The 57094-nt window shown below is 67.8% G+C and carries 46 protein-coding genes and 1 pseudogene (1 of these 47 only partly in view); 27 read left to right on the top strand and 20 right to left on the bottom strand.

The window, feature by feature from the left end; genetic code table 11:
* Positions 1 to 109 precede the first annotated feature (109 nt).
* Positions 110 to 1060, bottom strand: coding sequence for a LysR family transcriptional regulator (locus tag AC1Q7H_RS24555; protein ID WP_492381830.1), 951 nt, complete (start codon positions 1058 to 1060; stop codon positions 110 to 112).
* A 121-nt stretch (positions 1061 to 1181) separates the two neighbouring features.
* On the opposite strand from AC1Q7H_RS24555, the gene AC1Q7H_RS24550 reads away from it, so the two are divergent.
* The 3 genes from AC1Q7H_RS24550 to AC1Q7H_RS24540 all read left to right on the top strand — a co-directional run bounded on the left by AC1Q7H_RS24550 (position 1182) and on the right by AC1Q7H_RS24540 (position 4570).
* Positions 1182 to 3011, top strand: coding sequence for a gamma-glutamyltransferase family protein (locus tag AC1Q7H_RS24550; protein ID WP_013953617.1), 1830 nt, complete (start codon positions 1182 to 1184; stop codon positions 3009 to 3011).
* 61 nt (positions 3012 to 3072) lie between these two features.
* Positions 3073 to 4050 (top strand): Bug family tripartite tricarboxylate transporter substrate binding protein, encoded by a 978-nt coding sequence (locus tag AC1Q7H_RS24545; protein WP_013953618.1) that lies wholly within the window; start codon positions 3073 to 3075, stop codon positions 4048 to 4050.
* Position 4051: 1 nt separating this feature from the next.
* Positions 4052 to 4570, top strand: coding sequence for a GAF domain-containing protein (locus AC1Q7H_RS24540; protein ID WP_013953619.1), 519 nt, complete (start codon positions 4052 to 4054; stop codon positions 4568 to 4570).
* A 154-nt stretch (positions 4571 to 4724) separates the two neighbouring features.
* On the opposite strand, the gene AC1Q7H_RS24535 is transcribed toward AC1Q7H_RS24540, so the two are convergent.
* Positions 4725 to 6014, bottom strand: coding sequence for a M20/M25/M40 family metallo-hydrolase (locus AC1Q7H_RS24535; protein ID WP_013953620.1), 1290 nt, complete (start codon positions 6012 to 6014; stop codon positions 4725 to 4727).
* Positions 6015 to 6739: 725 nt separating this feature from the next.
* On the opposite strand from AC1Q7H_RS24535, the gene AC1Q7H_RS24530 reads away from it, so the two are divergent.
* The 5 genes from AC1Q7H_RS24530 (at position 6740) to AC1Q7H_RS24510 (ending at position 11337) form a co-directional block, all read left to right on the top strand.
* On the top strand, positions 6740 to 7603 hold the full coding sequence (locus AC1Q7H_RS24530; RefSeq protein ID WP_114134973.1) for a branched-chain amino acid ABC transporter permease: 864 nt from the start codon (positions 6740 to 6742) through the stop codon (positions 7601 to 7603).
* Between the two features lie 13 nt (positions 7604 to 7616).
* Positions 7617 to 8639, top strand: a complete 1023-nt coding sequence (locus AC1Q7H_RS24525) for a branched-chain amino acid ABC transporter permease (RefSeq protein ID WP_013953622.1) — start codon at positions 7617 to 7619, stop codon at positions 8637 to 8639.
* Positions 8632 to 9396, top strand: coding sequence for an ABC transporter ATP-binding protein (locus AC1Q7H_RS24520; protein ID WP_013953623.1), 765 nt, complete (start codon positions 8632 to 8634; stop codon positions 9394 to 9396). Before AC1Q7H_RS24525 ends, AC1Q7H_RS24520 begins: the two co-directional genes overlap by 8 nt.
* The gene (locus tag AC1Q7H_RS24515; RefSeq protein ID WP_013953624.1) at positions 9383 to 10090 is read left to right on the top strand and encodes an ABC transporter ATP-binding protein; all 708 of its coding nucleotides are present in this window, start codon (positions 9383 to 9385) and stop codon (positions 10088 to 10090) included. Before AC1Q7H_RS24520 ends, AC1Q7H_RS24515 begins: the two co-directional genes overlap by 14 nt.
* 74 nt (positions 10091 to 10164) lie before the next feature.
* The gene (locus AC1Q7H_RS24510; RefSeq protein ID WP_013953625.1) at positions 10165 to 11337 is read left to right on the top strand and encodes an ABC transporter substrate-binding protein; all 1173 of its coding nucleotides are present in this window, start codon (positions 10165 to 10167) and stop codon (positions 11335 to 11337) included.
* 156 nt (positions 11338 to 11493) lie between these two features.
* Here AC1Q7H_RS24510 and AC1Q7H_RS24505 read toward each other — a convergent pair whose 3' ends face one another.
* Both AC1Q7H_RS24505 and AC1Q7H_RS24500 read right to left on the bottom strand, forming a co-directional pair.
* Positions 11494 to 14322, bottom strand: coding sequence for a DUF6600 domain-containing protein (locus AC1Q7H_RS24505; protein ID WP_211982010.1), 2829 nt, complete (start codon positions 14320 to 14322; stop codon positions 11494 to 11496).
* 298 nt (positions 14323 to 14620) lie between these two features.
* Positions 14621 to 15949 (bottom strand): putative bifunctional diguanylate cyclase/phosphodiesterase, encoded by a 1329-nt coding sequence (locus AC1Q7H_RS24500; protein WP_013953627.1) that lies wholly within the window; start codon positions 15947 to 15949, stop codon positions 14621 to 14623.
* Between the two features lie 284 nt (positions 15950 to 16233).
* Between AC1Q7H_RS24500 and AC1Q7H_RS24495 the strand changes: the two genes are divergently transcribed.
* The 8 genes from AC1Q7H_RS24495 to AC1Q7H_RS24460 all read left to right on the top strand — a co-directional run bounded on the left by AC1Q7H_RS24495 (position 16234) and on the right by AC1Q7H_RS24460 (position 25753).
* Entirely contained in the window at positions 16234 to 17850 is a 1617-nt protein-coding gene (locus tag AC1Q7H_RS24495) for a methyl-accepting chemotaxis protein (protein ID WP_211982011.1), read from the top strand.
* An 18-nt stretch (positions 17851 to 17868) separates the two neighbouring features.
* Positions 17869 to 18345, top strand: coding sequence for a chemotaxis protein CheW (locus AC1Q7H_RS24490; RefSeq protein WP_013953629.1), 477 nt, complete (start codon positions 17869 to 17871; stop codon positions 18343 to 18345).
* Complete coding sequence (locus tag AC1Q7H_RS24485) at positions 18342 to 19613, top strand: CheR family methyltransferase (RefSeq protein WP_153953360.1); 1272 nt, start codon at positions 18342 to 18344, stop codon at positions 19611 to 19613. Before AC1Q7H_RS24490 ends, AC1Q7H_RS24485 begins: the two co-directional genes overlap by 4 nt.
* Positions 19606 to 20292 (top strand): chemotaxis protein CheW, encoded by a 687-nt coding sequence (locus tag AC1Q7H_RS24480; protein WP_013953631.1) that lies wholly within the window; start codon positions 19606 to 19608, stop codon positions 20290 to 20292. The genes AC1Q7H_RS24485 and AC1Q7H_RS24480 overlap by 8 nt, the downstream gene beginning before the upstream one ends.
* Complete coding sequence (locus tag AC1Q7H_RS24475; protein ID WP_211982012.1) at positions 20289 to 22544, top strand: hybrid sensor histidine kinase/response regulator; 2256 nt, start codon at positions 20289 to 20291, stop codon at positions 22542 to 22544. Before AC1Q7H_RS24480 ends, AC1Q7H_RS24475 begins: the two co-directional genes overlap by 4 nt.
* Positions 22541 to 23560, top strand: a complete 1020-nt coding sequence (locus AC1Q7H_RS24470) for a chemotaxis response regulator protein-glutamate methylesterase (protein ID WP_013953633.1) — start codon at positions 22541 to 22543, stop codon at positions 23558 to 23560. The genes AC1Q7H_RS24475 and AC1Q7H_RS24470 overlap by 4 nt, the downstream gene beginning before the upstream one ends.
* Before the next feature lie 53 nt (positions 23561 to 23613).
* Complete coding sequence (locus tag AC1Q7H_RS24465; RefSeq protein WP_013953634.1) at positions 23614 to 24636, top strand: diguanylate cyclase; 1023 nt, start codon at positions 23614 to 23616, stop codon at positions 24634 to 24636.
* A 340-nt stretch (positions 24637 to 24976) separates the two neighbouring features.
* Positions 24977 to 25753 (top strand): DUF4397 domain-containing protein, encoded by a 777-nt coding sequence (locus tag AC1Q7H_RS24460; protein ID WP_013953635.1) that lies wholly within the window; start codon positions 24977 to 24979, stop codon positions 25751 to 25753.
* A 100-nt stretch (positions 25754 to 25853) separates the two neighbouring features.
* Here AC1Q7H_RS24460 and AC1Q7H_RS24455 read toward each other — a convergent pair whose 3' ends face one another.
* From AC1Q7H_RS24455 to AC1Q7H_RS24440, 4 genes and pseudogenes are all read right to left on the bottom strand, one after another.
* Positions 25854 to 26156, bottom strand: a complete 303-nt coding sequence (locus tag AC1Q7H_RS24455) for a helix-turn-helix transcriptional regulator (protein ID WP_153953357.1) — start codon at positions 26154 to 26156, stop codon at positions 25854 to 25856.
* 221 nt (positions 26157 to 26377) lie between these two features.
* Positions 26378 to 27880 (bottom strand): tripartite tricarboxylate transporter permease, encoded by a 1503-nt coding sequence (locus AC1Q7H_RS24450; RefSeq protein ID WP_013953637.1) that lies wholly within the window; start codon positions 27878 to 27880, stop codon positions 26378 to 26380.
* A 12-nt stretch (positions 27881 to 27892) separates the two neighbouring features.
* Positions 27893 to 28354, bottom strand: coding sequence for a tripartite tricarboxylate transporter TctB family protein (locus tag AC1Q7H_RS24445; protein ID WP_153953356.1), 462 nt, complete (start codon positions 28352 to 28354; stop codon positions 27893 to 27895).
* A 448-nt stretch (positions 28355 to 28802) separates the two neighbouring features.
* A pseudogene (locus AC1Q7H_RS24440) lies at positions 28803 to 30294 on the bottom strand (MATE family efflux transporter).
* 230 nt (positions 30295 to 30524) lie between these two features.
* Here AC1Q7H_RS24440 and AC1Q7H_RS24435 point away from each other — a divergent pair.
* Positions 30525 to 31313 (top strand): MHYT domain-containing protein, encoded by a 789-nt coding sequence (locus tag AC1Q7H_RS24435; RefSeq protein ID WP_211982014.1) that lies wholly within the window; start codon positions 30525 to 30527, stop codon positions 31311 to 31313.
* 122 nt (positions 31314 to 31435) lie between these two features.
* Positions 31436 to 32863: an NAD-dependent succinate-semialdehyde dehydrogenase gene (locus tag AC1Q7H_RS24430; RefSeq protein WP_011617618.1), complete on the top strand. Its 1428-nt coding sequence runs from the start codon at positions 31436 to 31438 to the stop codon at positions 32861 to 32863.
* Positions 32864 to 32936: 73 nt separating this feature from the next.
* On the opposite strand, the gene AC1Q7H_RS24425 is transcribed toward AC1Q7H_RS24430, so the two are convergent.
* The 7 genes from AC1Q7H_RS24425 to AC1Q7H_RS24395 all read right to left on the bottom strand — a co-directional run bounded on the left by AC1Q7H_RS24425 (position 32937) and on the right by AC1Q7H_RS24395 (position 39843).
* Positions 32937 to 34130, bottom strand: coding sequence for a DUF2252 domain-containing protein (locus tag AC1Q7H_RS24425; RefSeq protein WP_492378681.1), 1194 nt, complete (start codon positions 34128 to 34130; stop codon positions 32937 to 32939).
* Positions 34131 to 34177: 47 nt separating this feature from the next.
* Positions 34178 to 34561, bottom strand: coding sequence for a cytochrome C oxidase subunit IV family protein (locus AC1Q7H_RS24420; protein ID WP_153953353.1), 384 nt, complete (start codon positions 34559 to 34561; stop codon positions 34178 to 34180).
* A gap of 8 nt (positions 34562 to 34569) precedes the next feature.
* A complete protein-coding gene (locus tag AC1Q7H_RS24415) occupies positions 34570 to 35277 on the bottom strand; it encodes a heme-copper oxidase subunit III family protein (protein WP_013953643.1) in 708 nt (235 codons plus the stop codon).
* Between the two features lie 26 nt (positions 35278 to 35303).
* The gene (locus tag AC1Q7H_RS24410) at positions 35304 to 35951 is read right to left on the bottom strand and encodes a cytochrome c oxidase subunit 3 family protein (protein WP_013953644.1); all 648 of its coding nucleotides are present in this window, start codon (positions 35949 to 35951) and stop codon (positions 35304 to 35306) included.
* Positions 35948 to 37705 carry a cytochrome c oxidase subunit I gene (gene ctaD, locus AC1Q7H_RS24405; RefSeq protein ID WP_013953645.1) on the bottom strand — a complete coding sequence of 586 codons (1758 nt, stop codon included), beginning with the start codon at positions 37703 to 37705 and terminating at the stop codon, positions 35948 to 35950. The genes AC1Q7H_RS24410 and ctaD overlap by 4 nt, the downstream gene beginning before the upstream one ends.
* A gap of 10 nt (positions 37706 to 37715) precedes the next feature.
* Complete coding sequence (locus AC1Q7H_RS24400; RefSeq protein ID WP_211982018.1) at positions 37716 to 39074, bottom strand: cytochrome c oxidase subunit II; 1359 nt, start codon at positions 39072 to 39074, stop codon at positions 37716 to 37718.
* Positions 39075 to 39339: 265 nt separating this feature from the next.
* Positions 39340 to 39843 carry an LptF/LptG permease family protein gene (locus AC1Q7H_RS24395; protein WP_211982020.1) on the bottom strand — a complete coding sequence of 168 codons (504 nt, stop codon included), beginning with the start codon at positions 39841 to 39843 and terminating at the stop codon, positions 39340 to 39342.
* Between the two features lie 283 nt (positions 39844 to 40126).
* Between AC1Q7H_RS24395 and AC1Q7H_RS24390 the strand changes: the two genes are divergently transcribed.
* Positions 40127 to 40306 (top strand): hypothetical protein, encoded by a 180-nt coding sequence (locus AC1Q7H_RS24390; RefSeq protein WP_041228702.1) that lies wholly within the window; start codon positions 40127 to 40129, stop codon positions 40304 to 40306.
* Positions 40307 to 40349: 43 nt separating this feature from the next.
* Entirely contained in the window at positions 40350 to 40514 is a 165-nt protein-coding gene (locus AC1Q7H_RS24385) for a hypothetical protein (protein WP_010811070.1), read from the top strand.
* 55 nt (positions 40515 to 40569) lie between these two features.
* On the opposite strand, the gene AC1Q7H_RS24380 is transcribed toward AC1Q7H_RS24385, so the two are convergent.
* Positions 40570 to 41586, bottom strand: a complete 1017-nt coding sequence (locus AC1Q7H_RS24380) for a LysR family transcriptional regulator (RefSeq protein WP_211982022.1) — start codon at positions 41584 to 41586, stop codon at positions 40570 to 40572.
* Positions 41587 to 41717: 131 nt separating this feature from the next.
* Here AC1Q7H_RS24380 and AC1Q7H_RS24375 point away from each other — a divergent pair, with 131 nt between their 5' ends.
* From AC1Q7H_RS24375 to AC1Q7H_RS24365, 3 genes are read left to right on the top strand one after another with little or no spacing between them, the layout of a single operon-like run.
* Positions 41718 to 43028 (top strand): MFS transporter, encoded by a 1311-nt coding sequence (locus AC1Q7H_RS24375; RefSeq protein ID WP_013953650.1) that lies wholly within the window; start codon positions 41718 to 41720, stop codon positions 43026 to 43028.
* 27 nt (positions 43029 to 43055) lie between these two features.
* A complete protein-coding gene (locus AC1Q7H_RS24370; RefSeq protein WP_013953651.1) occupies positions 43056 to 44087 on the top strand; it encodes a histone deacetylase family protein in 1032 nt (343 codons plus the stop codon).
* Positions 44084 to 45325 (top strand): Zn-dependent hydrolase, encoded by a 1242-nt coding sequence (locus AC1Q7H_RS24365; RefSeq protein WP_153953352.1) that lies wholly within the window; start codon positions 44084 to 44086, stop codon positions 45323 to 45325. The genes AC1Q7H_RS24370 and AC1Q7H_RS24365 overlap by 4 nt, the downstream gene beginning before the upstream one ends.
* 39 nt (positions 45326 to 45364) lie before the next feature.
* Here the strand turns inward: AC1Q7H_RS24365 and AC1Q7H_RS24360 are convergent, their stop codons facing one another.
* Entirely contained in the window at positions 45365 to 45562 is a 198-nt protein-coding gene (locus AC1Q7H_RS24360) for a rubredoxin (protein WP_011617624.1), read from the bottom strand.
* A gap of 523 nt (positions 45563 to 46085) precedes the next feature.
* On the opposite strand from AC1Q7H_RS24360, the gene AC1Q7H_RS24355 reads away from it, so the two are divergent.
* Positions 46086 to 48335 carry a TonB-dependent receptor gene (locus tag AC1Q7H_RS24355; RefSeq protein ID WP_211982025.1) on the top strand — a complete coding sequence of 750 codons (2250 nt, stop codon included), beginning with the start codon at positions 46086 to 46088 and terminating at the stop codon, positions 48333 to 48335.
* A 50-nt stretch (positions 48336 to 48385) separates the two neighbouring features.
* Positions 48386 to 49072: a Fe2+-dependent dioxygenase gene (locus tag AC1Q7H_RS24350; protein WP_153953350.1), complete on the top strand. Its 687-nt coding sequence runs from the start codon at positions 48386 to 48388 to the stop codon at positions 49070 to 49072.
* 79 nt (positions 49073 to 49151) lie between these two features.
* On the opposite strand, the gene AC1Q7H_RS24345 is transcribed toward AC1Q7H_RS24350, so the two are convergent.
* Positions 49152 to 53150, bottom strand: coding sequence for a DUF748 domain-containing protein (locus tag AC1Q7H_RS24345; protein ID WP_211982027.1), 3999 nt, complete (start codon positions 53148 to 53150; stop codon positions 49152 to 49154).
* Positions 53151 to 53421: 271 nt separating this feature from the next.
* On the opposite strand from AC1Q7H_RS24345, the gene AC1Q7H_RS24340 reads away from it, so the two are divergent.
* The gene (locus AC1Q7H_RS24340) at positions 53422 to 54735 is read left to right on the top strand and encodes an MFS transporter (RefSeq protein WP_211982029.1); all 1314 of its coding nucleotides are present in this window, start codon (positions 53422 to 53424) and stop codon (positions 54733 to 54735) included.
* An 82-nt stretch (positions 54736 to 54817) separates the two neighbouring features.
* Here the strand turns inward: AC1Q7H_RS24340 and AC1Q7H_RS24335 are convergent, their stop codons facing one another.
* Positions 54818 to 55906: an extracellular catalytic domain type 1 short-chain-length polyhydroxyalkanoate depolymerase gene (locus AC1Q7H_RS24335; protein WP_211982032.1), complete on the bottom strand. Its 1089-nt coding sequence runs from the start codon at positions 55904 to 55906 to the stop codon at positions 54818 to 54820.
* 241 nt (positions 55907 to 56147) lie between these two features.
* Between AC1Q7H_RS24335 and AC1Q7H_RS24330 the strand changes: the two genes are divergently transcribed.
* On the top strand, positions 56148 to 56927 hold the full coding sequence (locus AC1Q7H_RS24330) for a Crp/Fnr family transcriptional regulator (protein ID WP_211982034.1): 780 nt from the start codon (positions 56148 to 56150) through the stop codon (positions 56925 to 56927).
* 25 nt (positions 56928 to 56952) lie between these two features.
* Here AC1Q7H_RS24330 and AC1Q7H_RS24325 read toward each other — a convergent pair whose 3' ends face one another.
* Positions 56953 to 57094, bottom strand: the 3' portion of a protein-coding gene (locus AC1Q7H_RS24325; RefSeq protein WP_371827407.1) for a DUF2950 family protein. It continues 122 nt past the right edge of the window; 142 of the gene's 264 nt are visible here — the last part of the coding sequence; its start codon lies off the right edge, out of view; it ends in the stop codon at positions 56953 to 56955.

Genomic DNA, 57094 nt, shown 5'->3' with positions numbered 1-57094 from the left:
ATAGGAAGGGATTTCGGGAGAAACCCCAGACGGCCCTGCGACAGCCTGAATGTGTCGGAGCCGGCTCGCGGATGTGGAGGCGTGCGATGCGTGGGATGGGCCATCCGGCTCACTCTTCCTCCCACCGCAACGCCCCCAGGCAAGCAACCAGCGCCGTCACCACATCATCGTCCACCGCCTGCCGCCGCCACATCACCCCCACCGGTGGCAGATCCCAGCTAAGCGCATGCGGCAACGCAGTCGCCCCCTTGGAATCGGCCAGTTCGCTGGCCACCGCCTTCGGCACGATGGTCGTTGCCGCCGGATGCTTGCGCATCAGCGTAGCCATGGTCTTGATCGAATAGGTCTCGACGATCGGCGTGGGCTGCGCCACCCCCGCCACCGCAAAGATGGTGTTGATGGTGCGCCGGATCGGCGTGTTGGGCGGTGGCAGTATCCAGTCGCGCTCGGCCAGCTGGCGCCAGTCGAGCGGGCCGCGCGCCAGCCGGGCCGCTGCCGCGGTGGGCACAACCAGCGCCGGTTCTTCGCGATACAGCGGCTGCTGCGCGATGTCCGCGCCCGGCGCATAGAAAGTGCGCGCCACCACGCAGTCCAGTTCGTGCTCGCGCAGTGCGCTGACCAGTTCGTCGGTGGTGCCTTCGCGTACCAGCACCGAGATCCGCGGTGTCTGGGCCAGGCCGAAGGTGCAGGCGGCGTCGAGCACGCTGCGGCTGATGTACGGAATCACGCCGATGCGCAGCCGGCCCGACAGCCCGGACTCGATCGCTGCCAGTTCGCGCCCCAGCGCATCGGCATCGGCCAGCGTCAGCCTGGCATGCGCCAGCACCGCACGGCCGGTGGGCGTGGGCTCCAGTCCGCGCCGGGTGCGGGTGAACAGCGGCGCCATGAAGATGTCTTCAATCTCGCGCAGGGTCTTGGTGACGGCCGGCTGCGACAGGTTGAGCTCGGCAGCCACCCGCGACACCGAGCGCTGGCGCTCCAGCGCCAGCAGCAGCGGCAGGTGCCTGAGGCGCAGGCGGGACACCAGGTTGTGGACCAGCTTGTCGGGGGCGATAGACACGGGGCCTTCCTGCAATGGAGGAGCAAGTCGCATTACCGGATGGTAATACCACAATAACCAAAGAGGCACTGCTGGTTATTCGCCAATCCTATACTGGCTAGCATCACAGGAGCTGCAAGCCATGTTCACCACCCGTCCCGAGATCGTTGGCACCTTTGGCGTCGCCGCCTCCACGCACTGGCTGGCGACGCAGACCGCCATGGGCGTGCTCGAGCGCGGCGGCAACGCCTTCGACGCCGCTGTCGCCGCCGGCTTTGTGCTGCAGGTGGTCGAGCCTCACCTGAACGGCCCCGGCGGCGAAGTGCCGATCGTCTACTGGAACGAGCGCGAACGCGCCATGCGCACTGTCTGCGGCCAGGGCCCGGCCCCGGCGCTGGCCGATCCGGGCGCGCTGCGCGCCATGGGCCTGGACCTGGTGCCCGGCATCGGCCTGATACCTGCCGCCGTGCCCGGGGCCTTCGGTGCGTGGCTGACGATGCTGCGCGAGCACGGCACGTGGTCGCTGGCCGACGTGCTGGCGCCCGCCATCGGCTATGCCCGCGACGGCTTCCCGCTGGTGCCGCGCATCTCGCGCGCGATCCTGGCGGTGCAGGCACTGTTCCGCGACGAGTGGCAAAGCTCGGCACGGACGTGGCTGCCGGACGGCAAGGTGCCGCGCCCCGGCAGCCTGCATACGCTGCCGGCGCTGGCCGCCACCTACACCCGCATCATCGAGGAGGCCCAGCGCCACAGCGACACCCGCACCGGCCAGATCGATGCGGCGCTGGACTGCTGGTACCGCGGCTTCGTCGCGCAGGAGATCGACGCGTACTGCCGCAATACGCCGGTGCGCGATACCACCGGCGACAAGCACACCGGCCTGCTGCGCTACGACGACATGGCCAGCTGGGCGCCGGAGATCGAGGCCCCGGTCACGCTGGACTTCGGCCGCTACACCGTGGCCAAGTGTGGCGTCTGGAGCCAGGGGCCGGTGTTCCTGCAGCAGCTGGGCATGCTGCGCCACGCCGCTCTGGAGCAGCACGCGCCAGACTCGCCGGAATTCGTGCACCGCATTGCCGAGGCCACCAAGCTGGCCATGGCCGACCGGCTGGCGTGGTATGGCGATCCGCATTTTGCGCCGAGCCCGCTGGCGGCGCTGCTCGACGATGGCTACCTGGCGGCGCGCGCGCAACGCATCGGCACACGTGCGGCGTTGTCGCTTGACCCGGGCATGGTGAACGGCATGGCACCGCGCCTGCCCGACCTGGCCGCGGCCGAGCGCACGCTGCAGCGCGCCGACGTGCGCTTCGGCGTGGGCGAGCCGACCTTTGCCGAACTGCCGCCGGTAGCTGAATGGGCCGAGCAAGAAATCTTTGTCGGCGATACCTGCCATATCGACGTGATCGACCGCCACGGCAATATGGTCGCGGCGACGCCGTCGGGCGGCTGGCTGTCGTCGAGCCCGACCATTCCGTCGCTGGGCTTTGCCCTCAATACCCGCCTGCAGATGACCTGGCTGGAGCCCGGCCTGCCCAACACCCTCGCACCCGGCCAGCGGCCCTGCACCACGCTGTCGCCATCGCTGGCGCTGCGCGACGGCGAGCCATACATGGTGTTCGGCACGCCGGGCGGCGACCAGCAAGACCAGTGGTCGCTGGCGTTCTTCCTGCGCCATGCCGTCCACGGCATGAACCTGCAGGAGGCAATCGACGCGCCGGCCTGGCACATCGATCATTTCCCGGCATCGTTCTGGCCGCGCCAGACGGTGCTCAACCGCATCAGCGTCGAATCGCGCTTTCCCGAGGCGACCCTGGCTGCACTGCGTGAGCTCGGCCACGAAGTGCGTATTGGCGAGCCCTGGTCGGAGGGGCGCATGTCCGCCTGCTCGCGCGAGCGGGACCCCCGCGGCCGGCTCGTGCTGCGTGCCGGGGCGAACCCGCGCGGCATGCAGGGCTACGCGGTCGGACGCTGAACGGCAACCATTAAAGGCCGGCTGTACCTGACAGCCAGGCCAGACATCAAGGAGAAAACCCATGAAGTGCGTCGTGAAATCCCTGCTGCGCGGCATCGTCGTGCTGGCGCTTGGCGTCGCCGGGCTTGCCCAGGCAAGCGAAGCCTATCCGCAAAAGCCGATTACGCTGATCGTGCCTTGGGCGGCGGGCGGCTCGACGGATATCCTGGCGCGCGTGCTGTCCGAGCACCTGACCCGCTCGCTCGGCCAGCCGGTGATCGTCGACAACAAGCCGGGTGCCTCGGGCAACATCGGCTCCGCCATGGTCGCCCGTGCCAAGCCCGACGGCTACACCCTGCTGGTCGGTTCAATGAGCACGCACGCCATGAACCCTGCGCTGATGCAGAACATGCCGTTTCGGGGCGTCGAGGATTTCACCCCGCTGGGGCTGCTGGCGTATGTGACCAACACAATGGTGGTGCACCCGTCGGTGCCCGCGCAGAACGTGAAGGAACTGATCGCCTACGCAAAGGCCAATCCCGGCAAGCTGGCCTATGCCAGCGCCGGCTCTGGTTCCACCAACCACCTGAGCGCCGCGCTGTTCGAAAAGCTGGCCGGCGTCCAGCTGCTGCACGTCCCGTACAAGGGGGGAGCGCCAGCCGTGGTCGACACGGTCGCGGGCCAGACACAGCTGCTCTTCTCGGCCGGCACCCAGACGCTGCCGCATGTGAGGGCTGGCAAGCTGCGCCTGCTCGCCGTGACGGAGTCCAGGCGCTCACCGCTGCTGCCCAACGTGGCTACGGTGGCAGAGACCCTGCCCGGCTACGAGCTGGCGGTCTGGTACGGCGCCTTCGGCCCGAAGGGGATGCCGGCCGACCTGACCGCGCGCCTGAACCGCGAGATCAATGCCGTCATGTCGATGCCCGAGGTGAAGGCGAAGATGAATGCCATCGGCGTCGAAACGACCACATCGACACCGCAGCAGTTCGGCACCATCCTGCGCCGCGATGCCGACCGCTATGGCAAACTGATCCGCGAACTTGGCATCCAGGGGGAGTGACGTGGAAGCAATTCTCGGCAATCCACAGCAGTTGATCGCGCAGGTGAACCGCCTGTGTGATGCCTTGCAGCGTGCGGCAAGTCCGCTTGCAACGCTCGACGCCATTGGGCACGCGACCATGGAGATGCTTGGCCCGGGGTTGCTGACCATCAATGCCTGGTATGCCGATGCCGCGCAGATCGAGCGGCTCTGGTCATCGAGTACTACCGCCTACCCCGTAGGCGGCCGCAAGACCAAGGGCGACAGCCCGTGGAAGCGTCAGCTGCTGGAGCGCGGTGAAGTCTTCGTCGGTGAAGGTGACGCGGCGCTCGCCGAGGTGTTCGACGATATCGACACCATCCGCTCGCTGGGCTGCAGGGCTGTTGTGAACGTGCCGCTCTGCCACGCGGGCAGGGTGATCGGGACGTTCAACTACCTAGCGGATCGGTCGGTCTGGTCTGGCGCCGAACTGGCCGCGTTGCGCACCATGGCCAACCTCACCGTACTGGCGGTCAAGACGCGGCTTGCATCCACCGAATGACCGAGGCGCGTCAAGGCCGTGCCAGGCATTGCCTGAATGAGATGGCATGCGCGGAAGCTGCATGCCGGTGCACTGGTGAGCATCACAGCCCGCCCTACTCGGTAGTCGTGCCTGCGGCGAATCGCCCTCAATGACCTTGAGGGCTATCGCTCGCTTAACGCCCAGCCTTGTCCTGCGAGACGTCCATGATCATCCGCGTCAGCAGGTACAACCGCGGCGTGACCGAGTTCAGATCGACATACTCGGCATCATTGGAGTGAGCACCGAAGCCTCGCAGCCCGAAGCGCTCGATCACCGGCGCCTTGGTGTCCGCAGCCGCGAAGGCGGCATCGGTGCCTCCGCCTTCCGCGGTGTCGTGGACCTGGAGCGTTTCACCGATCTCCGCATAGATGCCTTGCGCATGCGCGGCGAGCTTGCGTGCTGGGTCGCTTACCTCCAGCGGGGGACGGCGGCGCTCGAATTTCACGTCAACCTTGGTGTCGGGAATGAGCTGCTTGCGGATGCGTTCCTGCAGCGTTTTCTCGAGGCTATCGTAGTCAGCGGTGCGCAGCACGCGTACGTCTGCCTGCGCGGTAGCGGTGGCCGGGATCACGTTGCGATTGGTGCCGGACGAGGAGACTGTCCAGTTGACCTTGAGGCCGGTGGCGGGATTGGAGAGGTCGCGCATCTGCAGGACCTGGTGCGACAGTTCATAGAGCGCATTGCGGCCCTGCTCGGGCGCACTGCCCGCGTGCGACGCCTTGCCCTGCGCCGTGAGATAGATCGAACCGATGCCACTGGTCGCCAGCGACAGGCGGTCGCCGGTGACGCGGCTGGCCTCGCATGAGAACACGGCATCCTGCTGCGCGCCCAGCCGGGTCAGCACGGCCCGCGCACCGGGCGAGCTGATTTCCTCGTCGCCGTTGATCAGCACCGTCAGCGTGCCGTAGTCCTTGAACTTCATCTTCTGCAGGATGGCGATGGTGTGCAGGATCACGGCCACGCCGTTCTTGTCGTCGGCGATGCCCAGCCCGTAGGCGCGGTCACCCTCGATGCGGAAGGGCTGCTGGGCCAGCATGCCGCGCAGGTACACGGTGTCCATATGGGCGATCAGCATGATGTTCCGCTTGCCGCTGCCCTTGAACTGCGCCATCACCATCTTGCCCACTTGCTTGGGCGTGTCTTCCATCCGGTAGATTTCGGCTGGCTCGACCAGCTTGGCTTCGGTGGCTCCCAGTGCCGCCAGCCGGTCCCGGATCAGCGTGGCGATGCGGTCCAGCCCTTCGATGTCCTTGCTGCCGGACTCGATCGACACAAGGTCTTTCAAGGTCGCGATGAGTGCGGGCTTCTCCTGTCGTGCGAACTGATGAACCGGCTCGACCGCGGTGGCTGCGGCGGTGCCGGCAAGCGTGGCACCGGCGATGAACAGGACGGCAGCGCGCAGAGAAAAAATGCGGCAAGGCATGGGTAGGGTCTCCTGGGTTGCAGGTTACGGAGCGAAAAAGGCGGGAAAGCAGACAATGTCCCAACGGCCGGCATACAGCGCGCACGAGCATAGCGCGTCGCCGTATGGCGCACAACGGCGGGTACGCAGCCATGGAAGGATCCGCGGAAGCTTCGCACAGCGCCGGGTGGCTCGCCGAAAGCGGCGTAGGTCGGCACATCCGTCACGTACAGCAGTCCATGCAGGGAAAACATAGGGGTCATATGCCCCGTCGATGGCGGCGGGCAGACCCTCTCAGGACTTACCCGCAGGCCAGTGCCCTGCTATTTCGCGGTGCGGAATACTCCGCCGCTTTCCTTGACGGTGCCGCGAAGCCTATGCAACAGTCGGTGAAAACGAACGATCGTGCGGGAACACTCCCGACACCTCGTCACCGGGTCGCAACGCCGCCGTCCTCGTCGACGCGGCCAGTGCCCGGCTTGCCTGGCGGCCATCGCGCCGCATCGCACAGGAGACAACCATGCAGTACCTGCAACACGCATCTGCGCACCCGCACCGTGACCGCCACGGCGCGCCCTGGGCCAGGCCATCCCGCCCGCGCATCGCCGCGCGCGAGCCGGCACCGCCGCCCGCCTGAGTTCCGCCCCCGACTTCCTGACCGTGGCCGCGCCTGGCGCCGCCGCGATGGAACACGCACGGCCCTTGCCGCTGCGTGCCTGGTTTCACGAACCGCACGAGGTACCCCTGTGGCATTGTTCCTTCAACAGTTCCTGAACGGCCTGACGCTGGGAGGCGTCTACAGCCTGGTGGCGCTTGGCCTGACGCTGGTCTACGGCATCCTGCACGTGCCCAACTTCGCGCACGGCGCCTTCTACATGGCTGGCGCCTATGTGTCGTACTTCCTGATGACATCGCTGGGCGTGAACTACTGGCTGGCGATGCTGGGCGCGGCGCTGGCGGTGGCCGTATTGTCGATGGCTGCCGACCGGCTGGTGTTCCACCCGCTGCGCAACTCGCCCGAGTTGCACGACATGATCGCCGCGATCGGCATCCTGCTGTTCCTGGAAGCCGGCGCGCAGGCGCTGTGGGGCGCGGACTTCCACCGCATGCCCACGCCCTATGGCCAGATCGTCGACGTGTTCGGGCTGACCGCGCCGCTGCAGCGCCTGCTCATCATCGGCGCCGCCTTTGCGCTGATGGTGCTGCTGCACCTGTTCCTGACGCGCACCATGACCGGCGCCACCATCATGGCCATGGCGCAGAACCGCGAAGGCGCCGCGCTGGTCGGCATCGACGCCACCCGCGTGACGCTGCTGGTGTTTGCCATCTCCGGCGCGCTGGCCGCAATCGCCGCCACGCTCTACGCCCCGATCAACCTGGTCTACCCCAGCATGGGCAACCTGGTGATCACCAAGGCCTTCGTCATCATCATCCTGGGCGGCATGGGCAGCATCCCCGGCGCCATCGTCGGCGGGCTGATCATCGGCATGGCCGAGAGCTTCGGCGGCTTCTACGTTTCCACCGACTACAAGGACATCATCGCCTTCGTGCTGCTGGTGGTGATCCTGTCTATCCGGCCGCAGGGCCTGTTTGCCGGCAAGGCAGCCTGAGGAGACTCCAGACATGAAAGCACTGCAAGGAAAAACCGGCTGGACGCTGCTGCTGGCGCTGGCCATCGCCTTCCCGCTGATCACGCCCAACAGCTACTACCTGACCGTGATGACGCTGGCCTTCATCTACGCCATCGCCACGCTCGGGCTGAACCTGATCACCGGCTACACCGGGCAGCTGAACCTGGCCCATGGCGGCTTCATGGCCATCGGCGCCTATACACTGGGCATCCTGACGGTGGACCACCAGGTGCCGTTCTGGCTGGCATTCGTGCTGGCCGGCGCGATCTGCATGGTGCTGGGCTATGTGATCGGCGTGGTGTCGCTGCGCCTGAAGGGCCATTACTTCTCGATCTTCACCATGTGCGTGGGCTACATCATCTACCTGCTGATCGAGAAGTGGGAAAGCCTGACGCATGGCACGGTGGGCCTGATCGGCATCCCGGTGCCGGCCGCGATCGGGCCGCTCAGCTTTGACAGCGTGCAGGCGCAGTACTACCTGGTGCTGTTCTTCCTGGCGGTCGGCACCTTCCTGATGCACCGCATAGTCACCTCGCTGCTGGGCCGCAGCTTCATGGCGGTGCGCAACAGCGACGCCCTGGCCGAGGCGCTGGGCATCAACCTGATGCGCACCAAGGTACTGTCGTTCGTGCTGTCGGTGGGCTACGCCGGCTTTGCCGGTGCGCTGTACGCCGGGCAGGTGCGCTTCCTGGGGCCGGATATCGCCCGCACCGACCTGACCTTCGACATGGTGATGTCGATGCTGGTGGGCGGCATCGGCACCATCTTCGGGCCGCTGCTGGGGGCGGTGCTGGTGCCGTGGATCACGCAGTCGCTGCAGTTCATGCAGGACTACCGCATGCTGGTGTTCGGCCCGGTGCTGATCCTGCTGATCATTTTCGTGCCGGACGGCATCGTGGGTTCCTGGCTGAAGAAGCAGGCGCGCAAGGCAGCCGCCGCACGGCGCGGCAAGCCGGCGCAGAACGCCAGCGCCCCTGCAGTATCGACCACCCGCGCCGGAGCCGACCATGCTTGAAATCCGCAACCTGACCAAGAAATTCGGCGGCCTGACCGCGGTGCACGATGTCTCGGTGACCTTCGAGCAAGGCCATATCAACGCCATCATCGGCCCCAACGGCGCCGGCAAGACCACCTTCTTCAACCTGGTGGCAGGCACGCATGCGCCCAGTTCCGGCCAGATCCTGTTCAAGGGCCAGGACGTGGCCGGCCTGCGCGCCGACCAGATCGCGCGCCTGGGCGTGGCCCGCACCTTCCAGGCCACGGCGCTGTTCGACCGCGCCACGGTGCTCGACAACCTGATCGTCGGCCACCGCCTGCGCACCCACTCGGGCCTGCGCGACGTGCTGTTCAACACGCGCCGCCTGCGTGAAGAAGAGCGCCTGTGCCGCGACAAGGCCGAAGCCGCGCTGGACTTCGTCGGCCTGTCGCACCTGGCGCATGAGGTCGCCGCCGACATCACGCAAGAGGCGCGCAAGCGCGTGGCCTTTGCGCTGGGGCTGGCGACCGACCCGGAACTGCTGCTACTGGACGAACCAGCCGGCGGCGTGAACCCGGAAGAGACCGTGGGCCTGGCCGAGCTGATCCGCAAGATGGTGCGCCATGGCAAGACCGTATGCCTGATCGAACACAAGATGGACATGATCATGCGCCTGGCAGACAAGATCATGGTGCTGAACTACGGCGAGAAGATTGCCGAAGGCACGCCCGCGCAGATCCAGCAGGATCCGCATGTCATCGAGGCCTACCTGGGAGCCGACCATGTTGCAGCTTGAACGCGTCTCGCTGTCGTACGGCAGCTTCCGTGCCCTCGACAACATCACCCTGCACGCCCGCGCCGGCGAGCTGGTGGTGCTGCTGGGTGCCAACGGCGCCGGCAAGAGCTCGATCTTCCTGGCGATGAGCGCGATCCACCGCATCAGCGGCGGCAGCATGCGCTTTGACGGGCGCGAGCTGTCGGGCATGAAGCCGTCGCAGATCGTTCAGGCCGGGCTGGTGCACTGCCCGGAGGGCCGCAAGCTGTTCCCGGCGATGAGCGTGGAGAAGAACCTGGTGCTGGGCGCCTACGTGCACCGGCGCGATGGCGCGGGCATCCGCAAGACGCTGGAAGAGGTCTATGAACTGTTCCCGATCCTGCGGCAGAAGAAGGACGATGCGGCCGGCTCGCTGTCCGGCGGGCAGCAGCAGATGGTGGCACTGGGCCGCGCCCTGATGAGCCGCCCGCGCGCGCTGTTGCTGGACGAACCGTCGCTGGGTCTGGCGCCGCTGGTGGTCAAGCAGATGTTCGAGATCATCCAGCGAATCAACCGCGCCGGCACCACCGTGCTGCTGGCCGAGCAGAACGCCTACGCGGCGCTGGGGATCGCGCATCGCGCCTATGTGATCGAGAGCGGGCGCATCGTGATGGAAGGGGATCGGGATACGTTGCTGAAGGATGAGGGGATTCGGAAGGCGTATATCGGGGGGTAGGTTCAGAGGAGCCGGCCCGCGACAGCAAGACACAACCAGACCTAGCAAGCGCAGTACTTTCAGGAGACAAGACAATGCAAAGCAAGATCATGCGCCGTATCTTCCCGCTGGCCGCCACCGCCGTGGCCGCCATGCTGGCCTCTGGCACCGCACTGGCGCAGGAAGTGGTCAAGATCGGCTATACCGGGCCGCTGTCCGGCGGCGCCGCGCTGTATGGCAAGAACGTGCTGTCGGGCGTGCAGATGGCGGTGGACGAGATCAATGCATCCGGCCTGGAAGTCAAGGGCAAGAAGGTCAAGCTGGAGGTGGTGGCGCTGGACGACAAGTACTCGCCCGCCGAGGCCGCCATCAACGGGCGCCGCCTGGTGCAGCAGCACAAGACCCCGGCGGTGTTCGTGCCCCATTCGGGCGGCATCTTCGCGCTGCAGGCCTTCAATGAGCAGGAGAAGTTCCTGGTGATGGCCTACTCCAGCGTGCCGCGCATCACCGACGCCGGCAACAAGCTGACCATCCGCATCCCGCCAGCGTACACCGGCTATATCGAGCCCTTCGTCAAGGCGCAGATGAAGCGCTACGGCAAGAACGTGGCGCTGGCCCCGGCCGACCACGACTACGCCAAGGCCTGGGTGCAGGCCTTCGTGCCGGCGTGGGAATCGGCCGGCGGCAAGGTGGTGGCCAACAATCCGATGTCATACACCAAGGCCACCGACTTCTACAGCGGCGTGTCGCGCGCGATGAGCGAGAAGCCGGACGTGATGTTCGTCGGCGGCCCGTCGGAGCCGACCGCACTGGTGGTCAAGCAGGCGCGCGAACTGGGCTTCAAGGGCGGCTTTATCGTGATGGACCAAGCCAAGATGGATGAAATGGCCAAGGTCACCAACGGCCTGGGCATGCTGGAAGGTTCCATCGGCGTGCTGCCGCTGGTCAACGACAGCCGCCCCGCCGCGCAGAACTTCAACGCCAGGTACAAGAAGCTGCATGACGGGCGCGATGCCACCACCGAGATGTCGCTGAACTACACCATGGTGTACGCGCTGGCCGGTGCGATGAAGCTGGCCGGCACCACCAGCGACGCGGCAGCGATCCGGGCGAAGATGCCCGACGCGGTCAAGGGGCTGGCCAAGGAGGTCAACCCCAACGAAGTCGATGGCATCGACGCCAAGGGCGGGTCGATGGCCGACACCATCGTCGGCTGGGTGCAGAACGGCAAGATTTCGCAGGTCCGGTTGTCGGAGCTGGCGAAGTAAGCCAGGCTGGGGCGCCGCCCGCGCGGCGCCGCGCAAGAACAAACCCCCGCAGGCCGCGAGGCCTGCGGGGGTTTCTGCCTTACGGGCTCCGTCAAGCGGGCCGTGCTACTGCCGGCGATCGCCGTCGCGCCCGTTGCGCGCCTCCATCCGCCCGCGTCAGTTCTGGGCGCGCTGTTGCTGTTGCTGCTGCTGGCGCTGCTGCTCCATCTGCTGCCGCTGGCGCTCCTGCATCTGCCGTTGCTGGTCCTGCTGGTGCCGCTGCTGCTCCTGCGTCGCACGCTGCTGCTCCTGCGCGGCACGCTGCTGCTCCTGCATGTGGCGCTGCTGCTGTTCCGCCTGCTGGCGCTGCATGGCCTGCTGCCGTTGCTGCTCCTGCGCCTGGCGTTGCTGCTCCTGCATCTGCCGTTGTTGTGCCATCTGCTGGCGCTGGGCCGCCTCGGCCTGCCGCTGCTGCGCCTCCTGCATTTGCCGCTGCTGCTCGGCCATCTGGCGCTGGCGCTCCACCTGCTGGCGCTGCTGGTCGGCGGCCTGGCGTTGCTGGGCTTCGGACTGGCGCTGTTGCTCCATCTGCTGGCGCTGGATGTCCTGCGCCTGGCGTTGCCGCGATTCCTGCATCTGCCGTTGCTGCTGGGCTTCGGACTGGCGCTGTTGTTCCATCTGCTGGCGCTGGGTGTCTTGCGCCTGGCGCTGCCGCGATTCCTGCATCTGCCGTTGCTGCTGGGCTTCGGACTGGCGCTGTTGCTCCATCTGCTGGCGCTGGACGTCTTGCGTCTGGCGCTGCCGTGATTCCTGCATCTGCCGTTGCTGCTGGGGCTCCTGCATCTGGCGCTGTTGCTGGGCATCCTGCATCTGCCGTTGCTGCTCAAAGCGCTGCCGCTGCATGTCCTGCGATTGCCGCGCCGGATCGGGACGGTCCTGCCCATCCGCCCACTGGCGCTGTTGCATGCGCTGCTGATCCTGCTGGCGCTGCTGGTCGCGGGCCTGGTCCTGCCACTGGCGTTGCTGGGCGTCGCGTTGCTGGGCCTCGTGCTGTTGCCGCTGCAGATCAGGCCCCTGCCGCTGCTGCTCGCGCAGCGCGCGCTGCTGTTCCCGCTGCTGTTCCATCTGCTGGCGCTGCAAAGCCTGCTGCTGTTCGCGCTGCATGCCCTGCGCCTGCCGTTGCGCGTCGGCCGGTCCGCCCGGCTGGCCCGGCTGGCCAACAAAGCCGCGCGCTTCGTCGGGCCGGCTGCTCTGGCCGCGGCCGTTGCCGCGCCAGGGTTCGCCCGGGGCGTTCGAATAGTTGCGATCGCCGCGATCGCCACGTGCGGGGCCATCGGCATCGCCGCGGCCGGCGCGCGGCTGCGGCGGCGTGTGGTCGCGCGCGGCGATGGCTGCCTGGCTCATGCGCACATCGGGTGCCCGCTGCACATCGCGCCCGGGCCGCCGTTCATTGCCACCGCGCCAGGCTGGGCCGGCGCCGGGCACAACCCCGCCCTCACGCGCGAAGCGGCGGGCCAGGTCGTCCGTGGCGGGCCGGCCCGGCGGACGGGCGGCGATGGCCTGGCGCTCGAAGCCAGGGCGGGCCTGCGGCGGCAGCGGCCGCATCGGGGCCGATCCCACCAGACTGCTCTTGACCGGCGCCACCGGCGGCGCCCCCCTGGCCTCGCCTGCCGGCAGGTTGCGCCATTCGTCGCGATGCATGCCGTGCGCCGGGCGGCCTTCGACGAAATTGCGTGCCGGCATGCCGGTGATGGCGCCGGGCACGTTGCGGTTGGCGTAAGGCGGAGGCCGGCGGTCGCCCATCACGATGTTGTTAACGGTGACCCGGTTGATGCGGGCGACATAGGTCGGGCTGGCACGATAGACCGGCCGGTACGCGTCGCGCGGCCCCAGCGGATACCAGGCCACGCCCGGCCCGCTGCCAACGCGCACGCTCCAGTTCGGCCCGCTGGCGCCGACAAAGGCCACCACCGCCGGGGCGTAGCACGGGCGCACGCGCGGGCCCGGCACCCAGCCCCAGCGCGAGCCCACATAGGCCCAGCGGCCGTAGTGCGAAGGCGCGAAGCCCCAGGGCGCGTCGTCGATCCAGGTCCAGCCCCACGGGGCGATCCAGGCCCAGTGCCCGGCGCTGTACGGTGCCCAGCCGGCGCTGACCACGCGCGGGAACCAGACCGCGCCGTAGCCGGGGTCTTCCTGCCAGTCGCCGTAGCCGTCCAGCGCGGCGTAGCCCGGCATCTCGCGCGGCACGTAGCGGGCGGACGGCGAGGCGTCTTCGCGCGCATCGCGTGCCGCGGTCCAGCGGTCGAAGGCATCTTCCGGCGCGCCGCCGCCACCGGCGTCGGCCAGGTCGGTGCCGGCAAAGCGCATGCGATCGCCTCGCTGCAGCTCGATCGAGCGGCTGTCGCCATAGACCACGGCGCTGCCGTGGCGCATGGTCACGGTAGTGGTGCTGCCGTCCGGCGCCACGTCCAGCCGATAGTCGCCCGGCTCGCGCGGCACGAAGGCCAGGTTGGGGGTGTCGACCTCGACTGTCTGGCCCGGCGGCAGCGCGCGCACGCGCAGCTGCAGCGTGCCCTGGGTCAATTTAACCTGCGTGGCGCTGTCGTCCAGGTTCAGGATGCTGGCCGCGGTGGCGCCGCCCAGCCGGACCGCCACCGTGCCGGCGTGCAGCTCGGCACGGCCGCCGTGGTCCAGCCAGAGCCGGTCGCCGGTGGTGATGGGCCGGTTCAGGCCGGCGGCAGCCCAGTCGTCCGAGCCTGCCGGCGCAAAGCTGAGGTTGCCGTCGACGGCGGTCAGCGTGGCAATGCGCGAGGAAGGATCGGCTTGCTGGTACTGGCCGTCAGTCGCCGGCGCATCAAGATAGACCTCGCCGGGGGGGCCGGCGGGCACCTGGGCCAGTGCAGCAGCCGCCACCGCCAGGCCGGCGGCAGCGGCCAGGGCCGTCAGCGCCAGCCTGCCACGGCGTTGGACATGAGCAGGGGGGACAGATTGGGAAGAATCGAACATGGAAGTCAGGGCCGGGACAAAACGCATAACGCACCGGGGCGGCCGGCCGATGTCAGCGGCAACCCTAATGTCACCATACATTGCCCCGGATGCCGCGGCACGCCCGGCGCGGCAGACTTTGTAAGTTCGTATTTCGCCATGCGGCAATGCAGCGCAGGCCGCAGCGCTGTCCCGGGCAGGCTGCGGGCCGGCGGGGGGTCAGCGGGTGCCCGGGACGGGCAGGCTCGCCGTCAAAGGTGGAAACAACTTCCCTGGCAGCGCGGGGAGCGGAGACGGGCGGAACGGGGGCAGAGGCGGCTCAGCGGCCGGACTGCTGGCGCAGCATTTCGGTCAGGCGCTCGGCCGGCATCGGGCGGCCGTACAGGTAGCCCTGCGCCTCATGGCAGCCGTTGGCCAGCAGGAAGTCGCGCTGCTCGGTCGTTTCCACGCCTTCGGCGACCACGCCAATGTGCAGGCTTGCGCCCACGCTGATCACCGAGCGCACGATTGCGGCATCGACCGGGTCTTCGGTCACGTTGCGGATAAAGGACTGGTCGATCTTGAGCCGGTCCACCGGGAACGACTTCAGGAAGCTGAGCGAGGCATAGCCGGTGCCGAAGTCATCGCAGGTCAGCGTCACGCCGTCGCGGCGCAGCGCCTGCAGCTGGTCCGCGACCTCGTCGCCCTGCTGCAGCGCGATGGTTTCGGTGATCTCGATCTCCAGGCAGTCCGGCGCCAGTTCCAGCGCGCGCAGCACGTGGCGCACCTCGGTCAGCAGCCGGCTTTCGGACAGCTGGGCCGCGAACAGGTTGATGGCCACCCGCGGCGGTTGGGGAAAGGCCAGCGACCACGCGCGCGCCTGGGCGCAGGCAGTCTGCAGCAGCCACATGCCGACATCGCTGGCGATGCTGCTGCCGGCCAGCGCGTCGATGAAGGCGGCGGGCGGCAGCAGCCCGCGGGTCGGATGGCGCCAGCGCATCAGCGCCTCGGCACCGTGCACGCGGCCGTCGCGCAGGTCGACCTGCGGCTGGTACAGCAGCTCGAACTGGCGCTGGGCATAGGCTTCGTGCAGCGCCTGCACCAGCGACAGCCGCGTGGTCACGTCCGAGCGCATCTGCGGCTTGAAGAAGCGGATGGTGCGGCCGCCGTCGTGCTTGGCGCGGGCCAGCGCCAGGCTGGCCGCGGCCAGCACGTCCGAACCCTGTTCGCCGGCGGCGGGGATCACGCAGGCGCCGATGCTGGCCAGCACATGGTGGCGGCGACCGGCGCTCTCATGCGGGGAGGACAGCATCGAGAGGATCGCCGCACCAACATGGCGCACCAGCGTGGGATCGGCAATGGAGGGGAGCAGCACACCGAACTCGTCGCTGCCAATGCGGCCGATGGCGGCGTCGCGCGGCGAGGCGTCGCGCAGGCGGCGCGCCACGCGCTGCAGGATCAGGTCGCCTTCGGCATGCCCGTGCATGTCGTTGAAGGCGCGGAAATCGTCAATGCCGATCAGCAGCAATGCACAACGGGGCACCGCCTCGCTCTGCAGGCGTGCCTCCAGCCGCTTCAGAAATCCCTGGCGATTGTCAACGCCGGTCAGCGGATCGAGATCCGAGCCTGGCGAGGCGCCAGCCGCCTTCGCCCCCGACTTGGCCACCATCCCTGCCCCATCTGTAATTGTCGACATTGTTACCTGCTAGCAATTTAGCAAGTGTGACGAAAACTTGGAAAAAATCAAGCAGTTCCGATTGCGGCGGGACCGGCTATGCGGCCGCGCAACGGCGCCGCATTGCGCGTTGAATCGGTTCCCGGCTTACAGTACCCTACCGCGCATCAGGCCGCCCCCGCCGCCCCGCGACCTCCTGCTTGCCCCGGAGCGGCGCCCCTGAGGCGGCTTTGCGGGGAACGGCCGCTCCTGAACAAGAACATCACCGGGACCTCACCGTGAACGAATGGACCATCCGCACGCGCATCCTGGCAAGCTTCTCGCTGATCCTGCTTGTCATGGCACTGATGGGCGTTGTTGCCTACACCCGCCTGAGCGCCATCGAACGCGAAACCACGCTGATGCTGCAGGACGCGCTGCCCGGGCTGAACTACAGCACCGGCATCCGCGGCGTCTGGGGCGAGCGCTATGTGCTGGCGTGGCAGACCATCAATGCCACCGACCCGGCTGAGCGCCGCGGCTTCCAGCAGCAAGGCCAGGACGCCGCCGGCCGCCTCGACAAGCTCGAGCAGCAGTACGAGACCTCGATCACGCGCGACGAAGACCGCGTCGCCTTCAAGGCCTATCGGGACGTGCGCGCGCGCTACGAGCAGGCCTCCGACATCCTGTCCCGCCAGGGCGAGTGGAACGGCGCCGCCACCGCGGCAGCGCTGCGCGGCGAAGCGCATGACCGCTGGGTCGAGGCGCGCAAGGCGGCCCAGCACCTGGTGGACGACAACAGCGCGGTCAATTCGCGGGCGGCGCGGGGTATCGACGATGCCGTCGGTGCCGCCAAGATCGGCATCGAAGCGGCGCTGATCGTGGCCCTGGTGGTCGCCGTGGTCTGCGGCTACCTGCTGCTGCGCGCGATCACGGTGCCGATGCAGTCGATCGTCAACCTGCTGTCCGGCATCCGCGGCGGCGACCTGCGCCTGCGCATGGCGCTGCGCCGCAAGGACGAATTCCATGAAGTGGAGGAAGGTTTCAACCAGATGACGGGCGAGCTGACCTCGCTGGTGGGCCAGGCGCAGCGCACCGCGATCCAGGTCACCACCTCGGTCAACGAGATCGCCGCGACGGCGCGCCAGCAGCAGGCCACCGCCACCGAGACCGCCGCCACCACGACGCAGATCGGCGCGACCTCGCGCGAGATCTCGGCCACCGCGCGCGACCTGGTGCGCACCATCCATGAAGTCTCGAGCGCCGCCGAGCAGGCGGCCGGGCTGGCCGGCACCGGCCAGGTGGGGCTGTCGCGCATGGAAGGCACCATGCAGCATGTGATGGACGCCGCCGGCTCGGTCAATGCCAAGCTCGCCACGCTCAACGAAAAGGCCGGCAATATCAACCAGGTGGTGACCACCATCGCCAAGGTGGCCGACCAGACCAACCTGCTGTCGCTGAACGCCGCGATCGAGGCCGAGAAGGCCGGCGAGTACGGCCGCGGCTTTGCCGTGGTGGCGACCGAGATCCGCCGCCTGGCCGACCAGACCGCGGTGGCCACCTACGATATCGAGCAGATGGTGCGCGAGATCCAGTCGGCGGTGTCGGCGGGCGTGATGGGCATGGACAAGTTCTCGGAGGAAGTGCGCCGCGGCATGTCCGAGGTCACGCAGGTGGGCGACCAGCTGTCGCAGATCATCGCGCAGGTGCAGTCGCTGGCGCCGCGCGTGCTGATGGTCAATGAAGGCATGCAGGCCCAGGCCGGCGGCGCCGAGCAGATCAACCAGGCACTGATGCAGCTGTCCGAGGCCGCGCAGCAGACCGTGGAGTCGCTGCGCCAGTCGAGCCAGGCGATCGACGAACTGACGCTGGTGGCCAACGACCTGCGCAGCGGCGTATCGCGCTTCAAGGTCTAGGGCCTGCGCCCCGCCGCCATGAAACTCTTCCTGCTGTTCCGCCTCGGCGCTGACCACTATGCGCTCGATGCCGCCGAGGTGGCCGAGGTGCTGCCGCTCACGCGGCTCAAGCAGATCCCCGGCGCGCCGGCCTGGGTGGCGGGCCTGATGGAGCGCCGCGGCCAGCCGGTGCCGGTGATCGACCTGCCGGCGCTGGCCACCGGCGTGCCGGCGGCGCTGCGCACCAGCACGCGCACGGTGCTGGTCCACTACCGCCGCCATGGCGGCGAGGCCAGCCGGCTGCTGGGCCTGCGCCTGGAATCGGCCACCCAGACCCTGCGCTGCCCGGCGGAATCGTTTGTCGACGGCGGCATCGGCGGGGCCAGCCCGCGCTACCTGGGGCCGGTGCGGCACGACGCGCGCGGCCTGCTGCAGTGGGTGCGGGTCGAGGCCCTGCTGCCGGACGACGTCCATGCCATGCTGTTTGCCGACACCGCCGGGGAGGCCGCGGCATGAGCACTGCCACGCACATCGAGGCCCTGCTCAAAGCCCGCATCGGCCTGGACGCGGGCGCCATCGGCACCGGCGCAGTGGCACGTGCCGTGCGTGAGCGCCAGCAGGCACGGCAGGCGTCGGACACCCAGGCCTACTGGGACTTGCTGCACGGCACCGCCGATGAATTCCAGGCGCTGATCGAGGCCGTCGTGGTGCCCGAGACCTGGTTCTTCCGGCATCGCGAAGCGCTGCTGGCGCTGGGCCGCCTTGCCGCCGAGCGCGCCTTTGCCGACGGCAGGCGCACGCTGCGCGTGCTGAGCCTGCCCTGCTCCACCGGCGAAGAGCCCTACTCAATCGCCATGGCCATGCTCGATGCGGGCGTGCCGGCGGGCCGCTTTGCCATCGATGCAGTGGACATCAGCGCCCGCGCGCTGGCCCGCGCGCGCCTGGGCGAATACGGCGCAAACGCCTTTCGCAGCGCACCGCTGGATTTCCGCGACCGTTATTTCACGGCCACGCCCACCGGCTATGTGCTGGATGCACGCGTGCGCGCGCAGGTGCGGCTGCTGCAGGGCAACCTGGTCGATCCCGGCCTGCTCGCCGGCGAGCCGCCCTATGACTTCGTGTTCTGCCGCAACCTGCTGATCTACTTCGACGCGCCGGGGCAACGGCATGCGGTGCAGACGCTGGCGCGGCTGGCCGCTGCCGACGGCCTGCTCTTTGTCGGGCCGGCCGAAGCCAGCGTGCTGAGCTCGCAGGGCCTGGAGCCGGTCGGCTTGCCGCTGACCTTTGCCTTCCGCAAGCCGTCCGCCGTGCCAGCCGCCAGGGCGGCGCCGCGTGTGCCCGTGCACGCGGCCCAGCCGCCCCGCATGGCCGCACCGCCACGGCTGCCGAGGCCACCAGCCTCGCTGCGGCCTGCCCCGCTCACGCGCCCACCCCTGCGGCCCGCCGCGCCCGCGCCTGGCAACGATCAGCGCGCCGCGCTGGCTGTCATTGCCGCCCAGGCCGATCGCGGCGAGCTGGAGGCCGCCACCGCCGCCTGCCTGGCGCTGCTCGAGCGCGCCCCGGATGCCAACGCCGACGCCTATTGCATGCTGGGCGTGCTGCACGACGCCGCCGGCCGCACCGCGCAGGCCCATGCCGCCTACCGCAAGGCGCTGTACCTGGACCCGGCGCACCAGGAAAGCCTGTACCACCTGGCCGCGCTGCTCGATACCGAAGGCGATCACGATGGCGCCATGCGCCTGCGCCAGCGCGCGCAACGCCACACCCGCAAGCACCATGGCTGAGCCCCAAGGCATTGCCCTGCGCACCGAAAACGTCGACGACTGCTGGCGGCGCATCGGCGTGCGCGGCGACGGCTCGTGCCCCGCGCTGGCCGAGCACGCGCACTGCCGCAACTGCCCGACCTACGCCCAGGCCGCGGCCATGCTGCTGGACGCGCAACGGCTGGACGTCGTGCCGGACGCACTGCCCGATGCCGCCACGCTCACCGACGATGACGGGGCCTTGCCGGCCGAACGCGGCATCGCGCTGGCCTGCCTGGTGTTCCGCATCGGCGATGAATGGCTGGCCCTGCCGACCGCCGCGCTAGGCGAAGTCACCGCCCCCTGCCCGATCCATTCGCTGCCGCACCGCCGCGATGCCGCCGTGCTGGGGCTGGCCGCCGTGCGCGGCAACCTGCTGGCCTGCCTGTCGCTGGCGCGGCTGTTCGACGCGGGCGCCGGTGAAAGCGCCAGCGGCAGCCGCTTCCTGATCCTCGGGCAGGGCCGCGCCGCGATTGCGCTGCCGGTGGCCGAGGTGTCCGGCATCGCCCGCGTTCCGCAGCCCGCGCTGCAGCCGCTGCCCGCCACCCTAGCGCGGGCGTCGGCGCGCTATACGCAGGCGCTCTTCCTCGACCAGGGCCGCAGCGTCGGGCTGCTCGATGCCGCACTGGTGCGCCAGGCGCTGGCCAGGAGCCTGGCATGAATCCCGAGCAACTGCGCGACGCCTCGCTGCTGGAACTGTTCGCGCTCGAGGCCGATGCCCAGGCCGAAGTCCTCAATGCCGGCCTGCTGGCGCTGGAGCGCAACCCGGCAGCGGCCGAGCAGCTCGAAGCCTGCATGCGTGCCGCCCACTCGCTCAAGGGCGCTGCCCGCATCGTCGGGCTCGATGGCGGCGTGCGGGTGGCACACGCCATGGAAGACTGCCTGGTCGCCGCACAGGGCGGCCTGCCGCTGACCGCCGCGCATATCGACGCGCTGCTGCAAGGCACCGACCTGCTGCTGCGCATCGGCCATCCGCCCGGCGGCGATCCGGGCTGGGCCGAGCATGCGGGCCGCGCCGAGATCGATGCAGTGGTGCAGCGGCTCGGCATGGTCGATGGCGGTGCCGGGGCGCTGGTCGTGCCGGCACCGCCAGCGCCGGCCCCGGCCCTGTTACCGGAACCAGCGCCCGCGATACCGGCAGACGACACCCAAGAGCGCATGCTGCGCGTGAATGCCGATGCGCTTGACCAGCTGCTGGCGCTGTCCGGCGAGGCCATGGTCGAGTCGCACTGGCTGCGCCCCTTCGGCGCCTCGCTGCAGAAAGCAAGGCGGCAACAGGCACGCGCACTGCGCGCCGTCGATGCGCTGCAGGAAGCCTTGCGGGACGCACCGGACGGCAACCCTGGCGCGGCTGCGCACACCGCACTGGCCGAACTGCGCCAGCTGCTGGACGAAGGCCACGACCAGCTGGCCGCGCGGCTGGAAGAGTTCGAACAATACGATCACCGCGCCACGCGGCTGGCGCGCCGGCTCTATGACAGCGCGCTGGCCTCGCGCATGCGCCCGCTGGCGGACGCGCTGACCGGCTACGCGCGCATGGTGCGCGACCTCGGGCGCGCGCTGGGCAAGCCGGTGCACCTGGAGCTGATCGGCGCCGGCACGCAGGTGGACCGCGACATCCTGGAAGCACTGGACGCGCCGCTGGCGCACCTGCTGCGCAACGCGGTCGACCACGGCATCGAAGCGCCCGGGGTGCGCGCGGCGCAGGGCAAGCCGGCGGAGGGCAGCGTCACGCTGCAGGCGCGCCACAATGCGGGCCGCCTGGTCATCGAGATCTTCGACGACGGCGCAGGCGTCGACCTGGATGCCCTGCGCCGCGCCATCGTGCGGCGGCGGCTTGCGTCCGAAGAGACCGCGGCGCGGCTGTCGCAGGCAGAGCTGCTCGACTTCCTGCTGCTGCCGGGCTTCAGCATGCGCGACACGGTCTCCGAGGTCTCCGGCCGCGGCGTGGGCCTGGACGCCGTGCAGGAGATGGTGCGCCGCGTGCGCGGCAGCCTGCGCCTGACGCAGCAGCCGGGCCAGGGCCTGCACTTCCGGCTGGAGCTGCCGCTGACGCTGTCGGTAGTGCGCACGCTGCTGGTGGAAGTCGCGGGCGAAGCCTATGCCTTCCCGCTGGGCCGCGTGCTGCGCGCGACCTCGGTGGCGCGCAGCGAGATCGAGCAGACCGAAGGGCACCAGCATTTCCGCCACGAAGGCCGCGCCATCGGGCTGGTCAGCGCCGCGCAGGTGCTGCAACGCCCCGAGGGAGACGCTGCCAACGTGCGCGAGCAAGTGCCGGTGGTGGTCATCGGCGAGGCCGAGCGCATCTATGGCATTGCCGTCGACCGCATGCTGGGCGAGCGCCTGCTGGTGGTGCAGCCGCTGCCGGCGGCACTGGGCAAGGTCCGCGACATTGCCGCCGGCAGCCTCACCGACGACGGCACGCCGGTGCTGATCTTCGATGTCGAGGACGTGATCCGCTCGGTCGAGAAGCTGGTCTCCGAGGGCCGCATCGAAGGCGTGCGGCAGGCGGCCGTGGCCAGCGTCCAGGCGCGTGCGCGGCGCGTGCTGGTGGTGGACGACTCGCTCACCGTGCGCGAGCTGCAGCGCAAGCTGCTGGCCGGGCGCGGCTACGATGTGGCGGTGGCGGTCGATGGCATGGACGGCTGGAATGTGCTGCGCGCCGAGCCCTTCGACCTGGTCATCACCGACATCGACATGCCGCGCATGGACGGCATCGAGCTGGTGCGCCGGATCCGGCAGGACGCCGCGCTGCGGCAGCTGCCGGTGATGGTGGTGTCGTACAAGGACCGCGAACAGGACCGCCAGCGCGGCCTGGAGGCCGGCGCGGACTATTATCTGGCCAAGGGCAGTTTCCACGACGCCGCGTTGCTCGACGCGGTCCAGGACCTGATCGGCGAGGCACGTTCATGAAAATCGGCATCGTCAATGACTCGGCGCTTGCGGTAGCCGCGCTGCGCCGCGCGCTTGCGCTGGATCCGTCGTTCGAGATCGCCTGGGTCGCCGGCGACGGCGAACAGGCGGTGCAGATGGCCGCGCGCCAGACCCCGGACCTGATCCTGATGGACTTGCTGATGCCAGTCATGGACGGGGTCGAGGCCACGCGCCGGATCATGGCCGCCACCCCCTGCGCGATCGTGGTAGTGACCATGGACCTGGGCCGCAACGCCTCGCAGGTGTTCGACGCGATGGGCCACGGCGCCATCGACGCGGTCGACACCCCCACGCTGGCCGAGCCCGATGCCCAGCTTGCCGCCGGGGCGCTGCTGCGCAAGCTGCGCAATATCGGCCGCCTGCTGGCGGGCCGCGTGGCCCCGCAGCACACACTGACGGCGGCGCCGCGCGCAGTGGCTGCGCCGCGGCTGGTGGCAATCGGCGCCTCGGCCGGCGGCCCGGCCGCGCTGGCCACGCTGCTGGGGGCGCTGCCGGCGGACTTCGGCGCCGCCGTGGTCACCGTGCAGCATGTGGACGAGGCCTTTGCCGCCGGCATGGCCGACTGGCTCGACGGACAGTGCGCGCTGCCGGTGCGCATTGCCCGCGCCGGCGACGCGCCCCAGGCCGGCACGGTGCTGCTGGCCGGCACCAACGACCACCTGCGCCTGGCCAGCCCCACGCGCATGTCCTACACCGAGCAGCCCTGCGACTACCTGTACCGCCCCTCCATCGATGTCTTCTTCGAAAGCGTGGTAGAGCACTGGCGCGGCGACGTGATCGGCGTGCTGCTCACCGGCATGGGCCGCGACGGCGCGCTGGGGCTGAAGGCCATGCGCGAGCGCGGCTTCCTGACCATCGCGCAGGACCGCGCCACCAGCGCCGTGTATGGCATGCCCAAGGCCGCCGCAGCCATGGGCGCGGCCGCGGAGATCCTGCCGCTGCCGCGCATCGCGCCGCGGCTGGTGCAGGCATGCGGCGGCGCCGCGCTGCTTTGACCCAATGCAATACGTCCCGGCCGGCACCGGGACCGTGACACCAGGAACTGAACATGCAACCCGAATCACCCAACCAACCCGCAGCGCCTGCATCCGACAAGGACTACCTTGCCATGGTGCTGCTGGTGGACGACCAGTCCATGGTCGGCGAAGCGGTGCGCCGCGCGCTCTCCACCGAGCCCGACATCGACTTCCACTACTGCTCGCAGCCCGACGAGGCCGTGGCGGTGGCGCAGCGCACCAAGCCCACCGTGATCCTGCAGGACCTGGTCATGCCGGGCGTGGACGGCCTGACGCTGGTGCAGCGCTATCGCGAGAATCCCGCCACGCGCGACATCCCCATCATCGTGCTGTCGACCAAGGAAGAAGCCGCGACCAAGGGCGCGGCGTTTGCCGCCGGCGCCAACGACTACCTGGTCAAGCTGCCCGACAGCATCGAGCTGATTGCGCGCATCCGCTACCACTCGCGCTCGTACCTGAACCAGCTGCAGCGCGACGAGGCCTATCGCGCGCTGCGGCAAAGCCAGCAACAGCTGCTGGAAACCAACCTGGAGCTGCAGCGTCTGACCAATTCAGACGGCCTGACCGGCTTGTCCAACCGGCGCTATTTCGATGAGTACCTGGGCGCCGAATGGCGTCGCGCACAGCGTGAGCAGACCCAGCTGGCAATGCTGATGATCGATGTCGATGCGTTCAAGGCCTACAACGACACCTACGGCCACGTGGCCGGCGACGAGGTGCTGCGCCGCGTGGCCGCGGTGATCCGCGACAATTGCGCGCGTGCCGCCGACCTGCCCGCGCGCTTCGGCGGTGAAGAGTTCGCGATGGTGCTGCCGGCGACCTCTCCGGGCGGCGTGCGCCTGCTGGCCGAGAAGGTGCGGCGCGCGGTGCAGGCGCTGGCCATCGCCCACAGCGGCTCGCCCACCAGCGACTGCGTCACTGTCAGCATCGGCGGCGCGGTGCTGGTGCCCCAGCCTGGCGATCCGTCGGACCGGCTGGTGGAGACGGCTGATGCCGGCCTCTACCAGGCCAAGCGCAATGGCCGCAACCAGGTGGTGATGATGTCGCAAGGCTGAGTCACGGCAGCAGCACAGCTGCAACAACCAGTTACACACTGGCAGCCACCCGGCCAACCGCGCCACCTGGCACGCCCACCTCCGCCGAGGCCCCGCGCCTGCGGGCCTGGCCGCCCCGCCGCGCACGCACGCGTCATCGCATGTCGGAATCGTCCGACATGCGATTCGGAACCCCGTGGCTGTCTCGCCCCTGGGTTGATGCCTATCTTTGCATCACGGCAAGCGCTTCGCCGCGCCTGCACGCCAAGCAAGCAGATAGCGAACTGGCCTCGCTACCGGCGCGCCCGCGCGGGCATGGGCCAGCACGTCCCTGAATCCAATGAACGGTAAGAGGTGATCCATGTTCCGATCCAAGACACTTTTGATAGGCCTGGCGCTGGCCGCCACGGCGGTGCTGTCGGCCTGCGGCGGCGGTGACGACGATCTCGGCGACCGCATCGGGCTGAGCAAGCCGACCATCCGCGTGATCCACGCCATCACCGGCGGTCCCAATGTCGACGTGCTGCAGAACGGCGTGAAGACCAGCTTCGTGAACAAGCCGTACAAGTTCGTTTCGACCTACTTCAACGTTGAAACCGGCAACCAGCTGATATCGTTCAACACCGCCGGCACGCAGACCGAACTGGCCCGCGCCACCCTGGTCGCCGCCACCGGCCACAAATACACCGTGGTGGCGCTGCCGGGTGCCAGCGCCGCAGAAACGCTGACGATCGACGATCCGTTCGAAAAGGGCCTGCTGTCCAACAAGGCCCGCGTGCGCTCCCTGAACGCCTCGTTCAACGCGCAGAACGTCGATGTCTACATCACCATCCCGGCGATCGACCTGAATTCGGTGGCGCCGACTTTCGGCGCGGTGGGATACAAGCAGGCCTCGCCGGCTTCAGGCAAGGACTCTCTTGACCTGGACGGCGGCACTTATCGTCTGCGTATCACTACGGCGGGCACCAAGACGGTGATCTTTGACTCGGGCGCGCTGACGCTGGCGAACAATGCCGACTGGCTGATCACCACGATCCCGGTCGACGGCATCGGCGGGCTCACGCCGAACAAGATCAAGGTGCTGGTGGCGCGTGGTGATGACGAGTCGCAAGCTGGTCTTGAGCTCGTAACGCAGTAACAGCGTGCTTGCAACTAGCTGCCTGCGGCAGGCGGGCAGCATGCAAGAGGCCGGTCCGAAGGATCGGCCTTTTTTGTCTGACGGGTGGCGGCTGACTGCCCTACGCTTCCTCCCCCGGCTCCAGCTCCGCCTTCAGCACCGCCAGGTGCGACATATAGGCCTCCAGCTCCGCCCGCCCCTGCTCGGTGATGCAATAAACGCGGCCACTACCTTCAACCAGCTCGGCAGTAATGGCCCGCGCCATCATCAGGCTGCGCAGGATCGGCCGCAACGAGCGGATATTCTTGTCGATACCCCGCTCGCGCAGCCGGTCGACCAGGCTCAGGACCGTGGACGGGCTCGACTGGACGAGCTTGAGCACATAGATACGTGAGAAAAACCGGTCAAAGATAGGCGGTTTCATGGGCGCTGTCGGCGCACCCGACGGTGCGGGAATCCTGATCATCATGCGCAGCCCATGACTGCTGCCGCAGTCGGGCACTCTCTGGTATGGATGACGGGCGGACGCGCAGCGCGATCGGCCCGCGAAAGCAAACGGGGTGCGCGAAGGCACCCCGAATGCTTGCGTTGCGTGCGCCGTCCGGCATGAGCCAGGCCGGCGCCATCCCGGGAGCGCGCGTGGCGCTATTCTTCCTGGAACGCTTCTTCGCGCTTGGCCTTGATCGACGGCAGGGCCACCACGGCAACCAGGGCGGCGGCTGCGATCAGCAGGCCCAGCGACAGCGGGCGCGTCACGAACACGCTGAAGTCACCGCGCGAGAGCAGCAGCGAGCGGCGGAAGTTCTCTTCCATCATCGGTCCCAGCACGAAGCCCAGCAGCAGCGGTGCCGGTTCGCAGCGCAGCTTCAGGAACAGGTAGCCGATGATGCCGAAGCCCGCAGCCATGAACACGTCGAAGGTCTGGTTGTTGACCGAGTACACGCCAATGCCGCAGAACACCAGGATCGCCGGGTACAGGAAGCGGTACGGCACGGTCAGCAGCTTCACCCACACGCCGATCATCGGCAGGTTCAGGATGATCAGCATCAGGTTGCCGATCCACATCGAGGCGATCAGGCCCCAGAACAGCGCCGGGTTGCTGGTCATCACCTGCGGGCCGGGCTGGATGTTGTGGATGGTCATCGCACCGACCATCAGCGCCATCACCGCGTTGGGCGGAATGCCCAGCGTCAGCAGCGGGATGAAGGAGGTCTGCGCCGCGGCGTTGTTGGCCGACTCCGGACCGGCCACGCCTTCGATCGCACCCTTGCCGAATTCATGCGCGTACTTCGAGGTCTTCTTTTCCAGCGAGTAGGCCGCGAACGAAGCCAGTGCCGCGCCGCCGCCCGGCAGGATGCCCAGGGCCGAGCCCAGGAACGTCCCGCGCAGCACGGCCGGGATCATGCGCTTGAAGTCTGCCCTTGTCGGCCAAAGGTTCGTCACGCTATCGGTGAACGTCTCACGGGCTTCCTTCTGCTCCAGGTTCGCGATGATTTCCGCGAAGCCGAACATGCCCATGGCCAGCGCCACGAAGTCGATGCCGTCGGTCAGTTCCGGCACGTCGAACGAGAAGCGCGCGGCGCCCGAGTTCACGTCGGTGCCGATCAGCCCCATCAGCAGGCCCAGCACGATCATGGACACGGCTTTCGGCAGCGAGCCGGAAGCCAGCACCACGGCGCCGATCAGGCCCAGCACCATCAGCGAAAAGTATTCGGAAGGGCCGAACTTGAACGCCAGTTCCGACAGCGGCGTGGCAAAGGCGGCCAGGATCAGCGTCGCCACGCAGCCGGCGAAGAACGAGCCGAGACCGGCGGTGGCAAGTGCCACCCCCGCTCGCCCTCGCCGCGCCATCTGGTAGCCATCGATGGTGGTCACCACCGAGGACGATTCACCAGGCAGGTTCACCAGGATGGCGGTGGTCGAACCACCGTACTGGGCGCCGTAGTAGATGCCGGCCAGCATGATCAGCGCGGCCACCGGCGGCAGCGTGTAGGTCACCGGCAGCAGCATGGCGATGGTAGCCAGCGGCCCCAGGCCCGGCAGCACACCGATCAGGGTACCCAGCACGCAGCCCAGGAAGGCGTAGGCCAGGTTCTGCAGCGACAGGGCCGTGGAAAAGCCCAGCGCAAGGTGATCAATCAATTCCATGGTCGGCGCTCCTTAACCGGTGATAAAGGCCGGCCACACCGGCATCTGTAGGTTGATGCCGTAGACGAATGCGCCAAGGCTGATCAGCACCAGCACCACGGCGTTGAGCAGCGCACCCTTCCAGCTGAATTCATGGCTGGCCATCGAGGACACCATCACCAGCACGAACACCGACAGCACCATGCCCAGCGGCTTGAGCAGCAGGCCGAACAGCACCACCGAACCGAGGATCCACAGCAGCGTCTTCAGGTCCCAGCGGGCGAGATGGTCTTCCTCCCCCCTGGACGACAGCGAGGACAGCAGCACCACCGCCCCGAGCACTGCCAACACCAGTCCCAGCAGGAATGGAAAATATCCGGGTCCCATCTTCGCGGCCGTTCCCATGGAATAGCCGCGAGCGACCCAGGAAAAGCCCAGACCGACCAGAACGAACATCAGGCCGGAGGCAAAGTCCTTTTGGCTGCGTATGCGCAAAACGATTCTCCTCAAAGTTCACGAAATGCCGTGCCGGGGGGCGCGCACTGGCTCGGACGGCAAGGCATGCGCCCTGCATGCTCCCCGACGGTTGACCCGAACCTTAGAGACGTGATCTTTCAGGTGCCTTTCATTTGTCTTGTTTTAGGGGTATTCACCGATACCCCTTGAAAACAAGGCAATTCCAGCCGATGCGCACAAGTAAATGCATCACAACGTGATGTATTTACTTGTGAAGAATCCGGGAGTAAAGGCGACGGGAATGTCAGACGAACAAGACGGCACGCGCACTTGCGTCAAGGCAAGGCGCGGCCGGAAAGACGCGCACGCCTGCTCTGGCCAGGCAGGCGACGCGTGCGCTGGGAGGGAGTGCCAGCGATGGCACGATGACACACCGATCTTTCGAATGGCTTTCAAAGCCGGCGACACGATCACGGGCCGCTGCAGGTCAGCGCACGCCTGCGGGCTCGGGTGTTGCCGGGGCGGCCTCCTCGACGACCTCGCCCGCGTCTTCGCAGGGCGTTCCCATGCTGGTATCGGGCGCCTGCCCCACGGCTTGCGCCGGGTGCGGCACGGTGGGCAGGATATGGCTGCGGCGCCAGTTGCCGAAGCGGTAGTAGCCAGCCGCCAGCACCAGCGACACCACCGAGCCCAGCGGAAAGCTCCACCAGACCGCCTCGGCGCCGATGCGCGGGCCCAGCGCCCACGCGAACGGCAGCCGGATCACCCACATCGACAGGAACAGGATCACCAGCGGCGCCATCACCGCGCCGGTGGCGCGCACCGTGCCGAAGATGACGATGGTGAAGCCAAACAGGATGAACGACCACAGCACCACCACGTTGATATGCTGCGCGATGCCGGTGGCCACGCCGTCAGTGCCCAGGAACAGGCCGAGCGAATGCCGGTTGAACAGATAGATCAGCGCGACCAGCGCACCGGTCATCACCACATTGATCAGCAGGCCCACGCGCGTGATGCGCGACACCCGCTGCCACAGCTCGGCGCCGACGTTCTGCGCCACCATCGACGACACGCTCGCGCCTACCGCCAGCGCGGGCATCTGCACATAGGTCCACAATTGCGAGGCCACGCCGTAGGCGGCGGTGGTCTGCGAGCCATAGGCATTGACCAGCGCCATCATCACGATCGCCGACGACGAGATCACCACCATCTGCAGGCCCATCGGCAGGCCCTTGACCACCAGCGCCCGCAGGATTGCCGGATCGGGCCGCAGCAGTGCAAGCTGGCCACGGTGCAGCAGCAGGAAATGGCGGCGCCGGTACAGCAGCACCATCATCGCCGCCAGGCTCACTAGCTGCGCGATCAGCGTGGCCAGCGCCGAGCCCGCGATGCCCAGCGGGGGGATCGGACCCATGCCGAAGATCAGCACCGGGTTGAGCGCCACGTCCAGCACCACGGACAACAGCATGAACCAGAACGGCGTGCGCGAATCGCCCGCGCCGCGCAGCGTCATCATCACGAAGTTGTAGAAGTACATGAACGGCAGCGCCAGGAAGATGATGCGCAGGTAGCTCACCGCCAGCGGCGCGGCGTCTTCCGGCGTGTGCATCGCCGCCAGGATGGCCGGCGTATAGAAATAGCCAAGCGCCGAGGCCAGCACCGACAGCCCGACAAAGAAGGTGGTGCTGGTGCCGACCACGCGGCGCGCCTCGTCCAGGTCGCGCGCACCCACGGCCTGCCCGATCATGATGGTGTTGGCCATGCTGATGCCGAACACCACGCCCGGCAGGAAGAACAGGATGATGTTGGCGTTGGAGGTTGCCGTCAGCGCGGCCTCGCCCAGGAAGCGGCCGACCCAGACCGAATTGATCGAGGCATTCAGCGGCTGCAGGATGTTGCTGCCGAGCACCGGCAGCGAGAACAGCAGCAGGGTGCGGCCGATCGGGCCGGGTGGTCAGTCTGGCGTCTGGCTTCATGAGGCGTTGCGCATGGGGAAATCCGCCCAGTCTATTCCTGCCCGGAGGCGGCTACAAGGACACGCGGCCGGCCACGGTACCGCGCTTTTTACCTGAATGAGTTATTCCCCTCCAGTTGCGGCCCCCTGCATACTCGGCGCGGGAGCACCGCGTCCCAGGCCGGCTGCCGGAAGGAATGCCCGGCATGCGCGTGCGCCCTTCAGTCGCAGTCAAAACGAAGAGGTGGGGTCATGTTTGTCGGTTTCCAGCCTGTTTCCGGCGCCCTGGTGCCGTTTGCCTATGACTGGCCGATGGTGGGCCTGTCGTTCCTGATCTCTGTCTGCGGCGCCTACGTTGGCCTGCGCTGGTCGCGGCGCGTGCGCATGCCCGACGGCCGCCTGGATGTGGACCGGCTGTTGTGCGCCAGCGTGGCGCTGGGCGGCGGCGCGGTCTGGTCGATGCATTTCATCGGCATGGTGGCCTACCAGACCCCGACGCACCGCGAGTTCGGGCTGTTCATGACGCTGGCTTCGCTGGTGGTCGTGATGGTGCTGGCCGGCGCCGGGCTGGCGATCGCCTCGCGCCCGCGCGGCAGCCGTACCGACAACGTGTTCAAGGGCGGCGTGCTGACCGGGCTGGGCGTGGTGGCGATGCACTACACCGGCATGGCGGCGATCCGCTCCAACACCCGCTTCGACTGGGACCTGGCCATCATCGGGCTGTCGGTGGTGATCGCGGTGGTGGTGTCGGTGGTGGCGCTGTGGCTGGCGACCACGGTGAAGACCCGCGGCAAGCAGCTGGCAGCGGCGGTGGTCATGGGCATTGCCGTCTGCGGCATGCACTACACCGGCATGTCGGCGGGCACGATGATCTGCACCAGCCCGACCTACGCGCCCAGCCTGTTCGCCATCGAGGGCGACAGCATCGGCTATGCGGTGTTCGCCCTGACGCTGATCACGCTGCTCGTGATCCTGGTGGTGGAAGCCACCCGCACCGGGGCTGAAGTCCTGCCCGTGGCACGGACGCGCGATACCGCCTGATATCGGCTGCACCGGTCGCGGGGACATTCCCGCACATTCCTCCCGGGAACGCACCCGGCGCGCTGCATGAACGCGGCCGCCGGGTTAAGCTTGCGGTTTCACCGCCCACCAGGAGAACACGCATGTACCAGGATCTCGCCCTCTATATCGACGGGGAATTCATCAAGGGAGGCGACCGGCGCGAGCAGGATGTCATCAACCCGGCCACGCAGGAAGTGCTGGGCAAGCTGCCGCATGCCAGCCGCGCCGACCTGGACCGCGCGCTGGCCGCCGCGCAGCGCGCCTTTGAAACCTGGAAGAAGACCTCGCCGCTGGAGCGCGCCAGGATCCTGCGCCGCGTGGGCGAGCTCACCCGCGAGCGCGCCAAGGAGATCGGCCGCAATATCACGCTGGACCAGGGCAAGCCGCTGGCCGAGGCCGTCGGCGAAGTGATGGTCTGCGCCGAGCACGCCGACTGGCACGCCGAGGAATGCCGCCGCATCTATGGCCGCGTGATCCCGCCGCGCCAGCCCAATGTGCGCCAGATCGTGGTGCGCGAGCCGATCGGCGTGTGCGCCGCCTTCACGCCGTGGAACTTTCCGTTCAACCAGGCCATCCGCAAGATCGTGTCGGCGCTGGGCGCCGGCTGCACGCTGATCCTGAAGGGCCCGGAAGACTCGCCCAGCGCGGTGGTGGCGCTGGCGCAGCTGTTCCATGATGCCGGCCTGCCCCCGGGGGTGCTCAACATCGTCTGGGGCGTGCCCAGCGAGGTCTCGACCTACCTGATCGAATCGCCGATCGTACGCAAGATTTCGTTCACTGGCTCGGTGCCGGTGGGCAAGCAGCTGGCGGCGCTGGCCGGCGCGCATATGAAGCGCGTGACCATGGAGCTGGGCGGCCATTCGCCGGTGCTGGTGTTCGACGACGCCGACATCGACCCCGCCGCCGAGATGCTGGCCCGCTTCAAGCTGCGCAATGCCGGCCAGGTTTGCGTGTCGCCGACGCGCTTCTACGTCCAGGAGAAGGCCTATGACCGCTTCCTGGCGCGCTTTACCGAGGTGATCGGCTCGATCAAGGTGGGCAACGGCCTGGAAGACGGCACCCAGATGGGGCCGCTTGCGCATGAGCGCCGCGTGCTGTCGATGGAGCAGTTCCTGGACGATGCCAGCCAGCGCGGCGGCAAGGTCGTGGCAGGCGGCTCGCGCCTGGGCGACAAGGGCTACTTCTTTGCGCCCACCGTGGTCACCGACCTGCCCGACGACTCGCGCCTGATGACCGACGAGCCGTTCGGCCCGGTGGCGCCGGTGACGCGCTTCAAGGACACGGCCGAGGTGCTGCGCCGCGCCAACAGCCTGCCCTTTGGCCTGGCGTCGTATGTGTTCACCAACTCGCTGAAGACCGCGACCGAAGTGTCCAACGGCCTGGAAGCCGGCATGGTCAATATCAACCACTTCGGTATGGCGCTGGCCGAGACCCCGTTCGGCGGCATCAAGGATTCGGGCATCGGCAGCGAAGGCGGTCAGGAGACCTTCGATGGCTACCTGGTGACCAAGTTCATCACCCAAGCCTGACCATCCTGACGCTGGCGCCGTTCACGCTTGCGTGAGCGGCGCCAGCGCCCTTCTTCCCCCGTTCGGCCCCCGCTCACCCTCCCCGCGCCTCGCGGTAATCGTCCGCATACGCCTTCCACTGCGCCACCGACACCGCGCAACCATGCCGTGCCAGCCGCAGGACGCCGGTGCGCCAGCGGGTGCCGCCGGCAAACGCCTGCAGCTGCTCGATCCGGTCCGCGGCCTGGTGCCCGCAGCCACGCAGATGCGCCCATGCCGCGGCATGCGCCATGGTGCCCAGCAACTCGCGTAGCGCTGCAAAGTTGCTGCAATGCGCCAGGTCGACGCGGTCGGCAGTTGGCTGCAGGCTCTTGACCAGATAGGAAGCCTTGCCCATGTCGACAGCCGACAGCAGCGCCGGCGAAGCCGCCTGCATGACTTGCTGCACCGCCGCCACCCGCTTTGCATCGCTGCCCCAGGGTGGCAGGGACAGGCTGGGCAGGTCCTGCCATGGACTCGGCGCGGCGCGCTTGATGTCGACCAGTCGCTGCATGCCGCTCAGTTCGTCCCGCGCCAGCACCATATAGCGTTCCAGCCCGAGGCTGCCAATGCCCGCCACGCGCCGCGCGGCATCGTCGAGGGCCAGGCGGTGGCCATGATGGCCCTGCTTCGAGTAGGCCGCAAGGATCGCGCGAGCGCGCTCACGGGCCGGCTTGTCTGCCGCAAGCGCATGGCGGCCGTTGCATACCAGGCGCCGTTTGCCCTTGCGCACCGTGGTGAGCTCGGCCAGCAGTGCGCCGCGCCTGCGGCCCTTGACCCGGCGCAGCAGGGTGGCCACCAGGCCGACCGCCGTGGCACGCTCGAGCCAGCGAGGCTTGCCTGTCTGCAGCACGGCGGCATAGGTGGACAGCATGGCCTCGCAGGCGCGCATGGCGCCGGCCTCGGAAAGGCCCAGCTGGCTGGCGGCCACCAGCACGCTCGACAGCATCCGGACCACATCCACCGTAAGCGGCGCGACCAGGGCGTCGTCAAAGTCGTTCAGGTCGAAATAGACCAGCCCGTTGTCGCCCTTGAAGCTGCCGAAGTTCTCCAGGTGCAGATCGCCGCAGACGTAGGTGGTCGGAGCATCGCGCATTGCCGCCTCATCGCGCAGCGATGCGACATAAAGGTGGTTGGTGCCGCGAAAGAAGGCAAAGGGGTCCGCGGCGATCGCCGCAAGCTTGCGGGTCAGCCGCTCGGGATCGCGGCCATGGTTGAAGGTGAGGATGGCTTGCGTGGCGGCGTGCATGGGCTCGCCTTCCGTTCCGCGTTGACATCCGGCAGCGGCGCGGCCGGTCAGCGGAAGAACAGGCCGCGCGTGAGGAAAGTGTGATTGGCTTCTTCCGCCATCAGCCAGACCAGCACCAGCAGGCACAGCGGCGGTATCAGGATGGCGCAGATCAGCGCCATGCGCTCCCATGCCATGTGCATGAACACTGCCACGATCAGCCCCGCCTTCAGCCCCATGAACACCAGGATCAGCGTCCAGCGCAGGTAGCCGGTGACATGGAAATAATCGACCAGGTACGACAGCGTCGACAGCACGAACAGCAGCGCCCAGATCTTCAGGTACAGCCCGATGGGATGCTGCTGGCCGGAGTGCGCGGCATGCCCGGCATCCGGGCCGGAGCCATGCGCTGGCGTCACCGGGGTTGCGGGAGTTGCCGGATTCGATGCCATGGCCGCCCTCACCAGAGATAGAACAACGCAAAGATAAACACCCAGACCAGGTCGACGAAGTGCCAGTACAGGCCCGCGATCTCCACGATCTGGTAGTTGCCGGTGGCCTCGTAGCGCCCGCGCAGCACGCGCGTGGCCACGATCAGCAGGTACACCACGCCGCACGACACATGCAGGCCATGGAAGCCCGTGATCATGAAGAAGGTCGAGCCGAACTGCGCCGCCCCCATCGGGTTGGTCCACGGGCGCACGCCCTCGTCCACGATCAGCTTGGTCCATTCGAAGGCCTGCATGCCGACGAACATCATGCCGAACAGCGCGGTCACCAACATCAACAGCGCGCACTCGCGGCGCGCGCGCCGGTAGGCAAAGTTGACCGCCATCGCCATGGTGCCGCTGCTGCTGATCAGCACGAAGGTCATGATGGCGATCAGCAGCAACGGGATGTCGGCGCCGCCCACGTGCAGTGCGAACACCTCGCTGGGATTGGGCCACGGCACCGTGGTCGACATGCGCACGGTCATGTAGCCGGTCAGGAAGCAGCTGAAGATAAAGGTGTCGGACAGCAGGAAGATCCACATCATCGCCTTGCCCCACGACACCTTGAAGGCCTGCTGGTCCGACGACCAGTCGGCCAGCAGGCCGCGCACGCCGCCCACCTGGGGCGCAGGCGCCACGCCGGGTGTGCCCGATGGTGAAGACAATTGCGTTGACATGCCGGTCCTCCTTGCTGCCGCCGCCGCTAGGCCGTGCCGCAGATATAGCGCACCAGTTCGGGCGTGAGCCACCCCAGCGCCGCCAGCAGTACCACCCACACCGCCAGCAGGAAATGCCAGTAGCGCGCGCACAGCCGCATGCGCAGCACCACGGCCTCGCCGCTGCCGCGTGACGACATGGCAAAGCCCCAGCCGGCCAGGCCGCCCAGCACGTGCAGGCCGTGCATCGCGGTCAGCAGGTAGAAGAAGCTGCCGGCCGGGTTGCCGGCAGGCATCACCTGCATCGCGCCCAGCGCCTGCCAGGCCCACAGCTGCGAGGCGACGAAGCCGGCCGCGCCCAGACCGCCCAGGCGCAGCGCCAGCCTGGCCACGGCCATCTCGCCCCGGCCCGCGGCGCGCGACGCCACCGCCATCGCCACGCTGCCCGCGGCCAGCAGCGCGGTGGACAGCCACACCTGCCAGGGCAGCCCGATGCGGTGCCAGTCCGGGCTGTCCATGCGCAGCGCATAGGCGGTCAGGAACAGCGCAAACAGCGAGGTCACCACGCCCATGAACACCCACAGGCCGATGCTTGCGGGGGCGCGCCCGCGCGGCCGGTGGTTGGCGGCATTCTCGTCGGACGGGTTGCCGCCGAAATCGTCGCGGCTGACCTTGTACAGGGCTTCGGCGTTCATGCGACGGCTCCGCGGCTGGCATGCGGTTCAGGCTCGGCCCCGCCCTCTTCCGGCGGCGCGTTCTGCGCGATAAAGTCCTCACGCGCGCCCGGCACGCTGTAGGCATAGGCCCAGCGGTACACCACCGGCAGGTGCGGCCCCCAGTTGCCGTGCGCGGGCGGGGTCTGCGGCGTCTGCCATTCCAGCGAGGCGGCGCGCCACGGGTTGGCGTCGGCCTTGCGGCCATGCCACAGGCTCCACACCAGGTTGAAGACAAAGAGCAGCTGCGCCGTGGCGACGATGAACGCGGCCACCGAGATATACATGTTCATCACATGCGCAGATTCCGGGATAAAGGCGTAGTTCTCGTAGGCGTAGTAGCGGCGCGGCATGCCCAGCACGCCCAGGTAGTGCATCGGGAAGAAGATGGCATAGGTGCCGACGAAGGTGACCCAGAAATGGATCCGGCCCATGTTGTCGTCCAGCATCCGGCCCGTTACCTTCGGGTACCAGTGATAGATGCCGCCGAACACCACCAGGATCGGCGACACGCCCATCACCATGTGGAAGTGCGCCACCACGAAGTAGGTGTTGGACAGCGGGATATCCACGCTCACATTGCCCAGGAACAGCCCGGTCAGGCCGCCGATGACGAAGGTGCTGATGAAGGCGATCGCGAACAGCATGGGCACGGTGAAATGGATATCGCCGCGCCATAGCGTGATGACCCAGTTGTAAACCTTGATCGCGGTGGGGATGGCGATGACCAGCGTGGTGGTGGCAAAGAAGAAGCCGAAGTACGGGTTCATGCCGCTGACGAACATGTGGTGGGCCCACACCACCACCGACAGCACGCCGATCGCCAGGATTGCCCACACCATGGTGCGGTAGCCGAAGATGCTCTTGCGCGAATGCACGCTGACCAGGTCCGAGACGATGCCGAAGGCAGGCAGCGCGACGATATACACCTCCGGGTGGCCGAAGAACCAGAACAGGTGCTGGAACAGCAGCGGGCTGCCGCCCTTGTATGACAGCTGCTGCCCCATCGATACCATCGCCGGCATGAAGAAGCTGGTGCCGAGGGTCTTGTCCAGCAGCATCATCACCGCCGACACGAACAGCGCCGGGAACGCCAGCAGCGCCAGGATGGTGGCCATGAAGATGCCCCACACCGACAGCGGCATGCGCAGCAGCGTCATCCCTTCCGTGCGCGCCTGCAGCACGGTGGTGACATAGTTGAGGCCGCCCATGGTGGCCGCGACGATAAAGATCGCCAGTGACACCAGCATCAGGATGATGCCCCATTCATGGCCTGGGGTGCCGGCCAGGATGGCCTGCGGCGGATACAGCGTCCAGCCCGCGCCGGTGGGCCCGCCGGGCACGAAGAAGCTGGTCAGAAGCACGATCACCGACAGCAGGTAGACCCAGAAGCTGAGCATGTTGAGGAAGGGGAACACCATGTCGCGCGCCCCCACCATCAGCGGGATCAGGTAGTTGCCGAAGCCGCCCAGGAACAGCGCGGTCAGCAGGTAGATCACCATGATCATGCCGTGCATGGTGACGAACTGGTAGTAGCGGTTGGCGTCGATGAACTCGAAGCGCCCCGGGAAGCCGAGCTGCATGCGCATCAGGTTGGACAGCGCCACGCCCACCAGGCCCACCATGATCGCCACGATGGTGTACTGCACGGCGATCACCTTGTGGTCCTGGCTCCAGACATAGCGGGTCCAGAAGCTCTGCGGCGCGTGATGGGCGGCATCATCGGCGTAAGCCATGCGGGTCTCCTCACTTCCTGGCGGGCGCGGGCGCCGCCGAGGGCGGCACGGCCACGGCCGTCGAAGTCGTATAGGTGCCGGACGCAGCCCCGGGCGTGGCAGCGGGTGCCCCGGAGCCAGCGGTTGCCGTGGTAGCGGCGCTGGTCGCGGCGGCCGGGCCGGCGGGCACCTCCGCGGGAGCGACCGGCGCAACGGTTCCCGCCTCGGCCGCGCCGCTGCCGGCCGACTTGATATAGGCGGTCAGCGCCGCGACCTCGTCCTCGCTCATCGGCAACTTCGGCATCACCGGCCCGAAGCCTTTGACCAGGCGCGCATGCGGGTCGGTGATCTCCTTGTGCAGGAAGGCATCGTCCACCTTGGCGCTGCTGCCGTCGGCAAAGGTCTCGGTCTTGCCGTACAGGCCCTTCCAGGTCGGCCCCACACCCGGATTGCCGTCGATGCTGTGGCAGCCGACGCAGCCCTTGCTCTGCGCCAGCGCGCGGCCCTTCTCGACGGTGCCGGCGTCGCCCGCTGCGCCCGGTGCGGCAGCGGCCATTGCCGCCGGCGGTGCCGCGGCCTTCGCCAGCGTCATGGCAAAGGTCTGCTGCTTCGCCAGCCATGCCTCGTACGCAGCCGGTTCTTCCACCACCACCGTGCCGCGCATGTTGTAGTGCCCCACGCCGCACAGCTGCGCGCACAGGACGTCGAAGCGGCCCGTCTGCGTCGGCGTGAACCAGAACGACGTCACCATGCCCGGCACCATGTTCATGCGCGCGCGGAACGGCGGCACATAGAAATCATGCAGCACGTCCTTGGAGCGCAACAGCACCTTGACCGGCTTGTTCAGCGGCAGGTGCACCTCCGGGCCGACGATCACGATATTGTCCAGGCCGCGCGGATCGTCGGGGTCCAGGCCGAGCGGATTCGCACCGGTGACAAAGCGCGGATCGGAAGCACCCAGCTGGCCGCTCTTGCCCGGAAAGCGGAAGGCCCAGGACCACTGCTGCCCCACCACTTCCATCACCATCGCGTCGCGCGGCGGGCGCACGTAGTCGGCGTAGACGAACAGGCCCGGCGCCAGCAATGCCACCACGCCCAGCGTGGTGCCCCCGATCAGCCACAGTTCAAGCTTGCTGTTCTCCGGGTGGTAGGACGCGCGGTGGCCGGTGCCGCCATTGGGGTGCGGCGCCTCATGCCGGTAGCGCCAGACGATGTAGCCGACAAACAGGTTGATGCCAATAAAGAAAATGCCGGTGATGACCAGGGTAATGGTCAGCGTGTCGTCCATCTGCTTCCAGTTGGACGCCAGCGGAGTCGCCCACCACGGGCTCAGGAAATGGAAGAGCACCGAAGCGACGACCATGACTACGAGTGCGATGGCCAACGCCATATCCACCCTCCTACTCGCGCGCGGCGAGGGATGTGCAAGTCACGCAGGTAGACATAAGACTAGTGCATGCCGTCAGGTCACTGCAAGGCGACATGCCAATGCATTGGTGTCGCACTGCACAAGCGCGCAGGGCGGGAAAAAGCGGCGGCGGGAACCCCTGGTTCCGGCCGCCGCAGACCTTGCGCGCGTATCCGCCCAGAGGCTGGCGCGCGCAATGCAACCGTCATGTGCGGGCGCCTCACCGCGCCCTGCCCCGATGCGATTGTCAGTGCGATACGTCCTTGCTCTCCAGCTTCCAGTAGCACGCCGCCGCGGCCATCCCGAAAATCAGGTGCCCGATAAACGTATGCCACCCACGCACCTCGACAAACCAGTGGAAGGCCCGCGTCATCACATAGAAATTGAAGAAATACACCACCAGGCCGAATACGGCACCCGCCAGCATTGCCATGCCCAGGCTCGAATCCAGCGTGAATGGCGCGATGATGGCCGCCAGGATCATGCCCAGCAGGGCACCCAGCACGAAATGGATCACCAGCGCCGCGGCCACGGTGCCGACGGTGAACGTTGCGCTCTGCAGCACGCTCTGGCCCATCAGGATCCCGGCGATCATGCGCGTGGCTACCCACGGGTTCACGCCCGACACCATCGACGACCAGAACAGCTCCAGCACCAGCAGCAACGCCCCGGCCGCCAGCCCCGAGACCGCTGCCGCGGTCCAGTCCGGCTGCCGCCGCACGTAGTGGTGCGATTGCATGTGAAGTTCCATAGCCACCTCCGTCTCTCTCGGTCTGCGGGGCATTGGACTGGAATGGGAACGGGGCCCCGCGTCTCTGATCAGCATAGGACACGTGTTTCCCGCTTCGGGGTTCGCATGGCGAAAAACGTGGGGCATGCGTACGCAGCGCAACGCCTGAACGGGCCTATGTGCGCGCATCGGTACCTGGGTGGCATCCACACCGCCCGGGCTCGGGACAATACCGATGCACGCAGCCGTGCATCGGGCACACACTGCCTATACTGGAATCACAAAAGAGAGACAGGAGACCACCATGCACTTCACCGCGCATGATCTTGTATTCCTGATTCCGATGGCGCTGGTAGGCGTGATCGCCATGGGTTCGATCCCGGTGACCGCCAAATTCCTGCGCATCAGTTGCCGCACCATGGGCGCCCTGATCGGCGCGCTGGTTGCGGTGTTGGTGCTAGAGGCATTACCGCTGCTGATCTGACCCCCAGAGGTCGGGCAGACGGTTTTTGGGGAGGAGGGCCGTTATGTCGATCGGCCTGCTCGCTGCCGTCATGGCGGCGCTGCTGTTCATTACCGTCCTGCGGGCCATCTGGCGCTGCAGCCATCCGTACCGGATGCGCTACCGGCGCTGCGCTGCGCAACGGCAACGCGCGGGGCTGTGCCGGCATACGCTGCGACGGCACGGCTAGCAGTAGCACGACCCCGCTTGCACCTTCCCCGGTACGCGAACCGGGCAATCGCCCGTCACGCCGTCGGCGCGCGCAACGCCGCCAGCGGCGCGTTCACTGACTCTCCCAGCCGCTCCATCAGCGAATAGCGCGCCACGTAGTGCCGAAAGTGCTCGAGGAACGCCGCCTCGGCCGGCGTCTGGCGCCGCTCCGGATTCCACAGCAGGTACATGTCGATATCGGCCACGCCCTCTTCGGGCGGCAGGCGCCACAGCCGTTGCTGGGCGACATCGTCGGCAACGATATGTTCCGGCAGGCAGCCAATGCCATAGCCCGCGAACACCAGGCGCCGGATTTCATCGAGGCTGGGCGAGGTCGCGACGATGCGGCCCGAAAAACCGTGCTGGTCGCGGAAAACGGCCAGTGGCGCCAGCACGTCGCCAAGCTGGTCGCTGCTGAACGACACGAAATTCTCGGCCAGCAGGTCGGCAATGGCCAGCCCGGTGCGCCCGAACAGCCGGTGATGGCGCCCGCAGAAGATGGCGTAGCGCTGGCGCAGGAACAGCATGTGCTCAAGCCCGTCGCCCGACTGCCGGCCCAACTGCCGGTACAGGCTCAGGCCCACGCCGGCAGCCTTCTGCGCGAGCGCGTCTGCGATCTCGGTGCTGCGCATCACGTCCACCTGCAGCGTGACGCGCGGATGCTGCCGATGGAACGCGGCCAGGCATTCGTCATAGACGCCGGAATGGATCCGGCTCACGGTCAGCAGCCGCAGCAGGCCGCTGACTTCATCCTGCTGCTCCGCCAGTTCCGCCCCCAGCCGCGCCACGCTGCCATAGACATCGGTGGCGATGCGCAGCACCTCTTCGCCGGCCCGGGTCAGGCGGAAATTGCTGCCGCGCCGCTCGATCAGCGTGTGTCCCAGATGCTCTTCGAGCCGGCGCAAGGCCAGGCTCACCGCCGGCTGGGTGATATGCAGCCGCACCGCGGCGCGGCTCAGGCTGCGCTCGTGGACGATGGTCAGGAATGTGCGCAGCAGGTTCCAGTCGAGCCGGTCGGTCAGCAGGGCCCGGTCCAGGGCAGAACGCTCCATCACGCCACCGTATAAATTCAGATTATATGAAAAATAAATATTAGAAATTTGACTGATGTTTGTCAACGGGCGATAACTCCTCCCACAGCTGCCCCTGATGCAGCGGCACAAACATAGTGAGGAGCCAGTCCATGCAAGTGTCCCCTTCCGGCACGCGCCAGCCCGTGCGCGCCGCCACGGCCGCCTTTGTCGGCACCATGATCGAGTGGTACGACTTCTACATCTACGCTACCGCCGCCGCGCTGGTGTTCGGCCCGCTGTTCTTCCCCGGCGGCGACCCCTTCCTGAGCACGCTGGCGTCATTCGGCACCTTCGCGGTCGGGTTCTTTGCCCGTCCGCTCGGCGGCATCGTGTTCGGCCACTGGGGCGACCGCATCGGCCGCAAGAAGGCGCTGATGACCACGCTCATGATGATGGGCGTGGCCACCATCGGCATCGGCCTGCTGCCGACCTACGCCACCGCGGGCGCCATCGCGCCGGTGCTGCTGGTGCTGCTGCGCGTGGTGCAGGGCATCGCCGTGGGCGGCGAATGGGGCGGCGCGGTGCTGATGGCGGGCGAGCATGCCCCCAAGGGCCGCCGCACCTTCTTCGCCTCGTTCGCGCAGCTCGGCAGCCCGGCCGGCCTGATCCTGTCGCTGCTGGCTTTCCGCGCGGTGACATCGATGGAGCACGACGTGTTCATGGACTGGGGCTGGCGCCTGCCATTCCTGGCCAGCGCGGCGCTGCTGCTGGTGGGCGTGGCGATCCGGCTGGGCGTGAACGAATCGCCCGAGTTCGCGCAGGTGCAGGCGCAGCGCAAGACCGCCAGGCTGCCGATTGCCGAAGTCTGGCGCACGGCCCGCGTGCCGGTGCTGCTGTGCATCGGCGCCAATACCATCGGCATTGCCGGGGTGTACTTCACCAACACTTTCATGATTGCGTACACCACGCAATACCTGTCGCTGTCCAGGACGCTGATTCTCGACTGCCTGTTCGCCGTGGCCATCATCCAGTTCCTGGCGCAGCCGCTGGCCGCCTGGCTGGCCGAGAAGCTTGGCGGCGCGCGCTTCCTCAAGCTGGCCGCGCTGCTGGCCATGGCTTCCCCCTATCCGATGTTCCTGCTGGTGCAGACGCGCCAGGCGCCGGCCATCGTGCTCGGCATCGCGCTGGCGGTGGTGTGCATGGCGAGCTTCTATTCGGTGATCGCGGGCTTTGTCAGCGGTGTCTTCGAAACGCGCGTGCGCTACTCGGCGATCTCGTTGTCCTACCAGGTCTGCGGCGCGGTGGCGGGCGGGCTGACACCGCTGGTGGGGACCATCCTCGCGCAGCGCTTCCAGGGCCAATGGTGGCCGCTGGCGGTGTTCTACACCTTGCTGGCCGGCGTGTCGCTGCTGTGCATCGCCAGCATCGATGCACGCCAGCGCCAGCAACCACAACCCGCCGCGCAAGCCGCGCAGGCCTGACGCCTTTCCACGGACATTGCCAACCCCATGCTGACGTTTTTCCATCCCGAGCAATTGCTGCACCATCCGCAGAGTTACTACTCGCGCGGCAAGATGCGCTCGCCGCAGGAGCTGCCCGCGCGGGCACAGCGGCTGGTGCAGGCGGCAGAGGCGCTTGGCTTCGCGCTCCACGCCCCCGCTGACCACGGCCTCGCGCCGCTCGCCGCCGTGCACGACCAGCCTTACCTGCAGTTCCTGCAGGACGCCCATGCCAGCTGGCGCGAGCTGCCGGAGGACTGGGGCGACGAGGTCATGTCCAATATCTTCGTGCGCGAGCCCAACGCCCTGCGCGGCGTGCTGGCGCAGGCCGCGCGCTATCTCGCCGACGGCAGCTGCCCGGTGGGCCTGAACACCTGGCGCTCGGCCTACTGGTCGGCGCAGAGCGCGGTGGCCGGCGCCCTGGCGCTGCTGGACGGCGAACGCAGCGCCTACGCCTTGTGCCGGCCGCCGGGCCATCATGCCCGGCGCGACGCGGCGGGCGGCTTCTGCTACCTGAACAATGCCGCGATCGCCGCCCAGGCCCTGCGCGCGCGCTTTGGCCGCGTGGCCATCCTCGATACCGACATGCACCACGGCCAGGGCATCCAGGAGATCTTCTACGACCGGGCCGATGTGCTCTACGTGTCGATCCACGGCGACCCGACCAATTCCTATCCGGTGGTCGCGGGCTTCGACGATGAGCACGGCCGCGGCGCAGGCGCCGGCCACAACCTCAACCTGCCGATGCCGCACCGTTCGCCCGAGTCAGTCTTCTTCGACAAGCTGGACACGGCGCGCGGCGCCATCGAACGCTTCCAGGCAGACGCGCTGGTGCTGTCGCTTGGCTTCGACATCTACCGCGAGGATCCGCAGTCGCTGGTGGACGTGTCCACCGAAGGCTTCGGCCGCCTCGGCCGCGCCGTTGCCTCACTTGGCCTGCCCACGCTGATCGTGCAGGAAGGCGGCTACCACCTCGATTCGCTCGCCGCCAATGCAAAGGCCTTCTTCGGCGGCATCCAACAGTCAGGAACGGGCGCATGAACGCAATCACGATCAATGGCGAACGCCTGTGGCAAGCGCTGATGGACCTGGCGCAGGTCGGCGCCACGCCCAGGGGCGGCAATGCGCGCCTGGCCCTGACCGCGCTGGACGGGCAGGCGCGCGACCTCGTCACCGGCTGGATGCGAGAGGCCGGCCTGACCGTGCGCATCGACCGCGTGGGCAATATCTTCGGGCGCCGGGCGGGCTGCAACGACGCGCTTGCCCCGGTGACGACCGGCAGCCATATCGACACCCAGCCCACCGGCGGCAAGTTCGACGGATGCTATGGCGTCATGGCCGGACTGGAAGTCATGCGCACGCTCAATGACCACGGCGTGACCACCGAGGCGCCGCTGGAACTGGCGATCTGGACCAATGAGGAAGGCGCGCGCTTCGTGCCGGTGATGATGGGATCGGGCGTGTTCGCCGGCGTTTTCCCGGAGGCCACCGCGTTGGCGGCAGCGGACAACGCCGGCAAGTCCGTTGCCGGCGAACTCGCGGCGATCGGCTATGCGGGCACCGCCCCGGTCGGCCACAAGGTTGGCGCGTACTTCGAGGCGCATATCGAGCAAGGCCCGATCCTCGAGGCCGAGGACAAGGTCATCGGCGTGGTGACAGGGTCGCTTGGCCTGCGCTGGTATGACGTCACGGTGACTGGCATGGAGGCGCATGCCGGCCCCACCCCCATGCCGCTGCGCCGGGACGCCCTGCATGGCGCGTCGTTCCTGTTCCAGGAAGTGACGAAGATCGCGAATGACTTTGCCCCCGATGGGCGGGGGACGGTCGGGGTGGTCAATGTCCACCCGTCTTCACGCAACGTCATCCCGGGGCGAGTGCAGTTCAGCGTCGACCTTCGCCATCTCGATGGCGGCCAGCTTGACCGGATGGAAGCAAGGCTGCGCGCGGCGTGCGCGGCGCTGGCCAGCGGCAGCACGACAGGTGCCGCGCTGGCGGTGGAAGTCGAAGCGATCCAGCGCTTCGAGCCGACGCCCTTCGCGCCCGAGCTTGTGGCGCATGTCCGGCAGGCGGCCGCGGCGCGTGGCTACCGGCATTGGGACATCGTTACCGGCGCGGGCCACGACGCGGTCTACCTGGCCAGGGTGGCGCCGACGGCAATGATCTTCGTGCCGTGCAAGGACGGCATCAGCCACAACGAGATCGAGGACGCCAGGCCCGAGCATCTCGAGGCGGGCGCCAATGTGCTGCTTGCTGCCATGCTGGCGCAAGCCCAGGGCTGAGCCTGGAAGGATCAGCCGGACAGGGAAGTGCCTGCGGCGTTACAGCTCGATCATGGCGAATTCGGCCTTGCCGACGTCGCATTCCGGGCAGCGCCAGTCCTCGGGGATGTCTTCCCAGCGCGTGCCGGGGGCGATGCCGTCTTCCGGCCAACCCTGTTCTTCGTCGTAGACCCAGCCGCAGATCACGCACACCCAGGTCTTGTAGGCGACGGCGGCTTCCAGTTGATCCTGCTGCAAAACACACTCCTGAATCGGCTATGGAACGGATTGTCCGGGCCGAATCATACCGGTTTTCGCGGCCTTGATTGCTGCGCCGCCGCGCGGTGCGCCGCCGGCTAGTCAGCCCGAGAATTGTCCACGATCCGGAAATCCGCCCTGAGCGGGTGTTTCCCGAAGCCACCGCTTATTTTCTTCAGTCGTTATTTCCGGTTTGCGAGCAAATGTATGGTCGCTGTTTCGCGCCGGGATCGTTTTTGCGCCGCCGCAGGCTCTCTCAGCATACGGGACCTATTTAAAAATACCTAATAGCGCACTTAATATTGCCAATGTCTATTACTACATACATTGATCCAGAGTCTGAATTGTCTGTGTCGGCAACACAACGCGAATTGCAACAACAATCATTCGTATTTATATTTCGACTCGCCCAGAGGAAGACCCCATTTTGACCCCTTTCGCGCAACACCGGCCCAGGCATATTCGTGCGTGGCGGCGTAGGACGGCTGGGCCCCGACCGCAGGGGTAGACCAAGACCATAACCATGAATCGCCGCACCCGCATTGCCACCGCGCTGCTCGCGCTGTGCGCCACGCCCGCCGCCACTCTCGCCCAGCAAGCTCCCGCACCTTCAACCACCACCACGCAGATAAAGCCGGCCGCCACGCTGCCGGCAGTGGTGGTCAACGGCGAGGCCTCCCGCGGCGATTTCAACGCCGGCAAGGCGTCGCTGAGCAAGCTGCCGGCCGACCTGCGCGACGTGCCGCAGTCGGTCACCGTGGTGAACAAGGCGCTGATGGAATCGCAGGGCGTCAGCTCGCTGGCCGATGCGCTGCGCAACGTGCCGGGTATCACTATCGGCGGTGCCGAAGGCGGCCAGATCGGCAACAACATCAACCTGAACGGCTTCTCGGCGCGGACCGACATTTACCTGGACGGCTTCCGCGACCGCGGCCAGTACTATCGCGATACCTTCGCACTCGAGCAGGTCGAGGTGCTGATGGGGCCGTCGTCGATGCTGTTCGGCCGCGGCTCTACCGGCGGCGTGATCAACCAGGTCAGCAAGAAGCCGACGCTGAAGGCCGCCACCGAGGTGACCGGCTCGGTCACCACCAACGGCCTGGTGCGCGCCACCGCCGACTACAACACGCCCACGGGCGACACCTCGGCGTTCCGCATATCGGCCATGGCGCAGGACGGCAAGCCGAGCACGCGCGACGAGATGACGGTGCGGGACTTTGGCATCGCGCCGTCGTGGCGCACCGGCATCGGCACCTCGACCGAGATCACGCTGTCGGCGCTGCTGCAGCATAACCGCGACATGCCGGACTATGGCTTCTCGAACCTGAACGGCCATCCGACCAATGTCGACCGCAATACCTTCTACGGCTTCACCGACGACCGCACCATCCAGGACATCGCGTCGCTCAACGCCGGCATCACGCACAAGTTCTCGCCCAACCTGCGGCTGCGCAACCAGACGCAGTTCAACTACGTTGAGACCGATGCCCGGGAGACCGCGCCCAACTCGGTTGGCTCGGTCGGCGCCAGGGGCTTCACGCCGCTCACCACCAGCACGCTGCCGCTGGACCAGCTCTTTGTTCGCCTGCAGAGCCATGACCGCAAGATCCGTGACTACTCGATCTTCAACCAGACCGAACTGACCGCCAGCTTCGACACGGGCCCGGTCAAACACACGCTGCTGGTGGGGGCCGAAGTGGGCCACGACGGCTACAACAACCAGAACTACTATCGCAACGGCAGCTGCAACGGCGTGGCGCTGAACCCGGCCGCCACTGCGACCGCCGCGGCTGGCACCTCCGGTTTCGTGGCCTGCGAGCCGCTGGTCAATCCGGCCTACACCGCGTCGCCGGCCAGCGTGCCCACCAGCACCGGCAACCTGCAGGGCGGCTCGGCCAATACGCTGGCGGCCTACCTGAACGACTCGATCGAGTTCAGCAAGCAATGGAAGGCGGTGGCGGGCGTGCGCTACGACCGCTACATGGCCAGCATCACCAACTCGGTCAACTCGACCAACACCCTGGGCAACACCGCACTGGCCAATGCCGAGCAGACGGTCAACTTCACCAGCGTGCGCCTGGGCGGCATCTGGCAGCCTACCGAGGCGCAGTCCTACTACGTGTCGTACGGCACCTCGTTCAACCCATCGCTGGAGCAGCTGACCGGCACCGTGGGCCAGCAGAGCCTGGACCCCGAAAAGAACAAGTCCTATGAAGCGGGCGGCAAGTGGGACCTGCTTGGCGGCGACCTGTCGCTGACGTCGGCAATCTTCCAGATCACCAAGGACAACGCCCGCAGCCAGATCGACGCCACCACCTATGCGCTGAGCGGCAAGATCCGCGTCAACGGCTTCCGCGCGGGCGCCACCGGACGCATCACCAGCCGCTGGCAGGTGTTTGCCGGCTACACCTACCTGGATGCCGAGATCGTCAACGGCATTGCCGCCAACACCACCGGCAAGGTGCCGACCAACACGCCCAAGCACACCACCACCGCCTGGACCAGCTACGCCTTCCTGCCCAACTGGGAAATCGGCGGCGGTGCCTTCTATATGTCGGAACGCTTTGCCAACAATACCAACACCGTCCAGGTGGGCAGCTTCGTGCGCTGGGACGGCATGCTGGCCTACCACCAGCCGAAGTACGATGTGCGGCTGAATCTGTTCAATATCTTCGACAAGAAGTATTACGATGCGCTGATTCAGTCCGACGGCGGGCGGTCCGTACCCGGCACCGGCCGCACGGCGATGCTTTCGTTCACCTACCGGATGTAACCCGCGGCTGGCGGCCCCCTGGTGCCGCCGGTCGTGGCGCCAGGAGCCCCATGCTAGTCGTCATCCCCAAAGTTCTCAGCGCCGAACAGGTCGGCGCCCTGCGCCAGCGCCTGGAGCAGGCCGGCGAGGCCTGGGTGGACGGGCGCGTCACCGCCGGTTACTCGGGTGCGCCGGTCAAGTTCAACCAGCAGATCGACGAACGCTCGGAAGTGGCACGGGAGTGCCAGCAGCTGATCCTGTCGATGCTGGAGCGCAATCCGCTGTTTATCAGCGCGGCGCTACCCAACATCGTCTATCCGCCGATGTTCAACCGCTACAGCGAAGGAATGACCTTCGGCGCCCATGTGGACGGCAGCGTGCGCATCCATCCGTACGACGGGCGCAAGCTGCGCACCGACATCTCGGCCACCCTGTTCCTGTCGGAGCTGGACAGCTACGACGGTGGCGAGTTGCAGGTGCAGGACACCTACGGTGCCCATTCGGTCAGGCTGGAGGCCGGCGACATGGTCGTCTATCCCGCCACCAGCCTGCACCAGGTCACCCCGATCACGCGCGGCGTGCGGCTGGCCAGCTTCTTCTGGATCCAGAGCCTGGTGCGGGACGATGCCCGGCGTGCGATGCTGTTCGATATGGACAATGCGATCCAGACCTTGAACCAGACCGGCGCCGATGAGGGCGCCCGGAGGACGCTGGTGGGGTGCTATCACAATCTGCTGAGGCAGTGGGGCGAAACGTGAGATCGGGGCGCCTCGCGGTGTGATGGCATGACACGCCCGCCATGCGGCGGGCGGCCTTGCAAATCGTCTCCCCCGGCGTCTACCCGCGGATGGAGAAGTCCACGCGGTTGGGCGCGCCCTTGTCCTTGATGCCCTCGGCGCTGAGCTTGGGCGCGGTCAGGAACAGCCGGCTTTCCGGCACCTTGCCCTCGCGTTCAAGCGACTGCTTGACCACCAGTGCGCGTTGCTCGGCCAGGCGCTTCAGGTCGGCCTCGGTGACCGTGGAGTTGGCCATCAGCAACTTTTCCATTTCCTCGGGCGGCAGGGATTTAGTGAAGCCGACGAAATTGCGCGGCTTCTTCATGGAAGTGCGCTTGTAGACCTGCTCCAGGTACTTCGGGTATTCCTGTTTCGAGACCTTGATCTCGGCGCCCTGCTCGCCGGCTTCGTCGTTGCCGGCCTCGCCGCCCGCCTGTGCGCTGTCGCGCTGGTCGCGCCGCTTCTGCTCGGCCACGCGCGCATCCAGCCACGCGCGGCGCGCGCCGGCCTCGTCGGTGGCCGGGTCGATGCGGCCGCTGATTTCCAGCCGCAGCGACGGCCTGTCATTGAGCGCCTGGCCCAGCTTGGCGATCTTGTCCTTGGCCGCCGGCGTCAGCGTCGCGGTGCCGGGCGCGAACTCGACGTAGCCCAGTTCCTCGCCCCCGCCGCCGCCAAAGGCCGAGGCGATCAGCGAGAACGGCGACGTGATCGCCTTGGTCAGCAGGTTGACGATCACGCGCACGATCACGCCGCCGATGCTGAACTCCGGATCCGACAGCGAGCCCGACACCGGCAGGTTCACGTCGATCACGCCGTTGCGGTCCTTCAGCAGCGACACCGCCAGCAGCACCGGCAGCTTGGTCGCATCCGGGCTGTCGACGCGCTCGCCGAAGGTGAGCTGGTCCAGGAACAGGTGGTTGCTCGCATCGAGCTTGCCGTTCTCGATCTTGTAGGCCACGTCCACCGTCAGCTTGCCCTTGGTGATCGGGTAGCCGGCGTACTTGGCCGCATAGGGCGTGAGCCGGGTCAGTTCCACGCCCGAGGCCTTGGCGGCAATGTCCAGGAACAGCTGCTCACCCAGCGGATTGAGCTTGCCGCTGATATTGACCGGCGCATCGTCGTCGATGCGGCCATCCAGCACCAGGTCGGCCGGGGTGGGGTCGCCCGACGACACCTTGGACACCTTGCCCTTCATGCCGGTCAGGTTGGCCGAGTAGTTGGGCTTGACGAAGAAGTCCGAGAAATTGATGTTGCCCTTCTCGAGCGAGACCCCGCCGATGCGCACCTGCGGCTTGGGCCCGCCCGGCTTCTGCTCCACCTGGGCCGTGCGCGTATCGCCGACCTGCACCGGCGGCGTTGCCGGCGCCGATGCCGGGCTGGCCTGCGTCAGGCTGGTGGACGGCGCTGCCTCGCCCTTCGCGGCGCCGCCGGCCATCACGTCCTGCAGGTTCAGGCGGCCGTTGGCGTTCAGGATCACGCGGGCATAGAAGTCAGACAGCGCGACATTGCCCAGGCTCACGCGCATCGGCCCCTTGCTCTCGTCCATGGCAAAGTCGATGCCCGACACCGCCAGCGAGCGCCAGCGCAGGAAGTCGTCGCCGCTGATACGGTCGACCGTGCGCACGTTGCCGGATAGCACGTTGCCAGCGAATTGCGCCGCGATGGGCTTGCCTGTGGGCGCGTCGACATTGAGCTTGCCCTTGACCGTCAGCGTGCCGCTGCGCAGCGCGGCATTGAAGCGGTCGGCCAGGTAGGGCTGCAGCGGGCGCATTTCCACCTCGCGCAGGTCCAGTTGCAGGCGGCTGGCCGGGACGGTCGGCAGCACCGAACCGTCCACGCCGATCACGCCGCGCTGGCCTGACTCCGCATGCAGCCTGACCGGTACCGCCGCCGGCGTCAGCGGCCAGGCGATGGCGCCGGTGGCGAGCGCGATATTGCGGAACTCGTGGATCACCGGGCGGCCGCGGTTGGCCTCGGCTGGCTGGTAGTCCGCCAGGCGCGCGCTGCCGCCGTCAACAGTGACCTTGCCGATGTTGGCCTTCCAGCCGCCGGGGGCTGGCGCGCCGCTGGCGGTGGCTGCGGCCGGTGCGGCCTGGCGCGGCGTGGCGCGCGCCTGCTGTGCCGATTCCGTGGCCCACAGTCGCGCCATCTCGATCAGCTGGCCGTGGTAGTCGCGCGTGGCGGCGATCTGCGGCTGCGCCAGCGTGACCTGGCTGGTGGCGAAGGTCTGTTTGGCGAGGTCGAACTGGATATCTTCCAGCACCAGCTTTTCCGCACGCAGCAGCGGCAGGTTGGCGCCTTCGCGGTCGGCGGCGGCGCGCTCGCGTTCGCGGCGGCTGGCGCGGGGGCCAGCGTTGCCGTTGGCAGTGGCCCGCTCCTGCGCGTCAGCGCCGGCGCGGGCGGCCGCGGATACCGGCATCGTCACCGGCTCGCGCGTCGCGACATAGAGCGGCGCCAGCTCCAGCCGCGACTTTTCCAGCACGAACTGGAACTGCGGCGTGGCCCACGCCATGCGGTAGTGCAGCTCGGCATTGACCGCGGTCTCGCCGAACTGGCTGCGCAGCTCGCGCGGCCACCACGCGGCAAACCCTTGCGGGCGCAGGCCGGTGGTTTCCAGCGTGCCGGCCAGCGTGCCGTCGCGCAGCAACAGGTCGCCGGTGTGGTGCAGCGTCTGGCCGTCGGCCACGGTCAGCGTGGCGTCGATGCGGGCCGGCTTGTCCCCTTCCGTGCCGGCAAAACCCTTGACCTCGGCATCGAGCGGGCCGAGCGCAAGCTTGCCCTGGCCCGACGGCGCCAGCGCGTCCTCAAACCCCAGCCTGGCCTGCTTCACGACGATGCGGTCGACCGCATAGCGCCACGGCACGTCCTTGGCTGCCGTGGCCGGCGGCGCCGCGGGCGTTGCCTGGGCGCCTGACGCCGCGACGGGCGCGGATGCCGGTGTCGGTGCCGGCGCCACACCATCGGTGGACTTGCTGACCGCCTGCGGCAGGAACGCCGTGGCCAGGTTCAGCGAGCCATCCGCGCGCCGTGCGGCTTCCACGCCGAGCCCTTCAATCTCCACGCTGCGCAGCTGCGCGCGGTGGGCCAGCGGCTCGAGCTTGCCGATATCCACTGCCAGGCGGCCGCTCTTGACCAGCGGCTGGCCGGCGCGCGTGACGACCTCGGCATCGCGCAGCGCGGCCGTGCCCATCACCAGCATCTCCTGCGTGTCCTTCTGCTGGCGGAAGGCCACGGTCAGGCGCGTGTCGAGCTTGCCGGACTTGACCTCGGCATCGCGCAGCGGCGGCGCGAACGCCATCAGCCGCGCGACCTCCAGGCCGTCAAGGTTGACGTTGAGCCGGGTCTGGCGCGAATCGGCAAACGGCAGCACCTCGCCATCGAGCGCCAGCGGCGTGCCGTTGACCTGTGCGCTCAGCGTGGGCCGCGTCACGATCTCGACGTCATGCGGCAGGTTCGACAGGAACGGCAGGGTCAGCGTCAGGTTGTCGACGCGCAGGCTGGAACCGAGCTGCTTGTCGTCATAGCTGAAGCTGGTGCCGGTGACCGCGATGTTGTTGACCGAGAAGCGCGCGGGCTTGGCATCGGGCGGCTTGGGCGGCAGGGCCGCAAGCTTGTCCTGGACATCGGCAAAGCTCATGCGGCCGTCGGCGCCGCGCAGCACGTGCACGGCCAGCCGGTCGACATGCAGGTTGTCCACCACCGGCGCCAGGTGCCAGACCGAGGCCAGCGAAGTATTGGCCTCGGCCTCGCCCAGCGTCAGCGCGGGGGTCTTGCCGTCGCGCTCATAGATAGTGAGGTCCGTCAGCGTGGCCGCCAGCTCGAACGGGCGCACGTGGGCCTTGCCCAGCGTGACCTTGCGCCCCAGCGCCTCGGTCGCGTTCTTTTCAATCAGGTATTTGAGCAGCGGCGGGCCGCCAAAATACCCCGCCAGCCCGAACACCGCGAGCGCCGCGACCACGCCGCTGGCGACGCGCGTCGCCAGCCGGCCGCGTGGCGTGGCAGCCACTGCCTGGATGGATTGCTTGAAAGCCATGTCGTTCCAGAAGATCTGACCCCGCATTCCGATGCTGCACGATGGTTTGTGCCCCGGATTTCACATTTTTCGACATTATGGCAACGGTTTCGGACAAAGCAAAGAAATCAGAATTGCCCCCTCAACGCCGCATAGGCCGATCTGGTATCTTTACGTCCTTTGCGAAGCGTTTCGTCGCAAGCCTGCGGCTTACCCGCCACATCGTGCCTGCCTCCCCTGCGCTGTACCCACCGGCCACACCCATCACGTATTCCGTGCTGCGCGCTTCGCATGCGATCTCTTCCATGCGAGTCCATTCATGTCTACCACCAGCAGTACCGCCGTGGGTGTCGGCGGCGCGCCGCGAGCCAGCGCGCGCCCGCTGACCGGCCAGGATTACAAGACCCTTGCCCTTGCCGCGCTTGGCGGCGCCCTTGAGTTCTACGACTTCATCATCTTCGTTTTTTTCGCGACGGTCATCGGGCAGCTGTTCTTCCCGCCGTCGGTGCCGGACTGGCTGCGCCAGTTGCAGACCTTCGGCATTTTCGCGGCCGGCTACCTGGCCCGGCCGCTGGGCGGCATCATCATGGCGCACTTCGGCGACCTGCTCGGCCGCAAGAAGATGTTCACCCTGTCGATCCTGCTGATGTCGGTGCCCACGCTGCTGATGGGCCTGATGCCCACCTACCAGTCGATCGGCCTGGCCGCGCCGGTGCTGCTGCTGGTACTGCGCATTCTGCAAGGCGCGGCCGTCGGCGGCGAAGTGCCCGGCGCCTGGGTGTTCGTCTCGGAGCACGTGCCGGCGCGCCATGTCGGCTATGCCTGCGGCACGCTGACCGCGGGGCTGACTGCCGGCATCCTGCTGGGTTCGCTGGTCGCCACCGGCATCAACAGCGTCTTCACCCCGGCCGAACTGGCCGACCACGGCTGGCGCGTGCCGTTCCTGATCGGCGGCGTGTTCGGCATCGCCTCGATGTACCTGCGGCGCTGGCTGCATGAGACCCCGGTCTTCGCCGAACTGCAGCAGCGCAAGGCGCTGGCCGCGGAAATGCCGCTGAAGTCGGTGGTGCGCAACCACCGCGGCAGCGTCGCGGTGTCGATGCTGCTGACCTGGATGCTGTCGGCCGGCATCGTGGTGGTGATCCTGATGACGCCCACCTTCCTGCAGAAGCTGTACGGCTTTGACGCGCGCACGGCACTGGTCGCCAACAGCGTTGCCACGCTGTGCCTGACGGTCGGCTGCGTCGTCTCCGGCGCGCTGGCCGACCGCATCGGCGCGCGCCGCACGCTGTTCTTCGGCGGCCTGCTGCTGGCCATCTGCGCCTACGCGTTCTACACAACCATCTTCACCCGCCCCGACCTGCTGCTGCCGCTCTATGCGCTGGCCGGCTTCCTGGTCGGCACCATCGGCGCGGTGCCGTTCGTGCTGGTCAATGCATTCCCGGCGCAGGTGCGCTTCTCGGGCCTGTCATTCTCGTACAACGTGTCGTATGCGATCTTCGGCGGGCTGACGCCGATGGTCGTCACGCTGATGCTGAAGCAGGATCCGCTGGCGCCGGCCCACTACGTGGTCGCCCTGTGCGTGCTGGGCATGGTGACCGCGCTGTTCGTCAAGGACCGCTCGCGCGGGTGACGCTGCTGCTGCAATGAAAAAGGGAGGGCAGGCGCCCTCCCTTTTTTCATGCGCGCTTCTTGCGCATTGGTGCCGCCGGACTTCAGCGCCGGTGCTGGCTGAAGAACTGCCACATCATCGAGCTGGCATCCGGGCCGATATCGCTGTGGTAGCCATAGCTGGCGTCCCCACCGCTCCAGGCGTGGCCCAGGCCCTCCACTTCCACCAGCGTCACCAGGTCGCGGCGCCAGCGGCCGAAGCGGTATTCATGGGACCGGCCCGGCGCTTCGTCATCCGGGTTGGACCGCTCGGGCGTACCGGCGAGCCGGTCTTCCAGGCCGTTGTAGGCCAGGAACTGCCGCGCCAGCAGACGGCCGTTGACCGGATGCACGGCATCGTCGGCCAGGCCGTGGATCACCAGCGCGGGCATCTCGGGACCGCCCGGCGTCACGCCGGCGGCATCCAGCAGCCATGACGGCTCGGCGGCCGAGCCTTGCTGCATCGCCCGCAGGCCGGCGCGCGGGTTGTCGGCCGCGCCGATGACCACGCCGGAATGCAGGGCCGCGGCCGCCACCTTGCCCGGGTAGCGCAACGCCACCAGCGCGGCCATGGCCGCGCCGGCGGACATGCCGGCCAGGTAGATCTCGCGCTCGCGTACGTCGTGGCGCGCGGCCAGCGTATCGATCAGCGCGGCCACCGCCTGCGCCTCGCGTCCGCCCTCGGCGGCACCCAGGTCGAACCACTGCCAGCAGCGCTGCACCTGGCGCCGCAAGGGTTGTTGCGGGTAGGCCACGATAAATCCCTCGCGCTCGGCCAGCGCATTCATGCGGGTGCCGGCCGACAGGTCATCCGGCGTCTGGCGGCAGCCATGCAGCACTACCACCACCGGCAACGGGCCGCGATGGGCCTTGGACGGTATGTAGAGGTGATACGAGAGTTGCGGCACCAGTTCGCCGGGCAGCGGCGCCAGGCGCAGCCTGTGCGCCTGCCAGGTACCGGGCAGGGAATCCGGCGCGGGTGCCGGCCGGGCGGGCCGGACTTTGCCCGGCGGGCCAGCAGGGCGAGCCGGTGTGAGCGGATTCAGCGAATCCATGCGGCCCAGCCAGGACTTCACCTGGGCTTCTGTGCGGGCTTGCGCGCGGCTCAGTCGCCGGATCTGCGCATGCCAGTCAGCGGCGAGGCTTTTGGTCATGAGGACTCCTGGTCGTGTGACGGAATCTCCCCCCTATGCCTTTATTGTTGCGTTGCAGCATACCATAATCAGCCTTACGTCCACCGGCGTGCCCCCGTCGTTATGGCACAAACGCAACGCGCCTCGCCCCCGCGATGCGAAATTTCTAAATTAGCAATACGAAAGAATGCAGATCGCAGCGAGATGGCTTGCGTTGCCGGCGTCTTATACTTGGCCATCGCCACCGGAGGACAATGACACCATGCCGGACAGCGGCGCCCCAGCCTGCCTGCTCTGCCTCTTTCGCCACGTTTGCCATAGCGCGGGGGCGCAAGCTCCCCTGTCGCACGCACCGGTGGCGCTGCAGCCGCAGCGGGTGGAAGTGCGCACCGGCGAGCATGTTTTCCGCCAGGGGCGCCCTGCGCTGACGGTCTACCCCCTGCGCCATGGCAGCGCCAAGCAGGTCTATGAATCGCCGCTGGGCTGGCGGCAGGTAACGGGTTTTTCGCTGCCCGGCGATGTGCTGGGGCTTGAGCCGCATGAAGGCCCGCTCCACGGGACCGCCGCCATCGCGCTGCAGGACTCGGTGGTTTGTGCTGTATCGGTCGAGTCCCTGCGCGCGCTCATGCAGGCCGCCCCATTCCGTGAAACGGTGCTGGACGCGATGCGCCGCAATGCCGAGCGCGAACGCGTGCTGCTGGTGGCAGTGGGATCGATGAGGGCGCCGCAGCGCCTGGCCATGCTGCTGCTCGACCTGGCCGGCGAGCAGGCGCGCCGCGACGGCAACCGCGACGGCGCGCTGACGCTGGCCATGTCGCGCACCGACATCGCCAGCCTGCTCGGGCTGACCCTGGAAACGGTGTCGCGGCTGCTGTCGCGCTTTGCCTCGGTCGGGCTGATCTCGGTGCGCCAGCGGCACCTGCGCATCATCGACCGCGACGGGCTGGCCTCGGTCTATGCCGACCTGGATCCGGCCCCGCGCCAGGCGGCGGCCAGATCAGACGCCTACGGCGCGGAGTTCGGCGAACCTCGGCTGGCCTAGACGGCTGGCCGGGGCGCAAGAGGGCTCAGTGGTCCGCCACGAGCTGCCAGCCGGCCGGCGAAAAACTGCGGATAGTCCTGGCGCGCGATGCCGTGCTGGACCCGAGGTCGCGCTCATAGAACACGCGGTCGCTGCCGAGCATGAAGGTGTGCACGCCGGTATCGCCA

Source organism: Cupriavidus sp. GW823-FHT06D04 (assembly GCF_058795055.1).
Note: the sequence above shows the minus strand (reverse complement) of the source record. Positions and strands in the feature narration are given on the sequence as shown.

Excerpts from the sequence above, each read along its gene's own strand:
- AC1Q7H_RS24550 (WP_013953617.1), top strand. The coding sequence starts at position 1,182 with ATGTTCACCACCCGTCCCGAGATCGTTGGCACCTTTGGCGTCGCCGCC.
- AC1Q7H_RS24545 (WP_013953618.1), top strand. The coding sequence starts at position 3,073 with ATGAAGTGCGTCGTGAAATCCCTGCTGCGCGGCATCGTCGTGCTGGCG.
- AC1Q7H_RS24535 (WP_013953620.1), bottom strand. The coding sequence starts at position 6,014 with ATGCCTTGCCGCATTTTTTCTCTGCGCGCTGCCGTCCTGTTCATCGCC.
- AC1Q7H_RS24525 (WP_013953622.1), top strand. The coding sequence starts at position 7,617 with ATGAAAGCACTGCAAGGAAAAACCGGCTGGACGCTGCTGCTGGCGCTG.
- AC1Q7H_RS24520 (WP_013953623.1), top strand. The coding sequence starts at position 8,632 with ATGCTTGAAATCCGCAACCTGACCAAGAAATTCGGCGGCCTGACCGCG.
- AC1Q7H_RS24515 (WP_013953624.1), top strand. The coding sequence starts at position 9,383 with ATGTTGCAGCTTGAACGCGTCTCGCTGTCGTACGGCAGCTTCCGTGCC.
- AC1Q7H_RS24510 (WP_013953625.1), top strand. The coding sequence starts at position 10,165 with ATGCAAAGCAAGATCATGCGCCGTATCTTCCCGCTGGCCGCCACCGCC.
- AC1Q7H_RS24505 (WP_211982010.1), bottom strand. The coding sequence starts at position 14,322 with ATGTTCGATTCTTCCCAATCTGTCCCCCCTGCTCATGTCCAACGCCGT.
- AC1Q7H_RS24500 (WP_013953627.1), bottom strand. The coding sequence starts at position 15,949 with ATGGTGGCCAAGTCGGGGGCGAAGGCGGCTGGCGCCTCGCCAGGCTCG.
- AC1Q7H_RS24490 (WP_013953629.1), top strand. The coding sequence starts at position 17,869 with ATGAAACTCTTCCTGCTGTTCCGCCTCGGCGCTGACCACTATGCGCTC.
- AC1Q7H_RS24485 (WP_153953360.1), top strand. The coding sequence starts at position 18,342 with ATGAGCACTGCCACGCACATCGAGGCCCTGCTCAAAGCCCGCATCGGC.
- AC1Q7H_RS24480 (WP_013953631.1), top strand. The coding sequence starts at position 19,606 with ATGGCTGAGCCCCAAGGCATTGCCCTGCGCACCGAAAACGTCGACGAC.
- AC1Q7H_RS24475 (WP_211982012.1), top strand. The coding sequence starts at position 20,289 with ATGAATCCCGAGCAACTGCGCGACGCCTCGCTGCTGGAACTGTTCGCG.
- AC1Q7H_RS24470 (WP_013953633.1), top strand. The coding sequence starts at position 22,541 with ATGAAAATCGGCATCGTCAATGACTCGGCGCTTGCGGTAGCCGCGCTG.
- AC1Q7H_RS24465 (WP_013953634.1), top strand. The coding sequence starts at position 23,614 with ATGCAACCCGAATCACCCAACCAACCCGCAGCGCCTGCATCCGACAAG.
- AC1Q7H_RS24460 (WP_013953635.1), top strand. The coding sequence starts at position 24,977 with ATGTTCCGATCCAAGACACTTTTGATAGGCCTGGCGCTGGCCGCCACG.
- AC1Q7H_RS24455 (WP_153953357.1), bottom strand. The coding sequence starts at position 26,156 with ATGAAACCGCCTATCTTTGACCGGTTTTTCTCACGTATCTATGTGCTC.
- AC1Q7H_RS24450 (WP_013953637.1), bottom strand. The coding sequence starts at position 27,880 with ATGGAATTGATTGATCACCTTGCGCTGGGCTTTTCCACGGCCCTGTCG.
- AC1Q7H_RS24435 (WP_211982014.1), top strand. The coding sequence starts at position 30,525 with ATGTTTGTCGGTTTCCAGCCTGTTTCCGGCGCCCTGGTGCCGTTTGCC.
- AC1Q7H_RS24430 (WP_011617618.1), top strand. The coding sequence starts at position 31,436 with ATGTACCAGGATCTCGCCCTCTATATCGACGGGGAATTCATCAAGGGA.
- AC1Q7H_RS24425 (WP_492378681.1), bottom strand. The coding sequence starts at position 34,130 with ATGCACGCCGCCACGCAAGCCATCCTCACCTTCAACCATGGCCGCGAT.
- AC1Q7H_RS24420 (WP_153953353.1), bottom strand. The coding sequence starts at position 34,561 with ATGGCATCGAATCCGGCAACTCCCGCAACCCCGGTGACGCCAGCGCAT.
- AC1Q7H_RS24415 (WP_013953643.1), bottom strand. The coding sequence starts at position 35,277 with ATGTCAACGCAATTGTCTTCACCATCGGGCACACCCGGCGTGGCGCCT.
- AC1Q7H_RS24410 (WP_013953644.1), bottom strand. The coding sequence starts at position 35,951 with ATGAACGCCGAAGCCCTGTACAAGGTCAGCCGCGACGATTTCGGCGGC.
- ctaD (WP_013953645.1), bottom strand. The coding sequence starts at position 37,705 with ATGGCTTACGCCGATGATGCCGCCCATCACGCGCCGCAGAGCTTCTGG.
- AC1Q7H_RS24400 (WP_211982018.1), bottom strand. The coding sequence starts at position 39,074 with ATGGCGTTGGCCATCGCACTCGTAGTCATGGTCGTCGCTTCGGTGCTC.
- AC1Q7H_RS24395 (WP_211982020.1), bottom strand. The coding sequence starts at position 39,843 with ATGGAACTTCACATGCAATCGCACCACTACGTGCGGCGGCAGCCGGAC.
- AC1Q7H_RS24390 (WP_041228702.1), top strand. The coding sequence starts at position 40,127 with ATGCACTTCACCGCGCATGATCTTGTATTCCTGATTCCGATGGCGCTG.
- AC1Q7H_RS24385 (WP_010811070.1), top strand. The coding sequence starts at position 40,350 with ATGTCGATCGGCCTGCTCGCTGCCGTCATGGCGGCGCTGCTGTTCATT.
- AC1Q7H_RS24380 (WP_211982022.1), bottom strand. The coding sequence starts at position 41,586 with ATGGAGCGTTCTGCCCTGGACCGGGCCCTGCTGACCGACCGGCTCGAC.
- AC1Q7H_RS24375 (WP_013953650.1), top strand. The coding sequence starts at position 41,718 with ATGCAAGTGTCCCCTTCCGGCACGCGCCAGCCCGTGCGCGCCGCCACG.
- AC1Q7H_RS24370 (WP_013953651.1), top strand. The coding sequence starts at position 43,056 with ATGCTGACGTTTTTCCATCCCGAGCAATTGCTGCACCATCCGCAGAGT.
- AC1Q7H_RS24365 (WP_153953352.1), top strand. The coding sequence starts at position 44,084 with ATGAACGCAATCACGATCAATGGCGAACGCCTGTGGCAAGCGCTGATG.
- AC1Q7H_RS24355 (WP_211982025.1), top strand. The coding sequence starts at position 46,086 with ATGAATCGCCGCACCCGCATTGCCACCGCGCTGCTCGCGCTGTGCGCC.
- AC1Q7H_RS24350 (WP_153953350.1), top strand. The coding sequence starts at position 48,386 with ATGCTAGTCGTCATCCCCAAAGTTCTCAGCGCCGAACAGGTCGGCGCC.
- AC1Q7H_RS24345 (WP_211982027.1), bottom strand. The coding sequence starts at position 53,150 with ATGCGGGGTCAGATCTTCTGGAACGACATGGCTTTCAAGCAATCCATC.
- AC1Q7H_RS24340 (WP_211982029.1), top strand. The coding sequence starts at position 53,422 with ATGTCTACCACCAGCAGTACCGCCGTGGGTGTCGGCGGCGCGCCGCGA.
- AC1Q7H_RS24335 (WP_211982032.1), bottom strand. The coding sequence starts at position 55,906 with ATGACCAAAAGCCTCGCCGCTGACTGGCATGCGCAGATCCGGCGACTG.
- AC1Q7H_RS24330 (WP_211982034.1), top strand. The coding sequence starts at position 56,148 with ATGCCGGACAGCGGCGCCCCAGCCTGCCTGCTCTGCCTCTTTCGCCAC.